Annotated in this window: 37 protein-coding genes and 1 pseudogene; 27 read left to right on the plus strand and 11 right to left on the minus strand. The window is 44.0% G+C overall.

From position 1 onward, the window contains the following. Together BLT_RS0102215 and BLT_RS22580 are read left to right on the plus strand one after the other, a co-directional pair. Positions 1-677 (plus strand): CpsD/CapB family tyrosine-protein kinase (locus tag BLT_RS0102215; protein WP_017726187.1); only part of this gene is annotated, 677 nt, incomplete at its 5' end. A 246-nt stretch (positions 678-923) separates the two neighbouring features. Then, positions 924-2,531 carry an S-layer homology domain-containing protein gene (locus BLT_RS22580; protein ID WP_017726189.1) on the plus strand — a complete coding sequence of 536 codons (1,608 nt, stop codon included), beginning with the start codon at positions 924-926 and terminating at the stop codon, positions 2,529-2,531. A 139-nt stretch (positions 2,532-2,670) separates the two neighbouring features. Here the strand turns inward: BLT_RS22580 and BLT_RS23935 are convergent, their stop codons facing one another. Further along, positions 2,671-2,844: a hypothetical protein gene (locus BLT_RS23935; protein WP_161603234.1), complete on the minus strand. Its 174-nt coding sequence runs from the start codon at positions 2,842-2,844 to the stop codon at positions 2,671-2,673. Positions 2,845-3,099: 255 nt separating this feature from the next. Here BLT_RS23935 and BLT_RS0102235 point away from each other — a divergent pair, with 255 nt between their 5' ends. After that, positions 3,100-3,525 carry an acyl-CoA thioesterase gene (locus BLT_RS0102235; protein WP_026104941.1) on the plus strand — a complete coding sequence of 142 codons (426 nt, stop codon included), beginning with the start codon at positions 3,100-3,102 and terminating at the stop codon, positions 3,523-3,525. Between the two features lie 619 nt (positions 3,526-4,144). Here BLT_RS0102235 and BLT_RS0102245 read toward each other — a convergent pair. The 3 genes from BLT_RS0102245 to BLT_RS0102255 form a co-directional block, all read right to left on the minus strand. Continuing rightward, on the minus strand, positions 4,145-4,441 hold the full coding sequence (locus BLT_RS0102245; RefSeq protein ID WP_017726193.1) for a rhodanese-like domain-containing protein: 297 nt from the start codon (positions 4,439-4,441) through the stop codon (positions 4,145-4,147). 23 nt (positions 4,442-4,464) lie between these two features. After that, positions 4,465-4,836 carry a rhodanese-like domain-containing protein gene (locus BLT_RS0102250; protein ID WP_017726194.1) on the minus strand — a complete coding sequence of 124 codons (372 nt, stop codon included), beginning with the start codon at positions 4,834-4,836 and terminating at the stop codon, positions 4,465-4,467. Positions 4,837-4,938: 102 nt separating this feature from the next. Continuing rightward, positions 4,939-5,301 carry a hypothetical protein gene (locus BLT_RS0102255; protein ID WP_017726195.1) on the minus strand — a complete coding sequence of 121 codons (363 nt, stop codon included), beginning with the start codon at positions 5,299-5,301 and terminating at the stop codon, positions 4,939-4,941. Between the two features lie 249 nt (positions 5,302-5,550). On the opposite strand from BLT_RS0102255, the gene BLT_RS21255 reads away from it, so the two are divergent. From BLT_RS21255 to BLT_RS0102275, 3 genes are all read left to right on the plus strand, one after another. Further along, positions 5,551-6,222, plus strand: a complete 672-nt coding sequence (locus tag BLT_RS21255; protein ID WP_017726196.1) for an HD-GYP domain-containing protein — start codon at positions 5,551-5,553, stop codon at positions 6,220-6,222. A 220-nt stretch (positions 6,223-6,442) separates the two neighbouring features. Then, a complete protein-coding gene (locus BLT_RS0102265) occupies positions 6,443-8,719 on the plus strand; it encodes an S-layer homology domain-containing protein (RefSeq protein WP_017726197.1) in 2,277 nt (758 codons plus the stop codon). Positions 8,720-8,936: 217 nt separating this feature from the next. Then, positions 8,937-9,143, plus strand: a complete 207-nt coding sequence (locus tag BLT_RS0102275) for a hypothetical protein (protein WP_017726199.1) — start codon at positions 8,937-8,939, stop codon at positions 9,141-9,143. Positions 9,144-9,365: 222 nt separating this feature from the next. On the opposite strand, the gene secA2 is transcribed toward BLT_RS0102275, so the two are convergent. Continuing rightward, positions 9,366-11,729 carry an accessory Sec system translocase SecA2 gene (gene secA2, locus BLT_RS0102280; protein ID WP_017726200.1) on the minus strand — a complete coding sequence of 788 codons (2,364 nt, stop codon included), beginning with the start codon at positions 11,727-11,729 and terminating at the stop codon, positions 9,366-9,368. A gap of 553 nt (positions 11,730-12,282) precedes the next feature. Here secA2 and BLT_RS21260 point away from each other — a divergent pair. Both BLT_RS21260 and BLT_RS0102290 read left to right on the plus strand, forming a co-directional pair. Then, on the plus strand, positions 12,283-15,807 hold the full coding sequence (locus BLT_RS21260; RefSeq protein WP_017726201.1) for a S8 family serine peptidase: 3,525 nt from the start codon (positions 12,283-12,285) through the stop codon (positions 15,805-15,807). A gap of 138 nt (positions 15,808-15,945) precedes the next feature. Then, on the plus strand, positions 15,946-17,382 hold the full coding sequence (locus BLT_RS0102290) for an S-layer homology domain-containing protein (RefSeq protein WP_017726202.1): 1,437 nt from the start codon (positions 15,946-15,948) through the stop codon (positions 17,380-17,382). Between the two features lie 327 nt (positions 17,383-17,709). Here BLT_RS0102290 and BLT_RS21265 read toward each other — a convergent pair whose 3' ends face one another. Further along, positions 17,710-18,450 (minus strand): S-layer homology domain-containing protein, encoded by a 741-nt coding sequence (locus BLT_RS21265; protein ID WP_017726203.1) that lies wholly within the window; start codon positions 18,448-18,450, stop codon positions 17,710-17,712. 158 nt (positions 18,451-18,608) lie between these two features. After that, positions 18,609-19,457 carry a hypothetical protein gene (locus BLT_RS0102305; protein ID WP_017726204.1) on the minus strand — a complete coding sequence of 283 codons (849 nt, stop codon included), beginning with the start codon at positions 19,455-19,457 and terminating at the stop codon, positions 18,609-18,611. Between the two features lie 514 nt (positions 19,458-19,971). Between BLT_RS0102305 and BLT_RS0102310 the strand changes: the two genes are divergently transcribed. The 11 genes from BLT_RS0102310 (at position 19,972) to BLT_RS0102365 (ending at position 33,363) form a co-directional block, all read left to right on the plus strand. Further along, positions 19,972-21,597 (plus strand): N-acetylmuramoyl-L-alanine amidase, encoded by a 1,626-nt coding sequence (locus BLT_RS0102310; RefSeq protein WP_017726205.1) that lies wholly within the window; start codon positions 19,972-19,974, stop codon positions 21,595-21,597. 479 nt (positions 21,598-22,076) lie between these two features. Then, complete coding sequence (locus BLT_RS22585) at positions 22,077-23,549, plus strand: CAP-associated domain-containing protein (RefSeq protein ID WP_017726206.1); 1,473 nt, start codon at positions 22,077-22,079, stop codon at positions 23,547-23,549. A 382-nt stretch (positions 23,550-23,931) separates the two neighbouring features. Continuing rightward, a complete protein-coding gene (galU, locus tag BLT_RS0102320; protein ID WP_017726207.1) occupies positions 23,932-24,819 on the plus strand; it encodes a UTP--glucose-1-phosphate uridylyltransferase GalU in 888 nt (295 codons plus the stop codon). A gap of 12 nt (positions 24,820-24,831) precedes the next feature. Next, complete coding sequence (locus BLT_RS0102325; RefSeq protein ID WP_017726208.1) at positions 24,832-25,968, plus strand: polysaccharide pyruvyl transferase family protein; 1,137 nt, start codon at positions 24,832-24,834, stop codon at positions 25,966-25,968. A 23-nt stretch (positions 25,969-25,991) separates the two neighbouring features. Next, positions 25,992-27,332 (plus strand): O-antigen ligase family protein, encoded by a 1,341-nt coding sequence (locus BLT_RS0102330; RefSeq protein WP_017726209.1) that lies wholly within the window; start codon positions 25,992-25,994, stop codon positions 27,330-27,332. Next, complete coding sequence (locus BLT_RS0102335; RefSeq protein WP_017726210.1) at positions 27,325-28,437, plus strand: glycosyltransferase; 1,113 nt, start codon at positions 27,325-27,327, stop codon at positions 28,435-28,437. The genes BLT_RS0102330 and BLT_RS0102335 overlap by 8 nt, the downstream gene beginning before the upstream one ends. Continuing rightward, complete coding sequence (gene pssD, locus BLT_RS0102340) at positions 28,434-28,913, plus strand: PssD/Cps14F family polysaccharide biosynthesis glycosyltransferase (protein ID WP_017726211.1); 480 nt, start codon at positions 28,434-28,436, stop codon at positions 28,911-28,913. Before BLT_RS0102335 ends, pssD begins: the two co-directional genes overlap by 4 nt. Further along, positions 28,910-29,386, plus strand: coding sequence for a PssE/Cps14G family polysaccharide biosynthesis glycosyltransferase (pssE, locus tag BLT_RS0102345; RefSeq protein WP_017726212.1), 477 nt, complete (start codon positions 28,910-28,912; stop codon positions 29,384-29,386). Before pssD ends, pssE begins: the two co-directional genes overlap by 4 nt. A gap of 350 nt (positions 29,387-29,736) precedes the next feature. After that, complete coding sequence (gene murJ, locus BLT_RS0102355) at positions 29,737-31,269, plus strand: murein biosynthesis integral membrane protein MurJ (RefSeq protein WP_017726214.1); 1,533 nt, start codon at positions 29,737-29,739, stop codon at positions 31,267-31,269. Next, positions 31,266-32,564 carry a UDP-glucose dehydrogenase family protein gene (locus BLT_RS0102360; protein WP_017726215.1) on the plus strand — a complete coding sequence of 433 codons (1,299 nt, stop codon included), beginning with the start codon at positions 31,266-31,268 and terminating at the stop codon, positions 32,562-32,564. Before murJ ends, BLT_RS0102360 begins: the two co-directional genes overlap by 4 nt. Before the next feature lie 31 nt (positions 32,565-32,595). After that, on the plus strand, positions 32,596-33,363 hold the full coding sequence (locus BLT_RS0102365) for an S-layer homology domain-containing protein (RefSeq protein ID WP_017726216.1): 768 nt from the start codon (positions 32,596-32,598) through the stop codon (positions 33,361-33,363). A 1,368-nt stretch (positions 33,364-34,731) separates the two neighbouring features. Here BLT_RS0102365 and BLT_RS0102375 read toward each other — a convergent pair. Both BLT_RS0102375 and BLT_RS0102380 read right to left on the minus strand, forming a co-directional pair. After that, positions 34,732-36,096, minus strand: a complete 1,365-nt coding sequence (locus tag BLT_RS0102375; RefSeq protein ID WP_017726217.1) for a SpoIID/LytB domain-containing protein — start codon at positions 36,094-36,096, stop codon at positions 34,732-34,734. 13 nt (positions 36,097-36,109) lie between these two features. Next, positions 36,110-36,334, minus strand: a complete 225-nt coding sequence (locus BLT_RS0102380) for a hypothetical protein (RefSeq protein ID WP_017726218.1) — start codon at positions 36,332-36,334, stop codon at positions 36,110-36,112. Positions 36,335-36,756: 422 nt separating this feature from the next. Between BLT_RS0102380 and BLT_RS0102385 the strand changes: the two genes are divergently transcribed. Then, positions 36,757-37,812, plus strand: coding sequence for a glycosyltransferase family 4 protein (locus tag BLT_RS0102385; RefSeq protein WP_017726219.1), 1,056 nt, complete (start codon positions 36,757-36,759; stop codon positions 37,810-37,812). Between the two features lie 517 nt (positions 37,813-38,329). Here BLT_RS0102385 and BLT_RS0102395 read toward each other — a convergent pair. After that, the gene (locus tag BLT_RS0102395; protein ID WP_035425371.1) at positions 38,330-39,370 is read right to left on the minus strand and encodes an LCP family protein; all 1,041 of its coding nucleotides are present in this window, start codon (positions 39,368-39,370) and stop codon (positions 38,330-38,332) included. A 518-nt stretch (positions 39,371-39,888) separates the two neighbouring features. On the opposite strand from BLT_RS0102395, the gene BLT_RS0102400 reads away from it, so the two are divergent. The 6 genes from BLT_RS0102400 to opp4C all read left to right on the plus strand — a co-directional run bounded on the left by BLT_RS0102400 (position 39,889) and on the right by opp4C (position 46,237). Continuing rightward, complete coding sequence (locus BLT_RS0102400) at positions 39,889-40,353, plus strand: Lrp/AsnC family transcriptional regulator (protein WP_017726222.1); 465 nt, start codon at positions 39,889-39,891, stop codon at positions 40,351-40,353. A 100-nt stretch (positions 40,354-40,453) separates the two neighbouring features. Further along, positions 40,454-41,488 (plus strand): ABC transporter ATP-binding protein, encoded by a 1,035-nt coding sequence (locus BLT_RS0102405; RefSeq protein WP_051045211.1) that lies wholly within the window; start codon positions 40,454-40,456, stop codon positions 41,486-41,488. After that, positions 41,460-42,479, plus strand: coding sequence for an ABC transporter ATP-binding protein (locus tag BLT_RS0102410; RefSeq protein ID WP_017726224.1), 1,020 nt, complete (start codon positions 41,460-41,462; stop codon positions 42,477-42,479). Before BLT_RS0102405 ends, BLT_RS0102410 begins: the two co-directional genes overlap by 29 nt. Before the next feature lie 138 nt (positions 42,480-42,617). Further along, positions 42,618-44,276, plus strand: a complete 1,659-nt coding sequence (locus BLT_RS0102415) for a peptide-binding protein (protein WP_017726225.1) — start codon at positions 42,618-42,620, stop codon at positions 44,274-44,276. A gap of 74 nt (positions 44,277-44,350) precedes the next feature. Next, positions 44,351-45,298, plus strand: a complete 948-nt coding sequence (locus BLT_RS0102420; RefSeq protein WP_017726226.1) for an ABC transporter permease — start codon at positions 44,351-44,353, stop codon at positions 45,296-45,298. Between the two features lie 12 nt (positions 45,299-45,310). Beyond that, positions 45,311-46,237 carry an oligopeptide ABC transporter permease gene (opp4C, locus tag BLT_RS0102425; RefSeq protein ID WP_017726227.1) on the plus strand — a complete coding sequence of 309 codons (927 nt, stop codon included), beginning with the start codon at positions 45,311-45,313 and terminating at the stop codon, positions 46,235-46,237. 66 nt (positions 46,238-46,303) lie between these two features. Here opp4C and BLT_RS0102430 read toward each other — a convergent pair whose 3' ends face one another. Further along, positions 46,304-46,936, minus strand: coding sequence for a YigZ family protein (locus tag BLT_RS0102430; protein WP_017726228.1), 633 nt, complete (start codon positions 46,934-46,936; stop codon positions 46,304-46,306). Between the two features lie 489 nt (positions 46,937-47,425). Here BLT_RS0102430 and BLT_RS0102435 point away from each other — a divergent pair. After that, a pseudogene (locus tag BLT_RS0102435) lies at positions 47,426-47,695 on the plus strand (histidine kinase); the annotation flags it as partial.

Below are 47,695 nucleotides of genomic sequence, written 5' to 3' on the forward strand. Positions count from 1 at the left end.
CTAATCAAGAGCAGCGGAAGCTAATTAGCCATTTTGAGCCGAAATCACCGATCACTGAGCAATACCGGGCGATTCGGACCAATTTGGACTACGCTTCCATCGAAGAAAAGCTGCAGACGATTCTTGTCACATCGGCAGGTCCAGGAGACGGGAAGTCAACGACGGTGGCAAATCTAGCTGTTGTTTTGGCCCAGCAGGAAAAGCGGGTGCTTTTAGTTGATGCGGATTTGCGAAAGCCGACAGTTCATTATACGTTTCGCCAATTTAACCAACGTGGGCTGACCAATGTGCTCACCCAGCAATCGTCATTTGCAGACGCTGTTGCAACGACCCAAGTGCCACATCTGGATGTGCTTACTAGTGGTCCGATTCCGCCGAATCCATCGGAGCTCCTTGGCTCCCATGCAATGAGCCGTTTTATCGAGGAGGTCACTAGCTTGTACGAGTATGTGCTATTCGACACACCGCCGATGCTCGCTGTGGCCGATGCGCAAATTTTGGCGAATGTCTGCGATGGCTCGATCCTTGTTGTTCGCAGTGGCGGAACCGACCGCCAAGGGGCGATCAAGGTGAAGGAGCTCCTTGCGCAAGGAAAAGCAAAGCTGCTTGGGGCTGTTTTAAATGAAAAGGTCGTCAAGAACAGCTCCTATTACTATTATTACGGGGAATCGAAGTAACATACCGCTGCTCTTTGTGAAGCGTTCTTCACAAGGGGCGGCTTTTTTGTGTTGGGGAAGAGCAGAGCTTTTGCAGGTAGAGAAGGAGATAAGCGTTTTTACATCACTCATACCGTTTTGTTAAAAACCTATTATTGGAAAAAAGATAGGTTAAAAGATGTGATTTTTAGTTTTGCGAAATAAGTTGCAGGATTTTCTACATATTTCTTTAATTGGTAGATTGGTTGGAAAAAAAGGAGGAGAATTATGCGAAAAACAGGTTTAGTATCAATGCTCTTTGCCCTCATCTTAACAGTCGTGTTACCTGGTTTCCAGGCAAGCGCGAACTCCGCTTTTAAAGATGTTTCTGCAGGTTTTTGGGCAGAGAAAGAAATTAACATGCTGGTGGAAATGGGGGTCATTTCTGGCTATGACAATGGAACGTTCCGTCCAAACCAACCAGTGACTCGCGCACAAGCTGCGATCATGCTAACGAATGCGCTTGATTTACATACGGATGTTCCTAATCCGAACTATCATGATGTAAAGGTGGATCACCATGCGTATGAGGCGATTGCTGCAGTGACGGCTGCAGGGATTATGTCAGGAAGCGACAACAGCTTCAATCCAAACAAACCATTAAACCGTGCGCAAATGGCAACGGTTTTAGCGTCTACTTTTGAGCTTGAAGGAGATGGCAGTGCTTCCTTTAAAGATGTCCGTGATGACTTCTGGGCAGCGGCTGCGATTGATGCCATCTACACACAGGGAATTACAACAGGCTATGACAATGGAACGTTCCGCCCAAATCAAGCAACGACACGGGCCCAATTTTCTGTATTCCTTGTTAAAGCATTAGAAACACCTGATTCAGAATCAGCGCTTGCATCTCTATTAAAAGAAGCGTATGCAAATGAAGTGGCGCTTGAGGCGTATGACTTTTCAGGAAATGTGGAAATGGGCATCAGTCTTCCAGCTTCTTTCTATGAAACAGACCCTGAGCTAGCAATGGTTGCTGGTGTAATGGAAGATATCACCGTTGAAATTAAAAACGGTACGTATCAAAAAGACCCGATGAAGATGGAAATGGATCTTGCGGTTACACTTGGCGGTGATGTGAATCTTACGTTGAACATGCCAGTGATTATGACAGAAACGAAGATGTGGATTAAGCTGCCAAGCTCTCCGTTTTTCGAGCTTCCACCAGAGCTTGATGGCAAATTTATCGAGTTTGACATGGAAAGCTTGGCGATGCTTGAAGGTGCAGACCCAACAGGCATGATGGTGAACCTTGACCTGCAAACCGAGTTGGCACTTGCTGTCTATGATTTATTCTTTGACCATTTTGCTGATGGATACTATGAATTTGCGGAATTGAACGCCATCGACTATCCAAACGCCATTGATGCGAAGCATGTTGTAAAATTCGAGCTAACCAATGAAAAGCTTGAAAGCTTTGCGACAACCTTTGTGGAAGGCTTTTTGCCAGGAATGGTTGAGTTAATGGCAGACCCTGAGTATGCAGATGTATTCGGTATCACTCCTGAAGAAGCAGCACAATTGGCTGAGGAGCTTGACATGATTCAGCTTGAGCTTGCTGCATTGCTTGAGGAATTGCAAGCCGTCTTAACCATCAATACCTTTGAACAATATATTGTCATTGACCAAAATCATCACATTGCTCATGATGTGCTGAACCTTGATGTTGATTTCACCATCGAAGGGGAAACACTAGGACTTGTGCTGAACTCAACACAAGGAAAATCAAGAATCAATCTTGAGCCTGAGTTCACGTATGGCATCCCAGCTCCTGAAGAGGTTGTCCCATTCGAAGAGCTTTTCCTAATTGAAGAACCAATGGTGATTGAACAATAAGCTTCTTGCCTCCAAGTTTACGAGACACGTAGACTTGGAGGTTTTTTTTGCAGGTTAAGATCGGAGTTTGAAGGCTTAAGTATAACGGCAACGAAGGCTTTCGTGATAAACCAAGTGTTTCTAAGACGTTTTTACTGACTTATTTCTTCAAAAGGTTCAAAATGCCATTGCTTCCAATCACTAAAAGAATAGAACCAGCGGCGAAATACCATAATCCGAAGCGTTCGTTGTAAATGGTGGCAATGTAAGTCAGTAAGAAGGTCCAACATAGCAGCATAAAGCATAGAGCAACAATCGTTTTATAACCTTTCATCATCCTACCACTCCTAGATAACATTGTAGCAAAGGTTGGTATGGTCGTTATCAGGTAATATCTCCTAATTTTTATGGGAGAAAAGGGAGTGATTTGTGATGAAAAATGGATGAAATCCTTAAATAAACGTTTAATTAAAAGCCCAATAAGCCTCTCACATGCATCCTCCTTACCAATTCGTTATAATGGAAATGATTAGGGTGAAGTGAAGACATATTTTACAGGTGAGGAAGGATTAGGATGAGCGTGGATACGATGTATGTTGCAACGAAGGAAATTCAGATTTCTTATGCTGACACGGATATGATGGGTGTCATTTATCATGGAAACTACATAAAATGGCTAGAGCTTGGTCGGACGCAGCTAATTGAAGAGGTGGGCTACAATTATCTCGACATGGAAAAAGCAGGCTATTATGCGCCTGTCTACAATCTTGAAATTACATACAAGAAGTCGATCAAGCTTGGGGATCGGGTGTTTGTGAAAACATGGATTGACCTGAACCAAGGACTAAAAACTGCTTACGGCTTTCAAATTGTCAATGGCGATGGAGACGTGTGTGCAGAAGGAAGCACGACACACATTGTTGTGAAAAAAGACGGCGACCAATTCAAGCCGGTTCAATTTAAAAAAGCATTCCCGGAGTGGTTTCAGAAGTATGAAGAAATCAAAAGGAAATAATGATGCGAAAGGAGCGTTTCTACTTGTGTAGGAGCGTTTTTTTTGTGGAAAAGGTGAAGGGAGAAAAGGCTGAGAAGCACGCTGGCTTCATTTCATCGTGCAGAGGCTTACTGTATGATGATGAAAATTACGCAGGAAAAGGGATGAAGCTTGGACATAGGATGACTCATGGATTGTGGAAAATAATTGGTATAAATGATAATCTTAGGTTAAACAAATGTTTAAATAGAGTACGCTGATGACGAGAAAAATGGCGCTTTTCTTAATCATTATCGGGCTTATCATCATGTCCGTGTATTTGGCATTTAACTGATGTACCACATGACGGTATATTTATTCGTCATTAATATAACTTATTCATTCTGATTTTGTCGCTTGACATGGAGCCTCTGCGGACAGATTTTTTTGAAAAGACCAGAGCAACAAGCTTTTCTGGGCAATTATCCTAACCCAACCGCCACTCCATGTAAAGCTCAGTGTATTCGAAAAATATACTGCCACGAACAGCATTTTTTAAGTGCCACAAACATGTGCTCCGACCCCTTTTGCTCGTAGCAGATGTGCCCGGAGCATTTTTGCTACGGGAAGAAGGGGTCAAAGCGGAGAGGGTCAGGACACTTTATTCAACGGGGCCTTGCCATTCGAGCATGCCGCCTGTCATGTTAATGATGTTGTATCCGCGGCTCTCCAGTAATTTTGAGGCCATGGCGCTTCTACCGCCTGAACGGCAGACCATAATGTACTCTTTTGATTTGTCTAGCTCATGCATGCGAAATTCCAATAATCCTAGTGGAATGTGAATCGCACCTGGGATTTTTCCAGTTTTAACTTCCTCCACCTCACGAACATCGATAATCGGAAGAGTTGTTTTTTCTTTTAATAATGCCTCCACATCAACTGGCGTCATTTGCTTCATATTAGCGTTCTCCTTTGCGTTTTTTACCAGGCGCTCATACCGCCTTTTACATTTGTAATGTGTGTAAAGCCGAGCTTTTTCAAACTCTGGCTTGCCTTTCTGCTTCTCATGCCACTTTGGCATATTAAGACAACCTCTTGATCCTTTGAAAGCTCATTCGCTCTTTGTTTCAGTTCATAAAGGGGAATGTTTTTAAACTCTTTAAGATGGTTCCTCTTATATTCGTTTGGTGTACGGACATCGATAAACTGCTTATCTTTTTGGTTTAATTGTGTCTTCAACTCACTCGTTGTGATATCCTTTACCCCTTTCACAGGGACAAGCTGCTTGTAGACAAACCATAGAATTGCTACAACTAACAAACCATTTATGAACATCGTTGAATCGAACATCATATTTCATTCCTCTTTTCATTTTTGTTGTAGGGCCTTGTAGGGGGTCAGAGCAAAAATGGAACGACCCGAAATGCTGCGGGCAGAAGGGGTCGGAGCGAATCATTAGCTCGCATTCTTTTGCTGACATGGGCAATCGATGAGCGAATAACCAGTGACATGAAAGCCTTTTTTCATTAAAAAGCGAAGCCCAAGATTAAGCTCTAGTTTGTTGGCGGCGATGACATGGATGGGCTCTTGGCTAATCTCTCGATAATGACGCTTTAAATAAGCATAAGGAATGTGCAGTGTTCTAGCAGAGGGCTTGCTACCGCTACCAGACCCTGCAAAATCGCGAATGTCAACGATATTACTGCTACCATTAAAAGAGCCTTCTTTATCTATGCAAGGTACACCTTTTACAGGGTAATACCGACGATACAAGATTCCAGCAAGCAGCAGACCTACGGTTAAGAAAAAAATAATCATAAACACCACCTTCACTTTTAAGTGCTTAGTAGTTACAATGATAATCTTATACCTATAAGGGTATAAAAATCAACTACTAAAACTTTTGATAGAACGTCCATACAGTGCGGGGAAAGTCCTTGCGAAAAATAACTTAAATTCGAGTTACATTTGCATAATAAGCTAAAATTTAGAATATAAAGTAGATTAAAATAATTGGACATGGTATAATTTTCTATATATCCTGATGATGAAATTAGGTGATCTGCGATGGTTTTAAGGGATATACAATGTCAAGAAACACTCTTTGCTAGAGCGGAAAGTTTATTTAAACGAATTTCACAGGATAATGAAGTGTTAAAGACTTTTCAATTTCACTCGTTTCGTGTAATGCATTTCTCGATCAAGCTTGCGAAAGCTATAGGTTGCTATGATGAAGATTTAAAAGTTGCGGCGCTGCTGCATGACATCGGAAAAATAGGGATTTCGAAAAAAATTCTTCTTAAGCCTGGGAAATTAGATGATTTAGAGTATCAGATTATTCAGGCTCATAGCACGATAGGGAATAATATTGTAAGAACCATTCTAGAGATGCCAAAGGCTGCGGTCTATGTCCGTGACCATCATGAACGTTGGGATGGAAGGGGATATCCGAGAGGGCTAAAAGCGAATGAGATTTCGTTACAAGGACGGATTATAGGGATTTGTGATGCGTTTGATACGATGACCATCGACCGTAGAAACTATCATGTTTGCCCAATAACCTATGACGAAGCGCTTCAGGAGCTTAAAAGTTGTGCATGGACACAGTTCGATGGCTCCCTAGTGAACGAGTTCGAACAAATCATCGATCATCTACGGCTCCCTTTACCAGGGAAATGGGAAGAAGACTTAGAACAAATCAATGCCCTTTTTGCAGACAAAGAAGAAAATCGTATATAACTCGAAAAGCGCCGGCACCAATGCCAGCGCTTTTTTATGGGGGTCAGAGCAAAAATGCCCGGAGCCAAATCGCTACGGGCAAAAATGCTGCGACCCCTCCCTAAAAATGTAAAAAAACTATGAAATTATGTGAGTTGACCTCAACCTTTTTTTGACATAATCTACAAATAGACGCTATTTTTCGAGTTACATAGTTATATATAGCTAGAGGAGCGAGATAATGAAGAAAAGAAGTTTGAAAGTACGGGCTGCGATGCTAACCGCTGTTATGGTAATGGCAGCTCCGTTTGTTGAGGGCGCACCAGCCAAGGTTGAGGCGAGTGGAACGGTTCAGTCACAGTTTCAAGTAGCGACAGGGGTCGATTACCGTGAGCTGCGTGTCAGCTCAAACGTTACAGCGAATGTCTTAAATGTTAATTTAAATGACCCGTATACAAAGCTAGATGTGCACACACCGCTACCGTTTAATTCAACAATGACAACGACACAGCAGGCACGGGCCAATTCAAGTGAAGGCCATCGTGTCGTAGGTGCCGTGAATGCAACGTTTTTTGATATGCAATCACCAGATCGGATGCCTTTTAGCATCATTGCTGAAAACAATCGCATCATTAACTATGGTGTCGTTTCCACTGATAGGAACCATTACCGGAGCGAGCCGATTGTCTTCGGGGTGAAACGGGACGGAAAAGCAACGGTCGATACTTATGAGATTCGCTCAAGAGCGAGCTTTAATGGGGAATCTCTTCCTGTCCACAACATGAACTATACACGCAACAATAATGAACTGATTATCTATACACCAAGTCATATTCGTGAACGGACGGGAACGAACCAGTACGGAGTGGAAGTCGTTGTGCGAAACGCCTCAAAGAATATGAGTCAGCTGTCATTCGGCGATCGGGTCACAGGTACGGTGGAAAGAGTCTATTCATACAATGAGTCAGGGAATTCAGCGATTCCGAAGGATGGGTTTGTGCTATCAGGTAATGGCGCCACCAATATTGACAAGCTATCGAAACTAAAGCCAGGGGATTCTGTTGAGGTCACGATTGATATTAATGACACATGGAAGGATGCGCAACTGATACTTGGAAGTGGACCGCAGCTTGTAAAAAATGGCCGTGTCGATATTACGATGAATACGTCAAGCTTCCGTGCGACCCAGCGTGTGGCCCGGACAGGTGTTGCTGTGAACCGGACTGGCGATCGTGTCTTTATGGTGACAGCATCGGCCATGACGATCCCTGAGTTTGCCCAATACATGGTTTCCCTCGGGGCAGACCGGGCACTCAATTTTGATGGGGGTGGCTCGACGACCATGGCCGTTCGTCAGCAAGGACAAATGTACCCTACTCTTGCCAATAGTCCATCTGACGGTTCAGAGCGACGAGTATCCGCAACCCTTCAAGCGATTAGTACAGCACCGTCAGGTACGCTGGCAAGTGTTGAATTTGAGGCGATCTCTCGTCCCGTTGTCGTCGGTTCGAGGGTGACAATTAAGCCAACGCGCGCATTTGATTTGCATTATCAAACAATGCCATTTGACCAAAGCCAAGTTGATTGGGCGGTTACAGCTGGGATCGGAACGTTAAATGGTTTACAGTTTGAAGCAACAAAAGCGGGACAAGGCCGGGTACGTGCTTTAAAGGACGGAAACGTTCTTGGCAGTGTGCCGATTACGGTCATTGACACCTTTGACCGCTTAGATGTGGAACCGGCAAAAACGACATTCAACTTTGGAGAAACGCAAACTTTTACAGCAAAAGCAGCAAACAACCAAGGCGCTCAGCCGATTTTCAATGCAAGCCAAGTAAAGTGGTCCGTTTCAGGGAACATTGGAACGATTAATCAAAAAGGGGAGTTCCGTGCGGGAAATCAGTCTGCTAGCGGACATGTGATTGCTTCCTTCAACAATGTGGAACGACGGATTCCAGTATCGGTGATTTCACCAGATCAATTCCGTGATGTACCAGCTGATCACTGGGCGTTTGAGCAACTACATTTCTTAAAGGATCGAGGCGTTCTCAGAGGCTATGAGGACGGGACGGTTGGCGCAAGTCAGCAGCTCCGTCGTGCTCAAGCTGCATCGATGCTCGTTCGCGAATTTAAGTTACGAGAGAACAATGCGACCTATCCTGACCCAGGATTTAGTGATATATCAACAGATTTTTACGCTTATCATGACATTGCAGCGATTGCTGGTGCTGGATTTATGACAGGACGTGATAATGGAAGCTTTGGTCCAAATGGTACGTTAACACGCGGGCAAATGGCAGTTATTCTCTACCGTGCCTATGGATTGGAAGGCCAGGCGACATCAGGAGGACAGCGATTCCCTGATGTCAGTCCAGATTTCTGGGCATATAAAGAAATAGAAGCCTTAGTGGCAGCGGGAATTGCCAGTGGCTACGAGAACGGCAATTTTGGTCCGAACGACCCTGTCAGTCGTGCACAATTTGCCGTATTCCTCCATCGAGCGATTACACACCAATAAAACATCAACATAAAAGCTGCTTCAAGAATCAAACATTTTTGGAGCAGCTTTTTATTCGTTTTAAAAGAGGAGGGAGCCTGGTGGATCGGAGCAAACAATTATTGTTTGATGTGATTTTTGTTTCACTGCTTGTTGGGTTGATTGTGTCTGCATTTGCAGCTTTGTTAGAGTGGGCAAATGCATAAGGTTGGATTTATTCACTAAAAGGAGGGATTCAATGCCGACGTGGCTAAAAACGATGCTGTTTTGGGTCATCGTGCTTCCAGTTATGGTCACAGCGATGTTGATTGGCGTCGATCATCTAAGAGGGGAACATATTGAACTCATTTCGTACGTACCAAATTTATTAGGCTTTGCCACAGGTGGAATTTTTGTAGGGTTTGTTATGCATCAAGTGAAGAAGCTAAGAGAGAATAAAGGGTGAACGACCCGCGATCTACGCTTTGCAAAGAGGCGGGGACTGCATTCCCTTTTTTTCAGCGTTCGCCATCTCTTTTAAGGGGTGGGTTTATTTTTTTATTCCGTACCCGCATGATTCTAAGCTTCTAATCTCGCAAAATAAAAAAGAGGCCAGCAATTGGCCTCCTTCTCAAGAATAGGAGCACGGTACACGAGGTTCTCCCGCTCCTACCACCTTTTTTCGATCTTATGCTTCTGTCTTTTCAAAATAGGGACGGATGTTCTTTGCAAGGTGAATGCTCACGTCCCGTTCAATGGTTTGATACATCATTTTAAAGAGCTCGAAGCCTTCTCGGGTGTAGATGCGCATCGGGTCCTCTTGACTATAGCCGCGCAAGCCGATTCCTTCTTTTAAGCGGGTCATGTCTTCAATGTGCTGAAGCCAATGGATGTCTACGGTCATTAGCAAAATACGCTTGCATAAAAACTGAATGTCGCTGTTCTCATGGAAGGCTTCGATTTTCGCTACGTACGCTTTCACATGCTCTTCAACGATTTCCTTGACGTCCTCAATCCCTTCAAGACTAGCAGGAAACGTAATTTGCTCGGTGACGAGCAGGTGGTTGAGGCGCGAGGAAAGCTCCTCTAGGTTCCATTCTTCAGGCAATAAGCCTTCGATGCAGTATTGCTCCACATAGCTGTTTGCCGCAGACTTGATCATTGGCAGAGTGAGCGCCATTGAATCCTCCGTTTCAATGGCCTTGTTGCGAAGTTCATAGATGACATTCCGCTGATCGTTCACAACGTCATCAAGCTTTAAGGTATACTCACGGGCGGCGTAGTTGTGGTCTTCACACATGCGCTGCACACGGTCGATGATCTCATAGATCTCGTCATTTAAAATCACACCGCGCTCGTCCGTTTTCATATTCAGCTTAAATTTCTCAATCTCCTCACGGCCGAAGCGAAGCACCATTTCATCCTCAATGGAAATGAACATTTGTGTTTCCCCTGGGTCCCCTTGACGACCTGAACGTCCTTTGAGCTGGTTATCAATCCGGCGGCTTTCATGACGCTCTGTTCCGATAACGAGAAGTCCGCCAAGCTCTGCCACGCCTTCACCAAGCTCAATGTCTGTTCCCCGTCCTGCCATATTTGTGGCAATCGTTACTTGGTATTTTTGTCCTGCTTGTGAAATAAGCTCGACTTCTTTTTCTACACTTTTCGCATTGAGTAGCTCGTACGGAATATTCAGATCATCGAGATAGGTTGCCATCGTCTCCGATTGAATAATCGAGGTGGTCCCGATTAAGACAGGCTGACCGAGCTTATGGCGCTTTTCCACTTCCTTGGCGACGGCGCCATATTTTTGTTCTACCGTTTCAAAAATAATGTCTTTTTTGTCTTTACGAATACGTGGTTGGTTTGTTGGCACTTGAATAACATCCATGCCATAGAGCATTTGAAATTCTTTTTCTTCTGTTTTCGCCGTTCCTGTCATCCCACATAAAATCGGATACATGCGGAAATAGTTTTGGATCGTGACGACGGCCTGTGTTTTGTTTTCCTCTGTGATCGTTACGCCTTCCTTTGCTTCAAGGGCTTGATGTAAGCCGTCACTGAAGCTGCGTCCTTCCATAATCCGACCTGTGAACATATCAACGAGCTGGATTTCTCCATCCTTGACAATATAATCGACGTCACGCTTGAACATGACGTGGGCACGAAGGGCTTGAAGAATAAAATGGAAGAGCGTTTGGTGCTCTAAATCGTACAGGTTATCCACCCCAAAGGCACGCTCGACCTTTGTGATGCCGTCATCTGTTAAGCTGACCGATTTCATGACCGCATCATAAATATAATCCGTTTCGTTTTTCAAGCCGCGGGCAAATTTCGCACAGACATTGTACAAATTCGGGTTAACAGTCGTCTTTCCGGCAATGATGAGCGGCGTCTTCGCCTCATCGATAAGCACACTATCAATCTCATCAATAATGGCAAAATGATAGGGACGCTGTGAGCGCTGGCTTGCATTGTAGACCATGTTGTCCCGTAAAAAGTCAAAGCCAAATTCATTGCCAATTCCGTATGTAATGTCAGCCTGGTAGGCGGCTTGCTTTTCCTCAGGCGAAAGCCCAGGCACGTTCAAGCCTACGGTTAAGCCTAGAAACTCATGGACCTGTCCAATTTGTTCACGGTCACGCTCCGCTAAATACTGGTTGACGGTGATGACGTGAACCCCTTTTCCTTCAAGGGCACGTAAATAAGAAGGAAGGGAGGCAACCAGCGTTTTACCTTCCCCTGTTGGCATTTCGGCAATATTACCGTCATTGAGGACAAGTCCACCGATAAGCTGGACGTCATAGTGACGCAAACCGAGGACACGCTTTGATGCTTCACGGACAACGGCGAACGCTTCTACTTTGATGTCATCAAGTGATTTTCCTTCCTTTAATTGCTGCTTAAAATCGGTTGTTTTTTCTCGTAGCTCTTCGTCAGAAAGCTTTTCAAGCGTTGATTCTAATCTATTCATTTCAGCGACAAGCTTACTGTATTTCTTCAGCTTTCGTTCTTGTCCGTCGCCGATTAATTTTTTGAGTGAAGTTAGCATAACGTTCTCTCCTTCGAGTCGAAAAATCCTTTACACCTCAGTATACCATGGAATCGAAAATGAAGAGATACCAAAAATAAGAAACGAGCATGAGCAGTTCGCACTTCCTGCATGAATGAAAGTGAGGATAAGCAGCCTATAATTAAAGGGATGCAAGCGAAAGCGCTTCTTTATTTTCACCCACTGTACTGAAGCTCTGTCCCCTTTTCGCAGAGCATGAGCAGTTCTCTCTTCCCGCTTGGATGAAAACAAGTTCATCAGGTCATTCTGTGCACCATTTCAATGAAGGCGGCGTGAGCGGAAGTGCTTCATAGAATTGAAGCTCTGTCCCCTTTTCAAATAGAATTCTAGCAAGCTTTTTACATAGTAAACCTAATTTAGATGAGACTTTTGTAGAATTTTCTTGATATTTACTGTGATTATGCTGGAGATTTGCTATAATATATCCATATGTTTACATAGTTGGTTTTTGATAGTTTTAAAGAGAGAAGGAGGGTATAGGCCGCATTTCGTAAATGATTTTGACCTCAATCCAAGGGAGGATTTTTTCTTTATGGTGTTATTGCGAAAATATTTATTCGTGCCAGTTGTCATTCTAGCCCTACTCGCATCAGCTTTTTCCACAGCCTCTGTTCAGGCGGTTGAAAAGCAAGCTGCTTATAAAGGGGAAAAAGAATATGGTCACATCTATGACCGCTTAGGTGTTGAGCGACCAGATGATGTGGAAGCAGCGAAAAAACAACAAGAAGAAAAACCAAGTTTTAGTGAAGATACATTTATAATTCAGTATGAAGAACGTCTTTCAAATGAAGTCCACCGTCGCGTTGGTGGTCAAGTGATTAAGCGTTTTCCAGATCTAGGCTATGACGTTGTCAAAGTAAAAGGCAACCAATCGGTGGAGCAGGTTGTGGAGGCATATGCAAAAATTGATGGTGTTACCTATGCTTCACCAAGTGCATTGTACCAATCATATGCTAGCGATCCGAAGCTTGAGCAAATGTACCATCTTGGGCAGCTGAACATAGAAGGAGCGCTTAAGCTTGCGGGTGAGAATGAAATCATTGTTGCTGTCATTGATACAGGTCTTGATACAACGCATCCTGAGTTAAAAAATAATTTATTGCCTGATTACAATGCCTATGAGCCAATGCGTCGAGGTCTTAGTGACATTCACGGTACCCATGTAGCGGGGATTATCGCTGGGGAAGCAAATAATGGCATCGGCGGCATGGGTGTAAATCCGAATGCGAAGATCTTACCAATTGATGTGTTTAACGGCATGTGGGGCGCATCTGATTATGTGATCGCTGAAGGAATTTTATATGCTGTTGAAAACGGAGCAGACGTCATTAACATGAGCCTTGGTGGCTGGATGGAATCAAAGCTAATGGAAGCCGCAGTTAAACATGCGATTGAAGCAGGGGTTGTTGTCGTTGCGGCTGCCGGGAATGATGGCGCTGATATTGTTAGCTATCCCGCTGCTTATGATGGGGTTATTAGTGTTGGGGCAACGAATGAGAAGAAAGAGCTCGCTTATTTCTCTTCTTATGGATCATCTATTGACGTCGTTGCACCTGGCGAAAATGTCTACAGCACGATTGATTACATGGGCAAAAAATCCTTCGTTGAGCTAAGCGGAACGTCGATGGCCTCACCTGTTGTTGCTGGGGTTGCTTCTTTACTTTTATCAAAATACCCTGATTTAACACCGTATGAAGTGAACTACATTTTACAGCAGTCGGCAACGGATCTTGGTTCGCCAGGCTTTGACACGAAGTTTGGCTACGGCCTTGTGGACCCAGTTGCAGCGTTACAATTTGATCTTTCGTCAATTCCAGAAAATCCAGCTGTTAGCGGAGAAAATGTGTTTGAAGAGGCTGAGTTCATTGAAGTCGGTGAAGACGGTTATTCCACGAGTGGAACGATTACAAAGCCTTGGGAAACACACTGGAAGTCAATGAATGTTCAAGAAGGGGAGCTTGTTCAATTCATTTTGGACAGCAGTGCGCCTTACGATTATAAATTAGTGCTTAAGTATTACCGAGAAGGTGAAGATGAACCGAGTGAAACAATTGAAGTAAATGATGTAAAAGCAGGTGTCGCGGAAGGGTACTTGTTTGAGGCGGAAGCCGCTGGCACGCTCGCTATCGGTGTAAGAGATGCATATTACAAGTACAATGAAGCTGGAGATTCTAGCTATACTCTTACGCTTTCAAGCTATGATAGCTATTTAGAAGATGGAATATCAAAAGAAGATCCAGTGACAATTACAAGCTTACCTTATGATTCCAATGAAGATGAGCGTTCTCCATTCTATCTTGCAGGTGAAGAAGGAGATAGCGACTATTTCCGCTTTACAGCTGAAGAGCTGGAAGTTTTTGAAGTGAAGGCATCTGGTACACCAGGTGTGAATACAACGTTAAAGCTTTATTTTGCGGAAGATTTTGATCAAGAAATTCCTGAAGAGCTTCTTGAGGAGCTTCCAGAAGAGTATTTGGACGAAATGATGAACAGCGAGCCTTGGCCGTTTCTCGTTGAAAACAGCAATGGTGTAGGCGAAGGGGAAACGATGATGTTTGATGCCATCCCTGGTCAAGAGTATGTGCTTGAAGTGACGAGCTTGCCGGAGTACGGCGCTGGGTTTGACGATATTCTCATGATACTATTCGGACTTTTCCCTGAAGTAGCGGGTGGTGGATTAGCGTCCCACGTTCCTTATGAGCTCTCTGTTCGTTCTGAAGTCTTGCCGCCTGATGAGGATCATTTCCCGATGGGTGGTGATATGGGACCGATCATGGAAGAAGAGGTAGCCGATGAAACTGATGGTCTTGCAGCGTATTTAAAACAGCGCCTCAACAATAAGCAAAATGTTGAAATCTACTTCGATGGGTTTTATTTTGGTGGGGAAGATGACGGGGCATTGCTTGAGATGGCACCTGAATATGAACTTGGAACAACAGCAGAGGGCTATTTCCAATTTGCTTATGATATTGATCTATTAAAAATTGAGCCTGAGACAACAGGCCTCTACCAATTCAATGTGAATCAGTCTGAGAAACTATCGCCAATGATCGAAGTGTTTAAGTATAATGAAGAGGAAGAATTTCTTCAGTATGTGACCTCCTCTATGAGCTATAATTTCTTTAATGCAGAGATTGCAGATGAATTTTTTGTCGGTCTTCAAGAAGGTGAGACGTATCTACTGATGGTATCAAATATGTATGGGAATCCAAGCCTTGATCCGTATAAGATCTCTTCAGAACTAGTCGCAACAGAGATTCAAGATGCCTATGAGAACAATGATAAGCCTGAAGATGCACGGGATGTACCGAGCTTTGCCTTTACAGGGAATTTTGCGTTCCAGAATGATGTGGATATGTTCTATCTTGAAGGAACAGAGGATGCCCTATATGCGTTCAACCTTGAGGTTCGCGACACGCCAGCACACCGCCGCAATGGATTGCCTGATGAGCTGTATCAGCCCCTTGATCCCATGGTTATGATTATTGAGGATACCGAGGGAGATCGGGAATTGACTGATGAGGATTGGGCGAGAGCAATTATGTTTGACCGTGGCTGGGAGGGTGAAGGTGAATTTGGTTCCTTTAATGTAAAAGAAGGCAAAGGCTACTTCATCGTTCTGCAAAACTGGTACTCAGCACCAAACCTTAACTCGTATCGAATGACGGTTGCCCCAGCAAATATGGCGGATGGCGATTTAACAGGTGAAATGAAGAAGGATGCTCAGCCATTGCGTAAAGCTGGCAATACGTGGACTGGAAAGGACTTCTTAAAGGTTGGGACTGAGCGCGGTCACTTAGATTATTATTCGTTCAAGCTTGACAAAAAGCAAAAAGTCCGCATGACCTTTGATACGCCAATGGACATTGACGGTGAGCTAACGTTATTTGATGCACATGGAAAAGAGCTTGCTCAATCAAATTATTATATGGCAGGAGATTCAGAGGTGATCGTTAAGACGCTTACGAAAGGCACGTACTATGTAGGTGTTCGTGATGCCAATGACAACCCTAGCTTTAATCCATATGATGTAACAGTCGAGATCGTAAACGAATAAGAAAACCGAAAAGTCTAGCAGCGATTTTGCTAGGCTTTTTGATTGGAAATTGGGCTGAATTTTTAAAAGGAAGCCCATTCTCCCAATTAGGTAATGAAAAATGGGAGAATCACGTTTTTAAGAGGAGGAATCGAGTGGATGGGGAAATATATAGGTAGTATCATTGCAGGACTCAGTGCACTTCTGATCGCAATGCCTACAGGTGCAGAAGCAGGTGACAATGGCACACCGCAGGAAAGAAAGGACATCTTGACAGAGGTTGCCCTCGAGCATGGCGTGCCACCGGAAATTGTGAAGGCGATTGCCTATAAAGAGACAGGGATGCGCCAATTCGATAGCAATGGTGAGACGATTATGAATGAGAACGATGACGGTGGCATTGGGATGATGCAGGTGACCCTTGATCAGTCGGAGATGGACAACTATGACATGGAGCGGTTAAAAACAGACATTCGCTACAATGTAGAGGTGGGTGTTGAAATTTTACTCGACAAGTGGAGCTATCAAAATCATGGCCTGACACCGAAAATTGGGGAAGGAGATCCTCGCTATCTCGAAAGCTGGTATTTTGCGATTCTCGCATACAACGGTTTGTCTCGCCTGAATGACCCGCAAGTTGTTGAACGGACGTATCAGGACGATGTGTACAATTATATTAATTCGAGCCGGTATGGAGTAAGTACCAATCATTTACGGGCGTTTGCTGTGGAGTATAGTGAGGGTAGTACAACGATGCGCTTTCCGCCAGAGGCACGGCAAATTGATGCACCAAAGCAGGTGTTTACAGAATCAACGCAAATGCTGGAAGCAGGGGATCGTGCCTATACGAAAACAGATGCTTCGTTGCGGGGAGATCCCTCTACCACAAACCCACGGACGGGTGTCGTTCCAGCCTTTACGCCAGTAGAAATCGTCAGTGGTCCATATCATGACAATTCGATTGAAAATCATTTCGTTTTTTACGAGATTAAAAGTGTCGGCGGTCAATATGAAGGCTATCTTGCCTCTTCTACAATTACACCAGGAGAAATCTCAGTGTTTACTGACCGGGGAACGGATCCTGAGCGAATTGAAGCGATTGCGAAGCTAGAAGCACGAGGAACAACGAACGGCTACCCGGATGGAAGCTTTGGCGTGAACAGAAACCTCCAGCGTCAGCATGCTGCTGTTTTTCTTGTACGGGAGCTTGATTTAACCTTGCCTCCAGGCTATGAGGCAAAATCAAAGGACATTCCCCATCATTCTATGCTCATTGCTGAAGCTCATGAAATCTTTACCCCAAATGCAGAGGGAAGCATCCGACCGAATGATTCACTCACTCGGGCGCAAATGGCTGTTGTGCTAAACCGTGTGTTTAACGATTTATTGGAAAAGCCGACAACGTCTCATCGATTTTCCGATGTAAACGAAGATTTTTGGGCCTATGATGAAATCAATACGCTTTATGCAAATGGCTTAACCAATCAAAATACCTACCGCCCGAATGAACCAGTATCACGAGGGCAGTTCGCTTTATTTTTAAACCGAATTGAGGGCATGCTCATTGAGCAATGGCGCAACCAGGAAGAAAAATAGAATCGAATATTTAGCCTATCAGATGAAAGCCCCGCACGACGTCTATGACTCTCTCGTGCAGGGGCTTTTTTTAAAAAGCATCGGCGTTTTAACAACAAGATTGTTACAAAAAAATGAATTCCTCCAAACTTTTTGCGGAACATTACAAGGAAGGAGGTGGGAGCGGTAGGGCTTCACGTGATGTCCATGTCAACTTTTCAATCACAACGGTGTCGTAACAGTGATTTTTCTTTTCTTGGAAATTTGGCCAAAGGAAAAGCACCTCCAAATTTTAGACACAGTTAAAATTAAGGGTGCAGTTCCATGCATTTTGACTCTTTTTTCTGCTTAACGAAATTCGTACGGCTTAAAGCGGTCGTCAATGCTGCGTGCGACAAAAAGAGCAAATTGTCCACGTGTAATTGCTCTATTTGGATTGAAGCTCGCTCCAGCTTGTGTCGTGATGCCGTTTGCAGCAAGTCGATTAATGTCGTGATAAGCCCAGAACGAGCGATCCACATCTTCGAAGGTTGCAAAGCGTGCAGGGCTTGCATAATCATATGCGCGATTTAGCAACGCAGCCATTTGGGCACGGGTGACAGGATCATTTGGATGGTACTTCCCATTGCTGCCTGTCATGATACCGTTTGCAGCAAGTGCGCGGAAATAATCATGTGCCCAGTGACCCTGGTCGACATCTGCTGCTTGTAAACGATAGCTTGCTGGTGCGGATAGTTGAAGCTCCTCCGCTAAAATTTTTGCAGCTTGAGCACGAGTTAGTGGCTGATCAGGCTGGAACGTACCATCGGCTGAACCAGAAAGAATGCCACGCTCAGTAAGAAAATGGATCGCAGCAAAGGCCACATGATCAGGTGATACGTCTTTGTAATAGACCTGAGGTACAGGTGTCTCCTCCTCGACAGGGACCTCTTCCATTTCTTCCTCTAATGGGGGATCTACTTCTTCAATGGTTTTTTTCTCTACGATGTCCGGGTTTTCTGCTAATACAACAGGGCTGAAAATAAGGGTGAGAGCAAGGGTTGAACTAGCGGCCCACGAAAAGCTCCCTTTTCGCAAATATGCGTGCATAAAATCCTCCTGGTTATGTAGAAATTTCAAAAGTCTTCTTCTCTTTCCATCTTAATGAAGTTTGCTAGTATTGTAAATATTTTCATAGAGGTTTTTTATCGAAAAAGAGGAAGCAATGGGAAAAAAAGAAAGAAAAAAGCGGCCCCTTTCGATTTCCTCTATCGAAGGGAGTCCGCCTCATTTGTTGGATTGCTTGAACGCAAAAAGCTTTCAAATGCCCCGTACGAGTTTGTTCCATAGGTATCAAGAAAGTCCATTGTTGGGGAGTAAGCCTGGTCTAAATATTCGCTTGCTCTTGTCGTATCACCCATTGTTTGAAGCACGTAGCTTAAGTTGTAATACAGCAGGGCATCTTCTGGATTAAGGGATGCAAGCAATAAGTACAAGTCAACACTTTTCCCATAGTTGCCATCAATGAAATGTGCATTGGCTAAAGCAAGAAGGGTTTGTTGTGTTGGGTCCTCGCCGACTTCCTCAAGATTTTCTTCAAGCTGGAAGAGAAGACGTAATCCTTCATCCACATCTGTTCTTGAATCAATCAAAAGGTTGGCATATTGAACGACCGCTTTTTGATCATCTGGCTTAAGTGTAAATTGACGTTCGGCAATTTCAATCGCATCTGCAATTAATTGCGGGGAAGGGTCTTCCGTGTTCTGAACATGGGCAAAAAGTGCTTCATAGTAGCGATCCATGTACATGGCCGCTTGATCCTCTTCATTATCAAGCAAATAGCGCATGTAAATAATCACTTCGTTATAATAGCCTGCTTTGATTTCGTCTTCCATAATGCTATTGATGTTTTCTGTTGATAGCTCTTCAAGTCTGAACCGGTTCGCAAGGGTTTGCAGGACTCCTTCGTTAAAGACGAACTCTTCATCGTCATATGCGTAGACATCGGTATCGATTCGGTTTTCTTCTGCAAGCTTACGTTCCATATTCATTGTTGAGCATGCGCTGAATACGAGCAGTGTCAGCAAAAGCATTGCTGCGACCATTATTCTTTTCATGGAAACCACCTAACTATAGTTAACAGTGACTACATTTTAGCCGATAACCGAGAAAATGTGAAGTTCGAATCGTGAAAGCTTTAATAGCTCAGAGTGATTCCCGTAGTTATAAGAGTTTGAATGGACTGAGTTCCGTTATATGTGAAAAGAAAAGGCTTTAGCGGTTACCTTATTAACTCCTTCTCTAGGATGAATGAAAATCATTCGAGCCATAGACTTCCATTCTTTTTTAAAAAAATTTTTATGTAACCTTACATGCAGAAAATTTTTATTTAATCATTCTGCTTCGTTAGCCGAAATAAGAAGTGAGAGGAAAACTTTCCTATTACTCCATTATAATATAGTAGCTTTAATTGAATGTTTTACAGTGTATGACAGAATGTTACAATCTCTCGACATAATCTAAGAGGATAGGACTATTTTTTGTTAATTACCTAATATTGTAGTTTCGAATTTTTATCCGTGGTATTCTATGGGGAGAGAGAAAAGATTATCACTTAGAGGAGGCATAAGGTTGTTAAGGAAAGGAATTGTAGCGAGTCTTATCATCCTTCTCATGCTACCTGTTATTGGGCTGGAAACAGCTTCTGCACAAGGAAAATTTACTGATGTGCCTAGCAGTGCGTGGGGACACGATGAGATTCATTATCTGAAGGACAAAGGTATTTTAAACGGTCGGGAAAATGGTACAGTATTTGCCCCGAATGAGAACTTGACGCGTGCACAGGCAGCTGTCATGATTACGAACGCAATTGGGGAAGGTTCGAGACCGGTTAATCGGAGCAATCCTACATTTCCTGATGTGTCAACAGATCACTGGGCATATGCGTCAATCGAACGAGCAGCCGCTCTTGGAATCTTTTCAGGACGGGACGGACGCTTTCACCCAAGTGAGAGAATCAGCCGTGCACAGATTGCCGCGGTTTTATCAAAAACGTTTAGCCTAAGTGGTGGCTCGGTTAGTAGCTTTAGCGACATTCGAAACGACTTCTGGGCGCTTCGTCAAATTACGTCTCTTGAAGCAAATGGGATTGTCGAATTAGGTAATAACTTCCGGCCAAACGCACAGGCAACTCGTGCAGAATTTGCGGTGTATCTTGCCCGCGCGATTGAACCAAGCTTCCGCCTATCAAGTGATGGTGCAGTCTTGTTCAGAGGAGCGGTCAATGTAACGTCAACGTTAAACGTTCGCTCTGGTCCGAGTACAAGCAATGGTGTCATTGGTAGCCTTTCGAAGGGACAAACGATTGAGGTGTACGGAATCGAAGGGGACTGGCTTCGCATCAAGTACAACGGGAACTTTGGTTATGTCCATCAAAGCTACATACAACGTGTGAATGAAGGAGCGCCTTCTCAGCCAACACCTCCTCCAGCAACGGATGCGAAGGTGATTGCCCAAGGGAAGGTTACGACTGCTAGCTTGAACGTTCGTGAGCGTGCAACAGCAAGCTCAAATACAGTTGGCCGCTTGACGGCGGGAACAGTGGTTGATATTTATGCTTATGAAGGCAATTGGGCAAAAATCAAGTACAATGGTGAGTTTGCGTACACATCTTTACATTATCTTGTCACAAGAGCACCTGGCTCTAACGCATTAAAGGATCGAATCATTGTCATTGATCCAGGACATGGTGGCAGAGATCCAGGAGCAGTCGCCAACGGTCTCCGGGAAAAGGATGTCGTCCTTGCTGTAGGGCTTGAGCTCGAAAAGCTGTTAAAGGATGCAGGTGCTAAGCCACTTATGACGCGAAACAATGATACGTTCGTTGAGTTAAGTGAGCGTGCACGATTTGCTAACAATGCACAAGCAGATATCTTTGTCAGCATTCACGCCAATGCTGCGGGTGCAAGCAGTGCAAATGGAACCGAGACCTTCTGGAACGGTACGTATGCTGCTGCTGAAAGTAAATCACTTGCTGAAAGCATTAACAAGCGCCTTGTTGAAGAGCTTGGCACAAGGGATCGAGGCCCTAAGAGCGCTAACTTCGCTGTCATCCGTGAAACGAGAATGCCGAGTGTTCTTGTAGAGCTAGGCTTTGTGACGAACAGCAGCGATGCAGCGATGATGAAGCGTTCGGACTTCAATCAAAAAGCTGCAAGAGCGATTTTAAGAGGAATTGAAGATTACTACGGCTGGTAGTTGTTTAGAGAAAGAGCGGACATGCTCTTTCTCTCTTTTTTTTGAAAATGAAAAGGGGCTGGAGCTTTCAAGATGATAAAGCAAGAAGTGTGTCGCTCACACTCCTTCGTTGAAGGTTGCACAGAATGAATTGACAAACCTGCGTTTAATCTTGTGAGAGAGGGAGCCGCTCATACAGTTTTCTGAGCATTGATTTCTCTCTTCTTCTGTAAACGAAAACAGCACCATTAAAACTTTATTTTTTTCAATTTCGACTGTGAATATTGAAGTGCTGTATTATAATAGAAGGAGAAGCAATAATAGGTAGTCTTTTTTTTAAAATTGGAAAAGATAAAGTGATAGATTCAGTTTCTACGAAATGAAAAAAGGCGGTGCAAACGGAAGAGAATTTCGCAATCTCTTTTTTGATCCTAAAGCTCCACCCTTTTTCAAAGATAAAATAGAAAAGTGAATACATAGAGAGGGGACAGTGGACATCCGTGTTTAAGAAATTACTTGTTTTCTTCGTAGCTGGATGTTTTTTTATTGGGGGTCAAATAAGTGAAGCAGCAACAAGCTTTACCGATGTGTCTGGGCAATTTTGGGCCAAGTCTGAAATCGACTATCTTGCAGATGAGGCGGTTGTTCAAGGCTTTAGTGATGGGCGGTTTCGTCCAAATGATACGATTACACGCTTGCAAGCTGCAACAATGCTCGTTCGGGCGTTAAAGCTGGAAACAGAAAATCGTCCACAAGCGGAGCTCATCGATATTGGTGTTAATCATGAGGCCTACCCAATCGTGGCAACCGTTTTTGATGAAGGATTGATGACGGGAAGAAATGGTTATTTTGAACCGGGACAGCCATTAAGTCGAGCTCAAATGGCGGCGATTTTAACACGGGCGTTTGAGTTACAAGGTGAATCTGCTGTGAGCTTCCGCGATGTTCCTTCTTCCTTTTGGGCTTATAACGACATTCAAGCCTTAACGGCAAACCGAATTACGACAGGGTATGGAGATGGTCGCTTCGGACCGAATGATTCCACGAGTCGGGCGCAGTTTTCTGTTTTTTTAGCGCGTAGCTTAAATGATCGCTTCAAGCCAGAAGAGCAACCAGTGAGCAGTCGTGAAGTGACCGTTTCTGGGATCGGCCTCGGAGATACGGAGCAAAAGGTTCGGCAAATTCTTGGGATACCTGCCCGTGAGGATATAAGTGAATACGGATTTACTTGGTTAATCTATAAGAATGACTACTTGAATTATGCGCAAATTGGAATTCAGGACGGAAGGGTTGTAGGGCTGCTTACAAATGGAGAGGGGCTTCACACAAGATCAGAGGTGAGGCTAGGAACGTCACGAGAGGTGATTCGCAGCAAGTATGGCGAGCGTGTCACTGAAATTCAGAAGGGTGGAACCATTTTCCGTTACACAAACCAGGATCATCATGAGCTGTATTTCGTTGATAATAGCTATGTGACCTTTTTTTACGATTCTCATCGGCAAAATCGCTTGTCAGGGATTCAAGTCATTGATGGAAATGTTGAGCGTTCCTTTGCACGGTTTTATGGACAGCCCTCTGCAGCTTTACGGAGAAGCTTTGAAGCCCAGGTGTTTGATTTGGTGAATGCAAGCCGTGCCCATTTTGGAAAAGCTCCTTTAAAAAGTGACGACGTGGCAGCCCGTGTGGCTCGTCGTCATAGTGTGGATATGGCTGAAAATGCCTTTTTCTCACATACAAATGAACGGGGAGAAAGTCCATTTGACCGTATGGAAAACGAAGGAATGACCTTTCTGTTTGCCGGGGAAAATATTGCATACGGACAAACGAATGCCATGTTCGCTCACGAAGGATGGATGAACTCCCGAAGTGGTCACCGTGAAGCGATCCTCGGCAGTTTTACCCATCTTGGGGTAGGCGTTGGCTTTAATGCTGAGGGTGTCCCGTACTACACGCAAACCTTTTATACCCCCTAATGAAATCGACTCCCGAGCGGATGATGGATGAGGCCGTTATTAGAAGGCTTCATCCATTTTTCGTCTATTCCACTAATACTTGAATGTGCGGCTCGCTCTTGGCGCAAAAATGAAAATGAGTTCACCAGGTAACGCTGAGCAACATTCAATGAAGGAGTGTGAGCGGAAGGGCGCTTCATGATTTTACCAACTTGAACTAAAGCTCCGTCCCCCTTTTCCATGAAAAGGAAATTTGTAACATTGTTGTCATGGAGAATTTCTCTGCACAACTGAGTTGACTATTGTATAATGGAAGAGTTGAGCAAGGGTGACCAAGTGATACGTGGCGCCCTTTTCGTACATAACGAAAGAACATTGGAAAAGTAAAGGAGGCGTTTCTTCAATGAAGGTGAAAAAGGCGATAATCCCAGCAGCAGGACTAGGGACAAGATTTTTACCGGCAACGAAGGCACAGCCAAAGGAAATGCTACCAATCGTAGATAAGCCTACGATTCAGTATATTGTCGAAGAAGCGGTTGCTTCAGGAATCGAAGACATTTTAATTATTACAGGTCGAGGCAAGCGCGCGATTGAAGATCATTTTGATAAAGTGGTGGAGCTAGAGGAAGAGTTGAAGAAAAGCGGGAAAGAGGTGCTCCTTCGCTCGGTTCAACAAAGCACAGACCTTTTGGATATTCACTACATTCGTCAGAAAAAACCAGCAGGACTAGGACATGCCGTCTACTGTGCACGGAAATTTATCGGTGATGAGCCTTTTGCGGTTCTTCTTGGGGATGACATTGTAAAAAGCGATGACAAACCGTGTCTGCAGCAAATGATGGAATTATATGAGGAGCATGAAAGCCCGATTATCGGTGTTCAGGAAGTAGCCGATGAAGAAGTGGAGCGCTATGGGATTGTTGACTGTGAGCCGTACGGGAAAGGCATTCATAAAGTGAAACGTCTTGTTGAAAAGCCGAAGCGTGCTGAAGCACCGACCAATATTGCCATTATGGGCCGTTACATCTTGACGCCGGATATTTTTGATGTCCTAGCAACGACGGCTCCAGGAAAGTCGAATGAAATTCAATTGACGGATGCGCTTCAGACGTTAAGTGAGCAGCGTCAAGTCCTCGCTTATGAATTCCAAGGAACACGTTACGATGTGGGGGAGAAGCTCGGCTTTATTAAGACGACGATTGAATTTGCCCTTGATCGTGATGATTTAAAGGAAGACATGAAACACTATTTACAGGAGCTTGTGGCAGGTAAGCTTGCTGACAAGCAGTAAGGACGAAGAAAAATGAAGGTAGGAATTATTGGAAACTACGGACATAACAATAACGGCGATGAAGCGATTTTGACTGGGATTCTCCATCAATTAACGGAGCATCTCGGCGTCAAAGAGGAAGACATCGTCATCTTCAGTAATAACCCGGAAAATACGATGGAACGCTACAACATCCGTTCCGTGCCCTTGCTGCATAAGAAGGGGAACATTTTGAAGTCTGGACTCGTGACAGTGAAAGAAAGCTATCCAGTGATGAAGGAGCTGGATTTGTTGCTCATCGGTGGCGGCGGGCTTTTGATGGACATGTACAAGCGGGATGCGCCCCTTTATAGTGTCCTCGGACAAACGGGGATGAAGGCGGGCTGCCAAGTTGTTGTGTACGGTGTAGGTGCAGGTCCGATTCGCACAAAAGCTGGAGCGTTTTTTATTAAAAAGCTTGTGAACGGTGCCGCTTCTGTTTCCGTTCGGGACAAGGATTCTCAGGCCCTTCTAGAATCTCTCGGTGTCAAAACACCCGTTTCCGTCATTGGTGACCCAGCTTTTTCAGTCCCGGCGGATAAAACCCATCAGCCTTCAGAGGCGATTAAACGGATTGGGGTGACGGCGGTTCCGTATTTTAGCCAGCACTACTGGCCAACGGCTGACTTGAAGAAATACGAAGACTATGTTGGAGGGATGGCGGCACAGCTTGACCGTTTGATTGAAGAGAAAAACATCGAGCTCACCTTCTACTCAACGAAATATCCTGAGGATGTGGCGGTCACGCAGGACATTGTGGAGAAGATGGATGGAAAAGCGTGTGTAACCTTACTTGAAGATAACCTCCACCCCCGTGACATTGTGCGAGTTAGCGCCGAGCAGGATTTGATTATCGGCACGCGCCTCCACTCCTTGATTTTATCGGTTGTTGCTGAAACACCGGTCATCGGGATTGGCTACCATCATAAAGTTCTCGATTTTATGAAAGTGATCGGGATGCCGTCTCTTGGCGTTGAGATTGGTCAGGTGACACCGGAATCGAGCGCGATTGTTGATGTCTACCATGCGGTCGAGGAAAATTGGGCCTCAGTGCAAGGTGCTTACGTGAAGGTTTCCGGTAAGCTAAAGGCAGAAGCATTAAAAGGGCTAGACCAGCTTAAAATCAACTAGAAAGTGATTGGTGTGGAATTATTATGGAGAAGTACCTTTCAACAGAACGAGCGAACCGCCTGTTGCTGCTTGCAACCGTTTTGCTTGTCATCTGGACAACGATCGAATTACAATTTACACGAATTTGGGGCGATATTCTGCCAGGTCTTGTGCGCACCGGCATTTCCTATACAGGTGAAATGCTGCTGGTAGCGATGGCGTTTCTCGTTCTTATTCACCCGAAAATTGGTCGTAAGCATTTACTTGAGCGTTTGAAAAATCCGCTGAATTTCAGCTTGCTCTTGTTCTTCGGGTTTGCCCTTTTTAGCATGTTCATTAACAACGTACCGTTTGCTCAAGGGATTTTTGGTTTACGGGCGATTTTTCAATATGCGCTGTTGTTTTATATTTTATTAGCGATTGAGATTCCTGCTGGCTGGGTAAAAAAGCTGTTCCATCTTATTATTGGATTGGCGCTTTTTCAGTCGATTGTTGGCTTTTTTCAAATTGCCTTTTTGGTGCCCTTGCCGCTGCGGGATGTATCTGAGCGTCGAAGCATTGCCGTTGGGGAAGAGGTTCGTGCATTCGGTTTAATGGATTCGAGTAACACACTTGCTGGATTTCTCGTTGCCGTATTGCTTCTTGTTATCCTGTACCTCTTTGTGTTTAGGGCAGAGCTGTCAAAAAAGCAAGTGCTGATTTATAGTGTCATTTCCGTGGTGCTTCTTACAGCCATCGCATTGACGTTCTCGCGCCAAGCGTTTCTTGCGCTAATCGGCTGTATTGCGATTATCGGGATTATCAATCGGAAAAAGAAAGCCTTTCGAATCCTGATCAAAGGGTCGATTGCTCTTGTTGTCCTTTTTGTGGTTGGCTATGGACTCGCCCTCGTGTTTCTTGAAGGGTTTGCCCAGCGTAATCTCTATACCCTTGATTTAACGCGGAATTATCGCTTTCTCTTCATTTTAAGCGGCTGGGAAGTCTTTTTGCTGAATCCAATTACCGGAGTCGGTCCAGGGATGTTTGGTAGTAACGCGGCGTTCTTCTTTAACTCGCCATTCCATGTCTTTTTCCATGAGGATTTGCCGACGACGATGCGAACCGTTGATAACAACTTCCTTTATGTGATTGTAGAGTATGGCATTATCGGAGTTGCGTTGCTTGCCTATTTCCTGTTCAATGTGTTAAAGCAAATGACGTTTTTATCTGAGCGCGAAACACATACCGAGCGCTGGGTTGGCCTATTTGTCGTGACGTATGCCATTGCCTTTGTCATTATGGGCTTGCTTTCCTCTGCTTGGGAGAACCACCAAATCGCCCTCTTGCTATGGCTCTTTTTAGGAATCGGAATGAACTGGTACAAAAAGGAGAAAGCCAATGGATAAACAAATCCGTGTACTCGTCTTAAGCAACATGTACCCAGGGAAGGATAGCAAAACCTTCGGGATTTTTGTGAAAAATCAAGTGGAGGCCTTACGCGCAAAAGGTGCGGAGGTCGATGTGGTTGCGGTCCAAAATCCGAGCATGTCAAAACCTGATGTGATGAAAAAATATGCGAAGTGGGCGGCTCAGACGCTCGCTTCGTTTTTGACAAAAGGGCGCCAGTACGATGTTGTACACGCCCATTATGTGTTTCCAACAGGAATGCTTGCATTACTGTTTAAAAAAGTGTTTAAGACGCGGCTGATTGTCACTGCGCATGGTGGGGATATCAACCGGATGGCGAAGAAAAATCAACGCATCCGTCGCTGGACCGAGACCATTTTGCATGAAGCCGATCATGTCATCACGGTCGGTACGGAACTCTATGATGAAGTGCAGCGGGAATTTCATGTGCCGAAGGATCGGTTGTCGGTCATTAACATGGGTGTAAATCTAGAGGTTTTTCAACCACATGATAAAACAGAGGCCCGCAAGGTTGTCGGGATTAAGGAAGGGATGCGCCCGATCGTTTTTGTTGGCAACATCATTAAAGAAAAAGGGATTCTTGAGCTTGTTGATGCCTTTGCCGCATTAAAAAAATTAGACCCATCTCTCGCCCTCTATCTTGTCGGTAACCCGAAGCTTGCCTCGTTTTTAGAAGAGGTGAAGGAAAGGATCGCTCGCTTAGGGCTTGAGGATGTTCATCTTCAGCCAGCCGTTCCTCAGCAGGAGGTGGCGATTTGGATGTCGGCAGCCGAGGTGTTTGTCCTCCCATCCCATATGGAAGGCTTTGGCCTTGTGGCGGTGGAAGCGATGGCCTGTGGCACACCAGTGGTCGGTGCTGGAGTTGGCGGCTTAAAAACACTTCTTCGTGACGGTCATGGGATCATTGTCGAACCAGAAAATGCAGCGTCCCTTGCGGAAGGGATTGGACAAGCTCTTTATGACGAGGGTGTGCGGGAACGCCTGATCGAAGCAGGAAGGCGCCGGGCAGTGGAGAACGACCAGGAGCGTCTAACAGAGAAAGTTATTGAGATTTATGCTCCAAATGGGGAGGAACAAAAATGAAAAGCAAACAACGGAAAAAGGTGCTGTTTATTTCGTCGATTGGCGGCCATTTAACACAGCTTCTTCAGCTAAAGCCGTTATTTGAAACCTATGATTATCACATTGTCACAGAGAAGTCGAGCATTACAGAAGAGATGAAAAATGAGCACCCTGTCTCACTTCTTATCTATGGTGCGAGAAACTATCTGTTTAGCTATCTTTTTAAGTTTTCCTTTAATTGCCTGAAATCACTTTGGATCTTTTTGCGTGAGCGTCCAGACGTTGTCGTGACTACAGGGGCGCATACGGCGGTGCCGATGTGCTATATTGCTAAGCTTTTCGGTCGCAAGGTGATTTTTATTGAAAGCTTTGCGAAGACGACAACGCCAACCCTGTCAGGTCGGATGGTGTATCCGATTGCTGATCTGTTTATTGTCCAGTGGGAGTCAATGAAAAAGGTGTATCCTAAAGCCGTATATGGGGGGTCAATCTATTGATTTTTGTAGTACTTGGAACCCATGAGCTACCCTTCACTCGTCTATTAGATGAAGTGAGCCGTCTGCAGAAGGCGGGAGTAATTGATGACGAGGTCGTTGTGCAAGTAGGGAATACTCCTTATCAAAGCGACGCAATGAAGCTGATTCCATTTATGAGCTACAACGAGATGGAACGATATTTTGACGAGGCTCGTCTCATTATTACTCATGCTGGGACAGGCTCGATTATTACCGGTGTGAAAAAAGGTAAGAAGGTAATTGCAGTGGCACGTTTGCAAAAATATGGGGAGCACAATGATGACCATCAGACGGAAATCGTTGAACAATTTACGAGTACAGGTCATATTTTAGGAATAGCAAACGAAAAAGAACTCGAACAAAAAATAAAGGAAGCGGAAACCTTCGAGCCAGTTCCTTTTAAAAGCGGACGGGATCAAATTGTTAAGCTTATTCAAGATTTTATTGAAGGCTAAGTCTGTTTTCACGTCTGTGTGATGGAAAGCGAAGCGGACACAGGTTCCTTTAGCTGTGAAAAAAAGATGCGGTTGTTGGGCAGAAGTGGACTCAGGCTCCGCTATTTGCAAAAAAGACGGATCATAGCAAGTCGTATTGACGAAATAAGGGCTCCTAGGTCCGTAACCGTTAAAATAAAGAGCGTTTTTTCGCAAATAGAGGATGCCGGATCCGTTAAAACGATGAAAAACGATAGACGTTTGGTACTGACTCGACCTATGAGCGATCAGACGTTTAAAGAATACACAGCAGGGAAGTTTTTTGGCGTGAATGTGGCGGAAGGGTAGTTTTTCTAAAAGGAAGTGTTCGTGTGAAGGGGAAGACGTTACTGAAGATTATTGGGGCAGTCGCTGTGATCAATTTAGCCTCTCGATTTATTGGCTTTTTGCGAGAGGTCGTTATTGGTTATCAGTTTGGAACCTCAAGTGTTGCCGACAGTGTCATTAATGCTTATACGCTGCCGAACTTTTTTTATGTTGCCCTAGGTGGCGCGATTACGACAGCCTTTATTTCCATCTATAGCAAAATGGGAGACCCCTTGAGACGGGATGAGTTTTTAAAGACCGTGTTTACATGGCTTACGGTCGTTCTGGTTGGCTTTACGGCTTTGCTGATGGTGTTTTCAAAGCCAGTGATGGGCCTTTTGTTCAGCGGGCTTGAGGCTGAAGAGCTTGCTTTAACCTCGAATTTGTTTACGATCATGGCACCAGCGACCTTTTTCCTTGTGATTGCCATGTGGTTCACAGGAATTTTGAACGTTAATGGACGATTTTCGATGGCAACGGCATCCACCTTCGTGATGAATTTGGTGTTTGTCAGCATCGCCGTTTTGTTTTTTCCCCTTCTTGGTCCTTACGCCCACGCATATGGAGCCACTATCAGTGCCAGCGTTATGGTGCTGATGCTCGTCTACATGCTGAAAAAAGGGAAGTTCATGAATTTTGGTTTCCGTTTTAAAATCGATGGGGAATTTAAAAAAATGCTGCGTCTGGCGTTGCCAATCCTGCTTGGCGGGGCGACGCTTCAATTTTACTTTTTGATTCATCGCGTGTTTGCCTCCCAGCTTGAGGGCGGGGTGATTGCCGCACTGAACTATTCGTCGAAAATTGTACAGCTTCCCCAAAGTGTGCTAATGACAGCAGTGACGACGGTCATCTATCCACTCTTGGCGAAGAAGGTGGCAGAGCAAGACAATGAAAGCATTCAGCACCTGTACCAAAAAGGGCTGCGAATGCTTGTGCTTACCATTGTTCCAGCGACAATTTTTGCCTATTATTATGCCGAAGAGATTTTTCAGGTCGTCTTCGAGCACGGGAACTTTACAAGGGAATCTACATTACTTGCGGCACCGTTATTTCAGCTGCTTGTTCTTTCCATGTTCGCTCACTCAGCGAATCTTTATGTGACAAGGTTTTTCTATGCGAAAGAGCATTCTGTCCTGCCAGTCAGCTTAAGTGTGATTTCCGTATTTGGGATTAATGTTGGCCTGATTGTGCTGCTGATGGATCGGTTTGGAGCGATGGGGATTGCTGCGGCGACCTCCATTAGTGCGATCGTTAATTTCCTGTTACTATTAGTTGCGGCGAAATTCGTGTTAAAATTAAAATTGGTTGGTGCAAATACGAAACGAACCGTGGCGAAATTTGTCATTTTGTTTGCCGCTCTTATCGGCGTGCAGATCGGAATTGAAGCATGGTTTCCGGCTGATATGGCATTACTAAAATTAATCGTTGCCCTCATTGTTACGGGTCTGGTGTTCATCGGACTTCTGGCGGGCTTACGTTTTTCTGAAATGGAAGACATTCGAAAGAAGCTAACGAAAAGGATTGTGAAAAGAGGATGAAATTAGCCGTTATTGGTACTGGATATGTAGGACTTGTCTCAGGTACGTGCTTTGCCGAGCTTGGAAATGATGTCATTTGTGTCGATAAGCTCGTTGAAAAAGTAGATATGCTGAAAAAGGGAGAAATCCCGATTTATGAGCCAGGCTTAAAGGAGCTTGTGATCAAAAATCAGGAAGAAGGACGTCTCGCTTTTACGACGGATCTAAAAGGGGCTGTGCAAGCAGCAGATCTCATTTTGATCGCCGTTGGAACGCCTGAATCGGAAACTGGGGCAGCCAATATGTCCTTTGTTTACGGTGTGGCAGAGGAAATTGGCGATGCGATCGGTGAGAGTTATAAAATCGTCGTGAATAAATCAACGGTTCCTGTTGGGACTGCTGAAAAAGTGGAAGCGATCATAAAAGAACGAAACGAAAAGGCAAACGTCGATGTGTGCTCGGTGCCGGAATTTTTACGTGAAGGCTCTGCCGTCAAAGACACCTTTAACCCTGATCGGATTGTGATCGGAACATCGTCTAAAAAAGCAGAAAAGGCGCTTGTGGAGCTTCATAAGCCATTGACGGAGCAAATTCTTGTGACAGATGTTCGCAGCTCGGAAATGATCAAGTATGCATCGAATGCCTTTTTAGCGACAAAAATTTCCTTCATTAATGAAATCGCAAATATTTGTGATGCATACGGGGCAGATGTAAATGCAGTGGCAAAAGGGATGGGTCTTGATACGCGGATCGGTCCAAAATTTTTAAATGCTGGACTTGGCTATGGCGGTTCCTGCTTCCCGAAAGACACGAAGGCACTCATTCATCTTGCTGAAGAAAAGGGCTACACACCCCAGCTTCTTCATGCCGTTAAAGATGTGAACAGCCGTCAGGGGCTACGTGTCGTTGAGCATGTGGAGCGAATTTTTGGAGATGACGTAAAGGGTCTTCGGGCGGCGATGCTTGGTCTTTCCTTTAAGCCGAATACGGATGATATGCGCGAGGCGCCTTCCTTAGTAATTGCTGAGCGCTTGCTGGGAATGGGTATGACGGTGAAGGCATATGACCCGATTGCCATGAACAATGCGAAAAAAATAATCGGTGCTAAAATTGAGTATGGTACAAGTGTTGAAGATACGATTCGTGATGCAGATGTGCTGCTCCTTGTGACCGAGTGGGATGAATTTGTCCAAATTGATCCAAATGATCTAAAAAAATGGTTAAGACGTCCTGTTGTCATTGATGGACGAAATGTGTATGATCCTAAGCAGATGAGAGAAATTGGAATGATTTATCACGGAATTGGTCGCTCGTAAAGGAGCGGGTTGATTAAAGAGGGTGAGAAGCATGAAACGGTTAAAATCACAATTATCATTTGTTGCGCTAGGGCTAGGGGTACTTTTACTCTCTGCTTGCTCAACGGATGCCGATGCATCCAATGTGACGGAAATTGCAAGTGATGATTATGTTGACAAAGAGCTACGAACGGTTCAACAAAAGGCAGCATCTGTTGAAGCGAGAGCTGAAAAGCTTGAACAAGAGGTGCAAGCGCTTCTTGGGGGAGATCGTAAGCCATCGCCTGCACCTGGAGTGTTTACAGATGTAAGGGCAGACTTTTATGCCCATGACGAGATTGTTTTTTTAAGTGACCGAGGTGTCATTCGTGGCTACCCTGATGGAAGCTTCAAGCCAAATCAAACGATCACACGTGCACAAACGGCGAGCATGCTCGTGCGTGAGCTTGGACTAGATGTCCCGGATGATTATGAGTTGAAAGCAACCGATGTTTCAGCAAATCATCCAAATTACAATGATTTGCGTCGGGTGGAGTATCACGGAATTATGTCTGGAAATAACGGGGAGATGTCGCCAGGGGCTGGATTAAGACGTTCTCAGATGGCAATTATTTTAGCGAAAGCCTTTAAGTTAGCGCCACCAAGCGAGCAATATTCCTTTACCGATATTGGACCAGACTATCCGAACTTTGAGCAAATCAATACGATTGCACATTACGGGATTACAACCGAGGTAGGCAAAGCATTCCGACCAAATGAAACAACAAACCGTGCCCAGTTTTCACTCTTTTTAACCCGGGCGATTAACTTAAATCATTAAGAAAAAACGACCACTCCAAAATCGCGGAGTGGTCGTTTATTTTTTAGGCTAAGCGTATAAATTTTTAACAACGGAGTTCGAGGTCGTTAAAAATTTAAAGGGCTAAGTATAGCTGCAACGAAGGATTTCGCTATGGAGGACTTGGTGAAAAGCCAAGTTTTGTTTGTCTTTCAGGGAGTTGGAGAGCTAGTCGTTTTTGAAGTGGGCTCAGTGTTCCTTTATATGTGAAAAAATACGCTTGTATGGTAGAAGTGGACTAAGATTCCGCTATTTGCAGATAATATGGATAATTGACAGGAGTATTGACTAAATGAGTGCTACTGAGTTCGAATGGCTGAAAATAAGGGAGTTTTTTCGCAAATAGAGGATTACATGTCCGTTAAAAAAGTAAATTTCAAAAGAAAATCTCACATGGGGCATTCAACTTACCTATCTCCATTTTCTATGACATTGGTTCTACAAGTATGAGGAGAGTTTGAATGGACTGTGGTTCCGTTATTTAGGTAGTTGTTTTCTAATGATTTATCGAGGATAACGAACTCAGTGTCCTTAAATTTAAATAAAGCTTTATGGCAGGGTGAGAGAGGTTGCTGTTTAGGGGGTAAGAAAAACTAGAAACTCCCGCCGAACTGCTTTCTTCGATGATTGCTAAAGCAGATATGGTAGCTCGTGCTCTCTTTTGAGGGTATCTGGCGGGAGTGAAAATCACCCGAAAAATTGAGCTATGCCGCCCTTTCATAAAGAAAGGTGTAAAACCAAGGTTTTGTTTTTCTTGATTAAGCTTTATGGCAGGGTGAGAGAGGGTGTTGTTTAGGGGGGTAAGAAAAACTAGAAACTCCCGCCGAACTGCTTTCTTCGATGATTGCTAAAGCAGATATGGTAGCTCGTGCTCTCTTTTGAGGGTATCTGGCGGGAGTGAAAATCACCCGAAAAATTGAGCTATGCCGCCCTTTCATAAAGAAAGGTGTAAAACCAAGGTTTTGTTTTTCTTGATTAAGCTTTATGGCAGGGTGAGAGAGGGTGTTGTTTAGGGGGGTAAGAAAAACTAGAAACTCCCGCCGAACTGCTTTCTTCGATGATTGCTAAAGCAGATATGGTAGCTCGTGCTCTCTTTTGAGGGTATCTGGCGGGAGTGAAAATCACCCGAAAAATTGAGCTATGCCGCCCTTTCATAAAGAAAGGTGTAAAACCAAGGTTTTGTTTTTCTTGATTAAGCTTTATGGCAGGGTGAGAGAGGGTGTTGTTTAGGGGGGTAAGAAAAACTAGAAACTCCCGCCGAACTGCTTTCTTCGATGATTGCTAAAGCAGATATGGTAGCTCGTGCTCTCTTTTGAGGGTATCTGGCGGGAGTTAAGTTTTTCTAAATTTCTACAATCTTCCTAAGGTGATGCCGGTGTAGTAGTGCTTGAGGATTTGTTCGTAGGTGTGACCGGCTTCTGCCATTCCTCTTGCGCCCCATTGGCTCATGCCTAGGCGGTGGCCCCATCCGCTACCTTCAAAGGTATAGGTGGAAGGGGAGGTTGGCAGCTGTTGCGTTGTGTTGGCTGTGCGAACAATCAACTGCTGGGTGTTCACTCTTTCAGTGGAGCCATTTCCGAGCATGACTTGGTTCCCGTATGTGTAATTCACCGTTTGGGTTGAGCCGTTCGCTGTTTTCACTCGGACCGACGTATCTTCCTTCTTTACTGAGAAGTTAATGCTGTTTAACGACGGGCTGGTTCCGAAAGCTCCACGAAGTCGGTCAGCAGTTTCCCCGGCACGCGGCAGCGTCGTTGTTACGATTTGACCCGTTGAGCGGTTGATTCCTGTCGCTTCGACACGCTGAACACTGTTTGCTGCTGTACGACTGGTTACTCTCAAATCAACAAGCTGAATGCCGCTTCCAAAAACAGCTCGCTCCACATCGCTTCGAGACGCCACATTTGTCCATGCGTTGTTTCGGTTTTGTGGATGACGGTCATATGGGTCTGGCACAGCGCGGATGTAGGAAAGAGGATTTAACCAAACGTTTTCACTGTTTTCGGTATGGCCGCCAGAGCTTGAATGGAAATACGCATCAATCGGTCTCCCGTTTGCGAGGGCATAAATCCCTCGTGTTGCACGGACCGCTGAAGTTGAATTCGCATGCTCTCCTGTTTTCCCTCCGTACACTTGATCTAAGGTTGTCCCGGTAATTGGGTTCCCTGATCGAGAGCGATTGTACGCAAAATTCCGTGCGGCAATTGCTTGTGCCTTCAGTGCTTCCTGATGCCAGCTTGCTGGCATTTCCCGAGGAACAACCCCAAGAAGGTAATCCTCAATGTCTAATTCATTAATAAGGGTTAAACGGCTGCTGCCAGGCTGGATTTTTAACGAGCCGCGATAGTCACGGACGCCAAAAGAGCCTGAATGCTGAACGGATGTAATCGTTGTGTACGCTTCCTGAGAAGAAGCTTGCTCAATTAGCTCAAAACCACGGTTTGACGTAAAATCACGTCCGTTGACACGAACCGTCACTTGATTCGGAGTATGACGGAATTGAAGTTCGCCTGAATATGAAACTTCCTTGTTGTTGTCGACGTTTAATAGCTTGTAAGGTCCTGTTGTTGTGACATTAAAATTAATAGAGGGAACAAGGCTCACTCGAATCGGTGTTTCATATTTTGCAGGATTGTTGGCAAAGGCTTGTCCGCCTGTTGTGAAAATCACCATAAGGGGTAACAGCATGAGTAAAAAGAGTACTTTCTTGATCATAAGTGTTGGCTCCTCATGATTGTTCCAATTCTTTCTTTAGTTGTTCGACTTGTTTTTCTAGCTCATTCACACGGTTTTCAAGCGTATCGACACGATCTTTAATCGGTTTCACTTGGTTCATGACCCATTCAACACTTGCGAGAACTGGTTGAGAGTTTGCAAGAGTAGATGAGGCAAAGGATACTGTTCCGATCGCGAGTGTCACAATCAAACTAGCGATGAGAATACGTTTCTTCATATATTATGAACCTCCTAATTAATGCTAGTTTGATTATAGCAGATGTGGGTAAATTGCATAGTACCTATAGCTAGAAACGAGAAATTCGACCTAGATTTTACAAAAAATGATCGATCCTGATGGAGAAAGATGAGAGTAGATTGTGTGAAATTATGAATTGTTTCCAAAACAGAAAAATAATTTGAACGAGGGAATCCGCTTTGTGGTATAATCCACTGTGTACGTTTAGACAATCTTATGGAGCGATTTTTAAAAAGATGTCGAATTTTTGTCATGGGCACACGACTGCTTGGTTTGCTCAAAGGAGAGTACATAACCCCTTAGCGATTGAGTGAAAGTGAGTCGGAAACGGAAATAAGAAATCACGAAAAGAGAAATAAAACGGATGATTTATGGAGAAGGTATGAATAAGGAGGGTCAACATGATCGGGTTGACGTTATTGATCTGCTTTATCGTCGCAGTTTTAGTCACACCACTTGTTAAAAAATTAGCCATTAAAATTGGTGCTGTTGATAAACCGAACCAACGAAAGGTTCATCAAAAGCTAATGCCACGTCTTGGTGGGTTGGCGATTTACATTGCATTTTTAGTTGGATTTATGGTTTTGCAGCCTCAAAGCCCATATATGGTGCCAATTCTTATTGGAAGCTTCATCATTATTTTAACCGGCTTTTTAGATGATATGCTGGAGTTATCGGCAAAGGTGAAGCTCCTTGGTCAGATTGCTGCAGCGAGTGTGGTTGTTTTTGGCGGGGTCCAAGTTGAATTTATTAACTTGCCGTTTGACGGTCGCCTTGAGCTTGGCTGGTTCTCCATTCCTTTAACCTTGTTATGGATTATTGGAATCACGAATGCAATTAATTTGATTGATGGCTTAGATGGGCTGGCGGCTGGTGTGTCGTCGATTGTCTTAATTACCATCTCGACCCTTGCGATCCTTGATGGAAACGTTTTTGTGGCAGGACTTGGTGCGATTTTAATTGGAAGTACACTCGGATTTTTAGTGTTTAACTTTAATCCAGCGAAAATTTTTATGGGTGATACGGGGGCTTTGTTTTTAGGGTTTATGATTTCTGTTGTCTCCCTGTTAGGGTTTAAAAACGTTACCGTGTTCTCGTTAATCATTCCTGTTATCATTTTGGCAGTGCCAATTTCAGATACATTTTTTGCGATTATTCGTCGGATTGTGAACAAACAGCCGTTATCAGCACCTGATAAATCCCATTTGCATCACTGTTTGCTGCGTTTAGGATTCTCTCATCGTAATACGGTTCTCATGATTTACGCGATGAGTGCATTTTTCGGCTTGGCTGCAATTATGCTGACGATGTCCACATTATGGATGGCTCTTTTGATTATGGTCTTGACGCTTGTTGTGCTTGAGCTAATCGCAGAACGGGTCGGACTTGTGAGCGCAACGTATCGACCGATGATTAAGTTTTTCCGTCGTTTGGCCAACGTCAAACGCCCGTCTTAAAAAAGCAAAGTCTGCTTCCGCCTAAAAGGGGAGCAGGCTTTTTTTTTAGCGAATATTTTTCCTGAGCGTATCAAAACGAGGCAAGGCAAAAGTGTAGTTTTTCGAAAGTCACGTTATCGCCATAGTGTTGGAAGACGTGAAAACTTTGATTTATCAACGCTTGTTAGGATATGGATGTAAATGAAAGGAATTGCTTAAATTCATGAGATGAGGCATGATGATAGCCGTTTTCATGATGAATGTTTTCGTTTTCATGAGCTGTTATGCCTTTTGAAAAAATTTGGCTACCAATGGATAATGAAGGTAATTCATGAAGAAAGAAGGCAATAAAATGAAACGGTTCTTTTCTAAAGTATTTGACGCGGTGACGAAGGCTCAGGAACAACGTGCAAAAGAAATGATTAAACACCGTAATTTCTACTATTAATATAAATACCCTCTTACGCCATTGGTAGCGTAGGAGGGTATTTTTTTACATGTTAAGAAGAGGCTGATTGCTCAGCCTCATTGGTTGCTTTTAATAGGTTGTGTTAGTGTCCGTTCCATCGTCTGCCTCAGAGGCGGCATCAGTTGTTCCAAGCTTAGACTCAGATGCTTCTTCAAGACCGAGATGAACGCGTAGGGCATGTGTGACTTCAGCTAGAGACGCTTCATCTAATTGGACATAGGACACGCCATTGATTGATGTTGGACTAGATTCAATATTAATCGTATTGACTTCATTCAACGATCTTCCGTAAGAATGAAGGGCTACCATATTTCCAAAGCTTAGGTTAGTTGTCATGTGTGTTCCGACACTTTCTAAGACATCATCATAGGATGTGATCGAAGAAATGGAAGATCCTTTTTCGATTATCGCTTTAATGACCTGCTGCTGACGATGTCCGCGACCGATGTCACCAAGTGGATCAGCTTTCCGCATTCTAACGAACGCAAGGGCTTCTTCACCATTTAACGTATGTGTTCCTTCTTGAAGCGTGATGGCACCTTGATTCCCGCTACTATCTTGCTCAGAGAATGTTTTTGGAACGTCTACTTCAACACCGCCAAGGGCATCGATGATTTCCACAAACGCATCAAAATTTAATTTGACATAGTAATCAATCGGAATGTCTAACAGCTCTTCCACGGTAGAAACAGAAAGGTCTAACCCACCGTATGCATGGGCATGGTTAATCTTGTCAGGATTCGTTCGACCAGGAATGTTGACAAGGGAATCTCGTGGAATACTTAAAATGTTCACACTCGTATCTTCTTTATTAAAAGTAGCGACAAGAATAGCATCAGTTCGTCCACTTAAATTGCCGTCTCGGTCATCGACCCCAAGAAATAGAATGGAGATGTTATCCTTGCTCGGATTGACTTGTTCCTCACGTTTTTCGGACATATCACCACGGGCTAGTTCCTGCTGAGCACCTGAAGTTACATTGGCTAATTTGTAAATAAAGTAGCCTGCTGCACCTCCAAATGCAATGAAGGAAACAATGCCGACGACTAAGAAAGCGCGAAGGATTCGTCGCAACCTACTTTTGCGTCGTTGCACCCTAGAGTTTGTCATGTTTATTCCTCACTTCTATAATAAAATCTGTTTTACCTTCAAAGCTAAAACCTGTTCTCGTTCGGTGTTCGAATAAACATTTCGAGCACAGCAGCCTTGCTATATGTCTTGTAAGCTACTAGCAATTAAACGTTGCTAAGCAGTTAAGAACATATAAACGAATCTAATACAACTGTTATTCTTGCAAGTTCGGTTTGCTATATCGTATTCCGTGATAGAGTTTTATGCAGAATTATCTCGATTCTACATGTATATTATCGTAAATGATTTCGCAGAAGAAATAAAGCTAAAAATATTCATAGATTGTAAGAGATTGTGAAAAGAAGGGTCAGAGCAGAAGGGGTCAGGGCAAAAGGGGTCAGAGCAGAAGTGGTCAGGACAATAATGAATAATCTTGCAATTTCGAAAATTATAGATTATAATGACGGTGATTACGAAAATTTAAGGAAAAACAGTTAATAATATGAATTTCGTAATAGGATATTAGTCTAGGTAAAAAATTCGTAAAGTGAGTAGGTATGATTATGAAGCTAGATGAAATCGATGTTCAAATTTTAAAAATGCTCCAGGATAATGGCAAACGCTCTTATACAGATATAGCACAGCAGCTTGACGTCAGTGAAGGAACAGTGCGGTCGCGGATTAACCGATTGCTTAAGGAGGGTGTTTTTGAATTCATCATTCATATGGATCCCAATAAAATTGGGTTGAATGTGCAAGTGATTATTGGCATTAAAACAAAGCTTGGACATCAAGAAGCGATAGCTGCCCACTTAAATGACTACCCAGAGGTCCGGTTTGTTGGGGCATTCTCAGGCCATCACGACTTAATTTTGCAGGCGTATTTTAAAAACAATGAGGATTTGGTTAATTTTTTAAATAAAGAGTTAGCGAAGTTAGAGGGAATTGTGGCAGCAGATGTTAGCATTGAGCTGAAGCAGTATAAGGACTCTTTCTCTTACATGATTCAAGAGCAGGATTAAAATTTTCTGAATATATCATTAATTAAAATTATAACAGTTTCTCGACACAGATGTAAATAAATGATGGCACAAAAAAGAAAGGCAGAATCTTAGCCATTACATGAATGAGGTGTACAGATTGGTAAAAAAGAAACCAATATTAGAAGTTAATCATTTGAAAACCTATTTTTATAAAAAAAAGAAAGAGCTTCCAGTTGTCGACGATGTTTCGTTTCACGTAAATGAAGGGGAAACACTCGCCATTGTCGGTGAGTCAGGGTCTGGTAAGAGTATGACAACCTTGTCCATTATGCGGCTCGTTCCTTCCCCAGGGGGAAAAATCGTCGGGGGAGAGATCCTTTTTGCTGGTGAGGATTTATTAAAACAAAAGGAAGAGCGAATGTTCAAAGTAAGAGGCAACGACATTGGTATGATTTTCCAGGAACCGATGTCATCCTTGAACCCCGTCCTAACGATCGGTGAACAGCTGATGGAGACACTTATCTATCATAAGAAAATCTCAAAGCGTGAAGCGTACAATCGTGCAAAAGAGATGTTAGAGCTTGTTGGATTTTCCCGTGTGGATGAAATTTTACGAGATTATCCCCATCGGTTATCAGGTGGGATGCGCCAACGGGTCATGATTGCCATGGCAATGAGCTGTGATCCGAAGCTTTTGATTGCGGACGAGCCAACGACAGCTTTAGATGTAACGGTGCAAGCGCAAATTCTCGATCTAATGAAAGGGTTAAGTGAAAAATTTAACTCTGCCATAATTTTAATTACTCATGATCTCGGCGTTGTTGCAGAATTGGCGGACCGAGTTGTCGTCATGTATGCGGGTCAAATTGTTGAAGAAGCAAAAATTGTGCCTTTGTTTGATAAGCCGTTTCACCCTTATACAGTTGGTTTAATGGAGTCGGTTCCAAACATTGATGAGGACAAAGAACGTCTTGCATCGATCGCAGGAAATGTTCCAACACCAGACCAATTTCCAAAAGGGTGTCGCTTTGTCACACGCTGCCAGCATGCCTATGAAAAATGTGTGACGGAACAGCCGGAATTAATGGAAATCGAAACAGGTCGCAAGGTGAGATGCTTCTTGTATGAGAAAGGAGTTCGTTACGATGAGTCTGCAGCAGCAAGAACAGAATGAAGAAGCTGTAAGAAAAGAACAAGACGGGATGCTACTGGGTGTTAAAGGACTAAAGAAGTACTTTCCGATTAAAAAAGGATTGCTTCGTAAAACCATTGGACAAGTTCGAGCGGTTGATGATGTGAGCTTTTTTATAAAAAAAGGTGAAACGTTTGGTCTTGTTGGAGAATCTGGTTGTGGGAAATCGACGACCGGCCGAACGATTATGCGGCTTTATGAGCCAACGGAAGGGACGATTCTTTTTAATGGAGAGGACTTATCGACAAAAACTGAACGTGAAATGCTCCCATTCCGTCGAGATATTCAAATGGTATTCCAAGACCCTTACTCCTCATTGAATCCAAGAAAAACAGTTGAGTCGATTTTAAAAGAACCACTTAGTTTGCATAATACCCACCCCCGTAATGAACGGCAAGGCTATATTGAGAGCTTGATGGAGCGTGTAGGCCTTAACCCAAGCTATGTTAATCGTTATCCCCATGAATTTTCAGGGGGACAGCGGCAGCGAATTGGGATTGCTCGGGCACTCGCGCTAAATCCGAAATTAATTATTGGCGATGAGCCTGTTTCTGCTCTCGATGTTTCGGTTCAATCACAAGTGTTGAATTTAATGAAAGATTTACAGGATGAATTCGAGCTAACCTATTTATTTATTGCCCATGATCTTGGTGTTGTAAAGCATATCTCTGACCGAATCGGTGTCATGTACCTTGGGAAGATGATGGAGGTGGCTAGCGAAAAAAATCTATATCGCAATCCCCTACATCCTTATACCCAAGCCTTGTTATCTGCTGTTCCCCGCTCCCATCCATCGGAAATCAAACGAGAACGAATCATTTTAAAAGGAGAAATTCCAAATCCTGCAAGTCCACCGGCGGGTTGTGTGTTTCACACACGTTGTCCACAAGCAATGGAGGAATGCAAAGGAAAGGTCCCTTCATTTAAAGAGGTGAAGAATGATCATTTTGTCGCTTGCCATCTTTACGAATAAAGCGTTTTTCTAAAAGGATTGAAACATCCTAAAGCTTTACTTAAAAAAGGAGGTGTTGCGTAAGGAGAGACAAGAGGGAAAGCCAATCGTTACGATGCTATTGACATGTGGTGAACAAAAATTGAAGGGGGACATTTCATGTCTAAGAAAAGGCTTTTGATGCTGTTTGGTCTAGTTATGGCACTGTTGCTTGTAGTTACAGCGTGCTCTGGAGGAGACGAACAAGCAACGACAGATCCGGATGGGGAAACAGAAGAGCCGACAGGTGAAGGAGATGGAGAGGCTACAGGTGAGCCGCAGCAAGGTGGAAGCATTGTGATGGGAACACCTGGTGAGCCTGTTACCTTTAATGAGCTATATTATCAGGATTCTGCAAGTCATGATGTGATTCAAATGCTTCATGTTTCGTTAATGCAGACAGATGAAAATTTAGAGATCCAGCCTTATGCTGCTGTTGATCACCCAGAGGTTTCTGAGGATGGTTTAGAGTGGACGTACACAATTCATGAGGGAATGACGTTTCACGATGGTGAGCCTGTCACAGCGGAGGATGTAGCTTTTACGTATAATATTTTAATTGATCCAGATTATACGGGACCTCGTGCAGGAGACTTTGAAACATTAGAAAGCGTTGAGGTCATTGATGAGCATACGGTGCTATTCACATTGAACGAAGTAGATGCAAGCTTTGAAGCACGTCACTCATACAACATTCTTCCCCAACATATTTTAGGAGACATTCCCGTTGCAGATTTGGAAGAGTACCGTGAGTATAATTTAGACGCACCAATTGGGGCTGGTCCATTTAAATTTGTAGAATATGTGGACGGTCAGTATTTGACGGTTGAAGCGTTTGATGACTTTTTTCTTGGACGCCCTAATTTAGACAGCATTACGTTCCGTTATGCTGCCGACCAAAATGCCGTTTTACTTCTATTTGAAACAGGAGAAATTGACCACATGGTGTTACCTGCAACAGAGTATGCTACGGCTGAAACGTATGATCATGGTCGAATTTCTTCTGAATTAGAGCTTCGTTATGACTATATTGGTTGGAATAATGACCGTCCTTTATTTCAGGACCCGCGGGTACGTCAGGCTTTAACAATGGCCATCGATCGTCAGCTTATTGTAGATGAAATTATGGGCGGACGCGCAGAAGTCGCTCATACACCGGCTAGTCCGTTAAGCTGGGCTTATACGGATGAGGTAACGAAGTTTGACTATGATCCAGCAGCTGCACAGGAGCTTCTAATGGAAGCAGGTTGGGAGCCAGGTTCAGATGGAATTTTAGAAAAAGATGGCGAGCGTTTTTCCTTTGAGCTTCTTTCTAATGATGGAAATGTCATTCGCCGTGACATTGGTGTGATCGTTCAACAAATGCTTGGGGAAATCGGGATCGAAGTGGAGCCTCGGCAAATGGAGTGGGGTGCGTACTTAGATCGAGTGAACACGCCTAACAAAGACTTTGACGCAACGATTGCAGCTTGGGGACTGGCAACAGATCCAGATCCATCAGCGCTTTGGCATTCTCGAGAAAGTGAAGCTGGTCTAAATAACATTACGTATGCCAATGACGAAGTGGACGAGTTAGCGGAGTTAAATAAAACGATTCTTGATCGTGACGAGCGCGCTGAAGTGATTGGTAACGTCTATAAAATTTTAGCTGATGAACAGCCCTATACATTTTTATTTTACCCTGAACAGCACATTCTATTAAGCAATAAATTGCAAGGCTTTACGCATCATCCGCGTCTGAATGTTTACAGACCATTTGAATGGTATGTGAATGAATAAGCATTGAAAAGGGGGGAGGGGCAATCCTTCCCTTTCCTGCTCTTGAAAATAAAGGGATTGTGAGGAATGAAATCATGACTACTTACATCATTCGCCGGGTCATTATGATGATCCCTATACTAATTGGCATTTCGATTCTCTCCTTTGCGATAACCTATTCAGCACCAGGGAACCCTGCCATGATGAACATGGACCCTAGTATTTCTCCAGAGGTTCGGGAACAACAAATTAAGCGCCTTGGGTTAGATGACCCGATTCCTGTTCAATATGTTCGGTGGATGGGGAATGTTTTACAAGGCGATTTAGGTACGTCTTATCATCGAAAAGTACCAGTTACAGATTTAATTTTAGATAGGCTTCCTAATACATTATTGTTAATGGGTGCTTCCCTTTTTCTAGCCGTGATCATAGCCATTCCGTTCGGTGTTCTATCTGCAACAAGACAATATTCTAAAATGGATTATACCGTTACATTCGGCTCGTTTGTTGGCTTAGCAACCCCGAATTTTTGGTTAGGTTTAATGTTAATTATGCTGTTCTCTGTTCAGCTCGGCTGGACGCCGGTTGGTGGTGTTGCCACAATTGGAGCCGAATTTAGCATTCTTGACCGTCTCCATCACTTACTATTACCAGCTCTTGTTTTGGCAACAGCAGATATGGCAGGTCTGACACGTTATACCCGTTCGAGCATGCTGGAGGTTATTAATCAGGATTACATACGGACAGCTCGATCGAAGGGCTTCCGGGAGCGTCGTGTCGTGTACAAACATGGCTTGCGAAACGGGCTCATTCCGGTTGTCACCATGCTCGGTTTGATGCTTCCAACCATGGTCGGTGGTTCAGCCATTGTTGAATCGGTATTCGGTTGGCCGGGAATTGGGAAAATGTTTATTGATGCTGTTTTCCAACGGGATTATCCGATTATTTTAGCAGTAACCATGTTTGGTGCAGTGTTAACGGTTGTCGGAAATTTAATCGCAGATATTATGTATGCTGTCCTCGACCCGAGGATTGAATATTAGGGAGGGATATTGATGGCTTTACACCCACAGCGTCAGAGTCAGCCAAGCAACTCTATCTCGGTCGAGGATTACCAACTAATTGGGGAGCGGCGCTCTCTTCTTTCGATGATTGTCTCTAAGTTTTTTCGAAACAAATTGGCGGTGATTGGCTTAGTGCTGTTGCTCCTCATTACTCTCGCATGCTTATTAGCACCATTTATTGCACCTCATGACCCGAACTATCAAGACTTGCGTAATCGCCTTGCCCCTCCGAGCAGCGAATTTTTGCTGGGAACGGACCATTTAGGCAGGGATTTATTTAGCCGCATGCTTTACGGTGGTCAAGTTTCCCTTTATGTTGGTTTTGCTTCCATGTTAGGGGCTGTTTTCATTGGTACCATTATTGGAGCATTAGCTGGTTATTTTGGTGGCATTGTTGACGCGGTTTTAATGCGTTTTGTCGATATTGTCGTTGCGTTTCCAAATATTTTTTTATTAATTACACTTGTTGCGATTTTGGACCCGAGCATCAACATTTTGATTTTCGTTTTTGCATTACTTAGCTGGACAACAACTGCGAGAATTGTTCGTGGAGAGTTTCTTTCATTAAAGAAGCGGGAGTTTGTTCTCGCATCAAGGACGATTGGGATGTCCAATTCGAGAATCATTTTTGGACAAATTTTACCGAATGCGGCTGGCCCAATTATTGTCGCAGCGACATTGGCTGTAGGAAATTTTATTCTTGCTGAATCAGCATTAAGTTTCTTTGGACTCGGTGTGCAACCGCCTGCGGCTACCTGGGGGAATATGCTGTCAAATGCCCAAAGTGTGACGATCTTCCGTAGCGCTTGGTGGTACCCAACCTTCCCTGGAATGCTGATTTTATTGACCGTTTTAAGCTTTAATTTTATCGGTGACGGCCTCCGAGACGCACTCGATCCAAGAGCCGTCGAGAAATAGAAAAAAAGGGGTCAGGGCAAAAATGCCCTGACCCCTTTTGCCCGCAGCAAAAATGCTCTGACCCCTCTATGCGGCTTCTTCGAGGTACTCGAGTTCGCCGGTTTTGATAGTGGCTTGACCATTGGTGAGGTTCGTCATCCAGTTGGTGAAGGCGTCGGTTTGGTCTTCAACGACATAGGTTTGCACTTCCACTTGGTCAAGATATGAAATTTCCTTAATTAAATAAGGAGATTGGCGTAGCTCATTTTCCACCTTTCCAAGCCAGTGATAATCAATTTGTGTGTGCACAACCTGCATTAAGGTCCGTTTCACGACACCAATCGCATTCAGCCCTTCGCTTGTCGCCCCCCCGTATGCGCGAATTAATCCACCTGCACCTAGCTTGATCCCACCAAAATAACGGGTGACCACGACAACCGTATCCTTCAAATTACGCTTTTTTAATACTTCCAAAATCGGAATGCCCGCCGTACCACTTGGCTCCCCGTCATCATTCGCCTTTTGAATCTCATCCTTTTCCCCAATCAAATACGCAGAGCAATTATGTGTAGCATTCCAATGCTTTTTTTTGATCGCTTCAATAAAAGCCTGAGCTTCCGCTTCTGTGGTAGCACGGGCAATTTGGGCAATGAAGCGTGATTTTTGAATCACGATTTCATGCTCTCCTGATTCTTTCACAGTATAATAGGTTGCTAGCATGAAAAGTCCCCCTTCGAATTTCATAGTTTTACAAAACACAGAAATATACGTGTAATATTGTCATGATAAGCTATGCATATTGATTATTTGCTTAATGCTAATAAATAAGATAAACCTAGACGATAAAGTAAATGTAGGCCTTTTATTGGTTCAATTGCACCATCAATCTTGGAGGTGGCCACCAATCGAAGGTGTGCCAAACAGCAATATGGTTCTGTCTGCACCCGTTTAAATGCCTAATTGTATGTAATTACCAATGAGTTGAGACGCCGTTTCATGTAAGCTAATGATAGCGAAATCCTATTCCTGACGCAAATAATCAACTTCTTCCAAGAATAAATAAAAAATTTGCATGGAAACACCGAAAGAAGGGTTTTTCACGCTTTTAACGAAGGTATATAGGTATAAAAAAGAATGGGACAAACGTCAATACAACCATATAAATTTTAAGCCGGGCCTACTTTTTCAATTAGAAAGTTGGTGATATTCTTGGCTGACACGCATATGTTGGACAAGATCATTAATCAAACCTTGGAAACGGTAGGGAAAAGCCGTGAACAGATTTTTGAAATCAGTGAGCAGTCACGACAAGAGTACAAAATGCTAGAGCAAGAATTACGTGACGTGCGGATTAAAGTTGCCACAGTCATAGAAAAGGCAGATCGAATGCAAAATCATGCTCGCTTTGCGAGGAACCGTTTGGCGGAAGTGAGTACACAATTCCAAAAATATACAAACGATGAAATTCAACGAGTGTAC

This window comes from Halalkalibacterium ligniniphilum, from assembly GCF_000334155.1.
Classification (GTDB): Bacteria; Bacillota; Bacilli; order Bacillales; family Bacillaceae_D; genus Halalkalibacterium; species Halalkalibacterium ligniniphilum.

Bases quoted from the DNA above. Each gene is read 5' to 3' on its own strand.
- BLT_RS0102415 (WP_017726225.1), top strand. From the start codon at position 42,618: ATGTCTAAGAAAAGGCTTTTGATGCTGTTTGGTCTAGTTATGGCACTG.
- BLT_RS0102275 (WP_017726199.1), top strand. From the start codon at position 8,937: ATGCCGACGTGGCTAAAAACGATGCTGTTTTGGGTCATCGTGCTTCCA.
- BLT_RS0102380 (WP_017726218.1), bottom strand. From the start codon at position 36,334: ATGAAGAAACGTATTCTCATCGCTAGTTTGATTGTGACACTCGCGATC.
- BLT_RS21255 (WP_017726196.1), top strand. From the start codon at position 5,551: ATGGTTTTAAGGGATATACAATGTCAAGAAACACTCTTTGCTAGAGCG.
- BLT_RS21265 (WP_017726203.1), bottom strand. From the start codon at position 18,450: ATGCACGCATATTTGCGAAAAGGGAGCTTTTCGTGGGCCGCTAGTTCA.
- BLT_RS0102410 (WP_017726224.1), top strand. From the start codon at position 41,460: ATGAGTCTGCAGCAGCAAGAACAGAATGAAGAAGCTGTAAGAAAAGAA.
- BLT_RS0102365 (WP_017726216.1), top strand. From the start codon at position 32,596: ATGAAACGGTTAAAATCACAATTATCATTTGTTGCGCTAGGGCTAGGG.
- BLT_RS0102360 (WP_017726215.1), top strand. From the start codon at position 31,266: ATGAAATTAGCCGTTATTGGTACTGGATATGTAGGACTTGTCTCAGGT.
- BLT_RS0102400 (WP_017726222.1), top strand. From the start codon at position 39,889: ATGATTATGAAGCTAGATGAAATCGATGTTCAAATTTTAAAAATGCTC.
- BLT_RS0102335 (WP_017726210.1), top strand. From the start codon at position 27,325: ATGGATAAACAAATCCGTGTACTCGTCTTAAGCAACATGTACCCAGGG.
- BLT_RS22580 (WP_017726189.1), top strand. From the start codon at position 924: ATGCGAAAAACAGGTTTAGTATCAATGCTCTTTGCCCTCATCTTAACA.
- BLT_RS0102395 (WP_035425371.1), bottom strand. From the start codon at position 39,370: ATGACAAACTCTAGGGTGCAACGACGCAAAAGTAGGTTGCGACGAATC.
- galU (WP_017726207.1), top strand. From the start codon at position 23,932: ATGAAGGTGAAAAAGGCGATAATCCCAGCAGCAGGACTAGGGACAAGA.
- BLT_RS0102265 (WP_017726197.1), top strand. From the start codon at position 6,443: ATGAAGAAAAGAAGTTTGAAAGTACGGGCTGCGATGCTAACCGCTGTT.
- secA2 (WP_017726200.1), bottom strand. From the start codon at position 11,729: ATGCTAACTTCACTCAAAAAATTAATCGGCGACGGACAAGAACGAAAG.
- BLT_RS0102290 (WP_017726202.1), top strand. From the start codon at position 15,946: ATGGGGAAATATATAGGTAGTATCATTGCAGGACTCAGTGCACTTCTG.
- BLT_RS0102305 (WP_017726204.1), bottom strand. From the start codon at position 19,457: ATGAAAAGAATAATGGTCGCAGCAATGCTTTTGCTGACACTGCTCGTA.
- BLT_RS0102385 (WP_017726219.1), top strand. From the start codon at position 36,757: ATGATCGGGTTGACGTTATTGATCTGCTTTATCGTCGCAGTTTTAGTC.
- BLT_RS0102330 (WP_017726209.1), top strand. From the start codon at position 25,992: ATGGAGAAGTACCTTTCAACAGAACGAGCGAACCGCCTGTTGCTGCTT.
- BLT_RS0102325 (WP_017726208.1), top strand. From the start codon at position 24,832: ATGAAGGTAGGAATTATTGGAAACTACGGACATAACAATAACGGCGAT.
- BLT_RS0102405 (WP_051045211.1), top strand. From the start codon at position 40,454: ATGAATGAGGTGTACAGATTGGTAAAAAAGAAACCAATATTAGAAGTT.
- BLT_RS0102245 (WP_017726193.1), bottom strand. From the start codon at position 4,441: ATGAAGCAAATGACGCCAGTTGATGTGGAGGCATTATTAAAAGAAAAA.
- BLT_RS21260 (WP_017726201.1), top strand. From the start codon at position 12,283: ATGGTGTTATTGCGAAAATATTTATTCGTGCCAGTTGTCATTCTAGCC.
- BLT_RS23935 (WP_161603234.1), bottom strand. From the start codon at position 2,844: ATGAAAGGTTATAAAACGATTGTTGCTCTATGCTTTATGCTGCTATGT.
- BLT_RS0102250 (WP_017726194.1), bottom strand. From the start codon at position 4,836: ATGATGTTCGATTCAACGATGTTCATAAATGGTTTGTTAGTTGTAGCA.
- opp4C (WP_017726227.1), top strand. From the start codon at position 45,311: ATGGCTTTACACCCACAGCGTCAGAGTCAGCCAAGCAACTCTATCTCG.
- pssD (WP_017726211.1), top strand. From the start codon at position 28,434: ATGAAAAGCAAACAACGGAAAAAGGTGCTGTTTATTTCGTCGATTGGC.
- BLT_RS0102375 (WP_017726217.1), bottom strand. From the start codon at position 36,096: ATGATCAAGAAAGTACTCTTTTTACTCATGCTGTTACCCCTTATGGTG.
- BLT_RS0102420 (WP_017726226.1), top strand. From the start codon at position 44,351: ATGACTACTTACATCATTCGCCGGGTCATTATGATGATCCCTATACTA.
- BLT_RS0102430 (WP_017726228.1), bottom strand. From the start codon at position 46,936: ATGCTAGCAACCTATTATACTGTGAAAGAATCAGGAGAGCATGAAATC.
- BLT_RS0102255 (WP_017726195.1), bottom strand. From the start codon at position 5,301: ATGATTATTTTTTTCTTAACCGTAGGTCTGCTGCTTGCTGGAATCTTG.
- BLT_RS0102235 (WP_026104941.1), top strand. From the start codon at position 3,100: ATGTATGTTGCAACGAAGGAAATTCAGATTTCTTATGCTGACACGGAT.